The following is a 57671-nucleotide window of genomic DNA, read 5'->3' as shown; positions in this document are numbered from 1 at the left end:
TTGGCGCGTCCCCCGGCAAGTCGGTCCACTTCCTTTTGCCACTTCGGACGCAGCGAGTTCACGAACTCCGCATCCCGCGTCTGCCAATAATAACGGCAAACATCATCCAGCTTGTGACCGGCCTGGTGAAATTCCAATCCTTTGCGCGTGAAATCGAGCAGGGGAACAATCAGGCGTTTCATGTCGCTTTCATAACCCCAGAGCATCATCGCCAGCGCCGCCTCGCTCCCTTCCTGCTCATAAAGTTGATCGTACTGATTCCCCGCACTGTAATGCATCCGGTCTCCTTTGATCAGTGAAAAGTTCGCTATAATAAGCGAACGCCACGCGTCGTTCACATAGGGCTCCGGTACCTCCACGTTCATTCCTACTGCCAAAATGTTCTGCCAGGTCTCCACGCATTTGCTGCGTTGCGCATCATATCCCTTGCCCGCAATCGGCGATGCCACCGCCGCCAGCATCGGCACTGTCGCTACCGCCACAACCGCCTTCTCCTTATCCTGAAGTATTGCCACGAGAGCATGACGTGGTGCTTCCCATTTCCAATGGCTGTCGAACCAGACCAACACCTGGCCTTTGTCATCGAGCAAATGATCCATCTCCGCCTTTACCGCTTCGCGCGTATCAATCCGCAACACCATTCGGCCTTTCCCGCCTTTTCCACTCTCTCCAGCGGCAAAGGTGAACTGTGTCAGGCAAACTGCATCGCCTGCATACACCGGGTCCGTGCTTGCAAAGGTCTCCTGATTGTAACGACCGTCACCATGTTTGTAGGTCATCTCCACAATCGGCAGATAACCTTCCGCATACTTCGGCCCCTCCAATCGATTGAGAAAATCACCATACGCGGCTTCATCATTCCCCACGCGGAAAAGCACCGGCGTCCCAATTTCATTCCAACTCCGCGTATTCGCCCTCACGTTGATGCCGCTCCCATTTGAAATCAGCCGCGCCTTCTTTGTCGCATTCGGTGCACTCAACACAATCGGGTAATGCTTGAAATCTGTATTCACATAATGAAGCGATGGGATCAACTTCGCGAAAAACTCGTAGCTCGGCCCATTAGGCTGCGCCATCGCCGCGTCACCATAAACATCTGTCCTCGACGTAATCGCCTCGTTGAGCCCAGGCAATTTCTCCGATTCCGCCCCCATCCCGTTGAGGCAAAAAAGTGGAAGCAGCAGGGAAGATAGAACCGGGGCCGTAACATTCATTCGCAAAGTTCTCATGTGAACCAAACTACTTTGCGCTCCCATCCCATGGAGTAAAGAAAAACCTGCCTTAAATGATGAGTATCATACCCATCAAACTTGGAGATTCTGGTTGGCAGTAAAATAAAATCCACATCATCTAAACTTACTGGCAAATGCCAGAAAATGCCGTGGTACTACAATTAACAAAATCAGAAGCCTTGGTTTGGTTGAATTCCTTTCACGATTTTCCGATGCGGAAACCCTCGCTATTCATGACCAGGCCGAGGAGCGAGTGCTGTGAAATCTTTGTGTAGACTTGAAAGGGCAATTGGTGGAACTGCTCGAAGCGGATTATGCCGAAAAGCTCAACGAAGCCAGAAATCAAGTCCGCGACAAGGAATAATTCTTTCCTCGTAAAGAGCAGGAATTTGCCCGCATGGCGGTTATTGGTTTTCCTCTATCATGAGGAGGTTGGAGAAGACTAGCTTTTAACAACTTACAGCCACAGTGGAAATCATTGGGTTTGCAACCTTAACGGGCTTTGGGGCCTTAAGTTTTTTTGCGCTTTCGTTGTCGCTAACATAGGCACAAACGTGTCTATATATACCATGTTCATGTAATTGAACGCGCCCTCCCGTGGTATTACCATGCTCGCTTCAGCAACTCCCGAATTGGCCATTACTTTGACGCGTTGAAACCCCAAAAACAAAACAACACCATGAAAATACCTATCACGAAACTAATGCTGGGGGTCGGCGCCCTGGCCACCGTCACCGCAATCCAGGCACAGCCGGACTATGCTCCGGCCATCTGGCGTCCAGCGTACCCTGGCCATTGGTACACCTCCGGCAATGGACATAAGTTCCTCGTCATCCATGACATGGAAGGATATTATGCTTCCACAATTTCCTACTTTCAGCAATCCGGCACGCAAGCCAGTATTAATTATTGCGTCAATGGACTTAAGGATAACTCCAGTGACTATCCCGCCGGTGAGATCACTCAAATGGTTCGTGAAGCTAATTATGCCTGGCACGTGCGCTGTTGGAACACCTGGATGGCGGGCACTGAACACGAGGGGTTTGTCAGCAATCCTGCCTGGTATACCGAGACCATGTATCAAGCTTCCGCCGGATTGCAGCGACATATGGCCAGTGCCTATGGCATTGCCATCGATCGCCACCATATCGTCGGACATAATGAATGGCAGAATTCTAGCTGGACCAGTTGGATGGCCTCCAATTGGCCGCAGATTGATACCACCTGCAATACCCACACCGACCCCGGCATTTACTGGGATTGGACCCATTTCATGGACTTGATTAGCAGCTCAGCCAATACCCATGCCAGTCCAACGCTGGGCATCAACTCGGACGGCCGTGAGGAGATTTTTCTCGTCAACAAATCGGGCGCATTGGTGCACAACTACCAGAACACCATTAATGGAAGTTGGGCAGGCTTCTCCAGCCTGGGCTCCGGTTTCGCTTCAACCTGCCAGCCCAAGGTATTGCGGAACAAGGACGGCAGTCTTGAAGTCTTCGCCATCAATAATAGCGGGCAACTGGCCCACGCTTCTGAACAAACCGCTGGCAGCAGCACCAGTTGGAGTGCCTTCTCCACCTTCAGCAGTTCCTTGACTCAACAAGTCAAAGTCGGTGGCGGCACCAACGCCAATGGCACTCTGGATATTTTTGTCATCGGCACCGATAGCACTCTCTACGAGATGCACCAGACCACCCCGGGCGGCAGTTGGAGCAGTTGGACCTCCCTGAGCGGCGTCTGGTCAGAGAATTGTGACATTGCCAATGGCAACGATTTGGATGGTCGTCAGGAAGTGCTCCTGATCGACAATACGGGAGCAGTGAATACTTTCTATCAAACTGCAGTGAATGGCAGCTTTTCCAGCTCCAGTGCCAGCCTGGGTGGCAGCTTTCCGCAGAATGCCCGCCTGGCAATGGCCCGAAATTCTGATGGCCGGTTGGAGGCGTTTGTCGTCGGCAGCGGTGGTGCAGTTCATCATGCTTCCCAAACCGGTCCCAATAGCAGTTGGTCCGGTTGGACAAGCCTGGGCGGCACTGGCGAAGCCGATACGCAACCCGTGGTCGGAGCCAACAAGAATGGTGCGCTGGAACTGCTAATCGTGGGCAGCACCGGCAGCGTTTACCATAATCACCAGACCGCCCCCACCACGTGGGGTAGCTGGGTGAGCATCGGCGGCACCTTCGTCAAAGATGTTCGTCCCGCCTTGGGCATAAACCAGGACGGACGCCTGGAGGCTTTCGCGGTTGGCTCCGGCAGTGATATGTTGCGCAATGCCGAGACCTCGGCCAATAGCACCACCTGGGCCTCCTGGACCAGCATTGGTGGCAGTTTTAATTAATTCATAGAGCATACAGCAGAAGTGGGGGCGGGAGATTATCTCCCGCCTCTTTTTGTACCTTCGGGAAACTTTCTTCATTTGTTGTTTTTCGAAAGTTCTCTTTCCCTACTTGGTTTTTCTCTTCTCTTTTCCAATTTGTCCCCATGGCAGTAACCAGTTGTAAGGACTATTTTTTACCGGCAGAAAGTGTAAGTAAACCTGGGACACATGAGGAATCGCAGCGCAGTTCATCCGCCCATGGCGGCTGGAGATGATTCAAAGCCGGGGGCGGCAACGGATGGCAGCCATCGCCCCAAACCATCCACGCGATTGCGGCGTTGGAGAATTTTCCTGCTTATTCTCATTCTCATTCTCATTTTAGGTGTCGGTCGCGCTTTCCTGCCTTCGATTGTCAGGGACTACGTCAATCGCACCCTGGATCGCAATCCGCTCTACTCGGGTCGCATCGGCGATGTGCAAATTCACCTGCTGCGAGGTGCTTATTCCATTCAGGACATTCGTTTGAGCAAGACGACCGGCAACATTCCGGTCCCGCTCTTTGCCGCGAAGCGCGTTGAATTCGCCCTGCAATGGAACGCTCTCGTTCATCGCCGCATTGTCGGTCGCGTTCTCATGGAAGAACCGGAGTTGAATTTTGTGGATGCTCCCGATGAGGGCGAATCTCAATCTGGGGCCGGTGGGCCCTGGTTACAGCTGATTCGCGATCTGTTTCCCTTCACCATCAATCGTGCGGTCATTCAAAACGGTTCGGCCCACTTTCGCGCTTACCAAAAGAAAGAACCGGTCGACGTTTACCTTTCCCAGTTGGATGCCACCATCGACAATCTCGGAAACATCCATAATCAAACCACGCCATTGGTATCAACCATCCAGGCAAATGCCTTGGTCATGGATCAGGCTAAATTGGAACTGAAAATGACCCTCGATCCTTTTTCTTACAAGCCGACCTTTCACCTCGTGCTGCGCCTGATGAATTTGGATGTGGTCAAGATCAACAACCTCGCGCTCGCCTACGGTAAATTTGATTTTAAACGCGGATGGTTCGACCTGGTGGTCGAGGCGGACTCCAAGGAAGGCCAACTCCACGGGTACGTGAAACCCCTCTTTCGCGATTTGAAAGTATTCAGCCTCACCCATGATTTGAAGGAGGATAACGTGCTCCAGTTCTTCTGGCAGGCGTTGGTCGGAGTCGTGACCACCGTATTTAAAAACCAGCCACATGATCAATTCGGCACGCTTATTCCTTTTAGTGCCGAGGCCAGTGGCAGAAGTTCCACCGATATTCTGGCCACTCTTGGCAACCTGCTGCGCAATGCCTTTGTGCGCGCCTATCTGCCGAAACTGGAAGGTGGCCAGGAAGAATATGACGGGCTGCAGTTCGGACCGCCCGATTTGACCGATCCCATATCAGCCGGAGATCCACCGTGACCATTACAGTGCCAACCTTAAACTAACTACTTTATGAAAAATACGTTGTATCCAATTACGATTTGGGGACGGTGCTCATCATTGGGAATGATTCTCGCCGCCCTTGCCACGATGTTTGGTTGTCATAGCACCCCTGAGAAACAGAACACCTCCTTCTTCACCTCCGGCAGTCGTGAGGCAGATCAGCGCGCCAGCCAACGAATGGCCAGAGATGAACAGATCACCGGTTCCGGTGAAGGCGCTGGGGAAAAGAAAGTCAAAAAGGCGGAGAAGAAAGAAGATGCTTCGACTGGTGCCACCACCAACAAGGCCGCGCAAGCAGAGGGAAAGCTGGCCCTCTTTGACCGCCTCGGTGGCGAGAAAGGAATCACCGCCATCGTGGAGGATGCGACGCCTCGCATACTGCAGGATCCCCGTGTGAACTTTGTGCGTAACGATGTCAAACGCGGGGGATTTTCGTTTCATCGCGATCAGGCTGTCACTTGGCAGGCCACGTCGGAGAACATTACCATGCTCAAGAAACATCTCGTTCAATTCATCTCGCTCGCGTCCGGAGGACCGTCGAAATATGAAGGCAAAGGCATGAAATCGGTCCATGCTGGCATGAATATCTCCAACCCCGAATTCGATGCAGCAGTCGGGGACATTAAGGCCTCGCTCGACAAGTTGCAGATTCCCAATACGGAGCAGAAGGAACTTCTCGCCATCGTAGAAAGCACCCGCCCGGAAATCGTCACGGTCAGATAGCGCTCTCCTAGGAAATATCCCCGCCACTACTTTTCAAATAACCCAGAACATCTGGACCTGCCCGGTTGTTGATTATGAGCTACCGTTCCAGTCGCGTTGAACTCCAGAGTGCACATGACATGTTCATGTAATTGAAGGTGGATTCCTCCCTCCGTAAGATTACGGAACAGATTACTCCCGCAAAACAGCCGTATTTTTTGCTCAATCGAACGCCCTATAAAACTAACAAAATGAAAACCTCATCTTTGAAATTGATGCTTGGGATTGGAGCCTTGACCACGGCCACTGCAGCACTGGCACAGCCTGATTATGGCCCCGCCATTTGGCATCAGGCATATGCCGGTCACTGGTACACCTCGGGCCACGGCCACCAGTTTTTAGTCATTCATGACATGGAAGGTTATTATCTTTCCACCATTTCATACATCCAGGGCGGTGGCGGCCCGGAAAAAGTGAGTATCAATTATTGCGTCAACGGAATAAAAGACAACTCATCAGACTCGCCTGCCGGTGAGATCACCCAAATGGTTCGTGAAGCCAATTATGCCTGGCACGTCGGCTGTTGGAATACCTGGATGGCGGGCACCGAGCACGAAGGTTTCGCCAACAATCCTGCCTGGTATAGCGAGGCGATGTATCAAGCCTCCGCCGGACTGCAGCGTCATATGGCCAGTGCTTATGGAATCCCCATTGATCGCAACCATATTATTGCACACGGCGAATGGCAGAATGCCAGTTGGAAAACCTGGATGGCTGCCAACTATCCCTCGATTGATACCACGTGCAACTCCCACACGGATCCCGGCATTTACTGGGATTGGACCCATTTCATGGATCTGGTCAGCAGCACCACCAACTCGCATGTGAATCCAGCTCTTGGGATCAACTCGGATGGTCGCCAGGAAATTTTTGTCGTCAACAAATCTGGCGCACTGACACATAGCTACCAAACCACAATCAACGGAACCTGGTCGGGTTTCGTCAGTTTGGGCGGCAGCTACGCACAAAACTGCCAGCCCAAGGTATTGCGGAATAATGACGGCAGGCTTGAAGTCTTCGCCATCAATAGCAGTGGCCAGTTGAGTCACGCCTCCGAACAAACTGCTGGCAGCAGCACCAGTTGGAGTGCCTTCTCCACCTTCAGCAGCTCATTGACTCAGCAAGTCAAGGTGGGCGGCGGCGTCAACGCCGATGGCACTCTGGCCGTCTTTGTGGTCGGCACGGATAGCACTCTCTACGAGATGCACCAGACCACCCCGGGCGGCAGTTGGAGCAGTTGGACGGGTCTGAGCGGCACGTGGTCGGAAGATTGTGATATCGCCAACGGCAATGACCTCGATGGTCGCCAGGAAGTGCTCCTGATCGACAAGACGGGCCATGTGAATACGTTTTATCAAACTGCGGTCAATGGCAGTTTCTCCAGCTCCAGTGCCAGCTTGGGCGGCACTTTTGCCCAGAACGCCCGCATGTCCATGGCCCGCAATTCCGATGGTCGACTGGAAGCCTTTGTTATTGGCAGTGGTGGCGCGCTCTACCATGCCTACCAAACCGCTGCTAATGGCAGTTGGTCCAGTTGGACGAGTCTCGGTGGCACCGGCGAAGCTGATACCCAACCTGTTGCCCGAGCCAATCAGAACGGTTCGTTGGAAGTAATCATCGTGGGCAGCACGGGCGGCGTCTTCCACAATCACCAAACCGGCACCAGCACCTGGGCGGGCTGGGTGAGCATCGGTGGCACTTTCGCTAAAAATGTTCGTCCCGCCTTGGGAATAAACCAGGATGGCCGCCTCGAAGCCTATTTGGTTGGCTCGGGAAGCGATATGTTGCGCAATGCCGAGACCTCAGCCAACAGCACCACATGGGCCTCCTGGACCAGCATCGGCGGCAGTTTCAATTAGCACCTGAAATCCTTTCCAGTCGGGCTGAATTTTCATGCGGCCCGTCGGGAGAGAGTCCATTGAAATTAGGTTTACCCGAGACAGTTGCGTCTGCTCGAAAAGGACGCGGCTGTTTCGGGTTTTCTTGTACAAGTTGTTCAAGGTTCTTGCCTGAGTCACGATTGGCTCGACAACTCGCCTCACCCGTCTTATTTTTTGGCCTCTCAGCAAGGTGCATTATCAACATTATTAGCAGTCTTGTTGGAACAGCTAATTATGGATCTATCAGAAGTAAACAAACAGGTTGTTGCGAACTATGCCGAGGCTTTCAACGCGGGCGATTACGACGCCCTGCAAAGAATATTCGCTCCTGACGCCGTGATTCAAGGCGTTCTGGGAAAAGGCGATCTGGGAAAAGGCGGTCTGGCTACCGTCATCCCTATTTGGAAGGACCTGCGGTCAGCTTTTGGGATAGTCCTGACCGTGGAATCAATGATCGCCGAGGGTGAATACGTTGCGGTGCGTTACCTCGAGCGTGGAAAATTTGTAGGTCCATTTCGCGGAAATCAACCGACCGGCAAATCCTATGAATTGGGCGCAATGGAACGGTTTATCGTTCGCGACGGCAAAATCCAGCAACGCTGGGGCGCCAGAGATTCGGCAGCGCAGGCACGCCAAATCGGTCTGCCACTTTCATGGGACTGAAATCATTAGAGGAACTCCACGATATGCCCAACCAGCCTCTAGACGTTCAGTCTCAATATACCCGCCGCATAAATGATGCACAGGCAGCACGCGCAAAGCTGGCCGTGGCTGGAGAAACCTTGGATTCGGTTTTGAGAATACAGACTGGAGTTGTGTTCTGTGCAGCGCTGGGGATTATTTTATGGCTCATCTTTCATGGTTATTCCACCATCGTTTGCTTTTTAGTCGGTCTCGGTTCACTTTTTCAAGTGGTCGTGTTTTATTTTTTAAGCGGATTTGTACGAGCGCTTACCCAGACGCAGGTGGAGACGTTGCGGTCCTCACTTTCATGCATGTGCTTGAGCGCTGGAATTCCAGATCCGGAATTGCCAACGGACGAATCCGAGGATGAGGGCTCAAAATAAACCCGTTCAACTTATGCATGCAGACGAACAAAAAATTCGCGATCTGATTGCCACCTGGCTCCGCGCCAGCGCAGCAGGAGACCTTCCGCAATTGCTTAAACTCATGGCCGAGGATGTTGTCTTTCTCATTCCCGGCCGTCCACCCATGCGTGGCCGGGACGCCTTCGCCGCAAATTTTCAAACCGCTCTCCAACATTTTCAAATCAGTGCGACCTCGCAAATTCAGGAGATACAAATCTCCGGTGAAATGGCTTACTGCTGGAATCATCTTTCCGTCACCATGACTCCAAGGCAGGAAGGTTCACCCGTGCAGCGATCCGGCTTCGTTCTCTCTATTATGCGGAAAAATCCCGACGGCAACTGGATCCTTTTCCGTGATGCGAATCTTCTGGCCGCCGAGCCAGTATCGCCTCTGAGCTGATGTGCTGGACAACTTTCTTTGCTCGACTTAGTTTCAAGTGCGTAATGGAAAAGAAGAACCAGAAATTTAAACTTTCCGCCAAAGCATGGTTTGCCATTTGCCTTATTGGTATTCTCTATGTCAGCGCAGCTTTTCTGGGAGGCGATTTTTTTAACACGCTGTATTACGGAGCTCTGGCAATCAGTACGGCAGGCATTGCGGCTTTTGATTCGACGCATATCGATCTTCGCCGTTATGACACATGGCTTTCATATGGGCCGGTAGGTCTGTTTGTAACCTGTGTACTGTTTTTTCCCCTGGCCATTATCTGGTATTTCTTTGTCCGCATACGGATTGCGCGAGGAACGATGCCTTTGCGGTATCGGTCTGGAAATCATCGGAAAATAGTGTAACACTTTGAATTTCCTTTCTGATGGCTGTGAGCCAAAGGTTGCCTCAAATCAAATCACAGTTACACTTCTTGCGTGATTCGAAACATCATTTTTGATTGGTCGGGCACGTTGGTGGATGATCTTCCAGCCGTTTGGAAGGCGACCAATCACGTCCTGATCCAGGCCGAGCGCGAAGAGATGAGCCTGGAAACGTTCCGCGCGGAGTTCTGCCTGCCTTTCACCAAGTTTTACGAACGTTATGTGCCGCACGTCTCGATGCCTCAATTGGAGGTCTGGTTTCATGGGCGCTTCAAGCAGGTGCAGGATTCCGTTGTCGAACTGCCCCATGCACGTGCATTTCTAAAGTATTGCCGCCAAAAAGGCGTTCGCACCTTTCTCCTGAGCACTGTCCACTCAGATCATTTCGCCGTGCAAGCTGGCACCACCGGCTTCGCCGAATTTCTGGATCGCCCCTATGTCGGCATCATTGATAAACGGGAAAAGATTCATTCCGTCCTGGAAGAAAACCAGGTGAACCCCGATGAAACTTTGTTCATCGGCGACATGCAACATGACATCGATACGGCGAAACACGGCGGCATTCATTCCTGCGCGGTGTTAACGGGCTATAACGGTTTGCAACAACTCCGCGCCAGCCATCCTGATCTCATCGTTGAGCATCTTGGTGAACTGCAAAATATTTTGGAATCAAATGGGATGGAACTTCGCCCCGGTGCAGATCAGGAGACGGAGAAGATGCCGGTAGTTACGGTCGGTGCTCTTATCTTCAACGATGTTGGGGATGTATTGATGGTCCGCACTCATAAATGGTCCAACCTCTGGGGCATTCCCGGCGGAAAAATAAAATGGGGTGAGGACTCATTCACTGCGTTACGTCGAGAGATCATGGAAGAAACCAATCTCGACATTACCGACATCAAGTTTGTGCTGGTGCAGGATTGCATTCATTCGAAGGAATTTTATCGCGATGCGCATTTCGTTTTGCTTAATTACACGGCGCTCGCCGTGGGAAACAGAGAAGTGAAGCTCAACGACGAAGCGCGGGAGTTTAAGTGGCTTTCCGTGGCGAATGCGTTGAAAATGAGCATCAATCAGCCCACGCGCATTCTGCTTGAAGCCGTCGCGAAATCAGAACTGAAGCCGGTAAATTAAGTATGTCAAAGATTACGATCAAAGACTTGGAAGTGTTTTATTGCGTCGGTGTGCCGGACGAGGAACGTGCCAGGCCGCAACGGCTGTTGCTCACGATCGATATGACCTTCGACTTCACCTCTGCCGCCGTGAGCGATCGAATCCAGAAAACCATCGATTATTACGCTGTCGCCCAAACTTTGCTGAAATATGGCGAGGGCCGCAGTTGGAAACTGATTGAAAAGCTTTCGGCCAACCTGGCTGACATGATTCTCAACGAATATCAACCCCAAGCCATCACGGTCGAAGTGAAGAAGTTCGTCATCCCGCAGGCGCAATATGTCTCAGTGACCTGGACGCAGAAGCGATAACTTCACTTTGAGCTTTTGACAAAATGAAAGCGGTTCGCCTTATCAAGCCGGGTCAGCCACTCGAAATGCAGGAGATTCCCATTCCGCAAATCGGGCCTTCCGATGTTCTCATCAAAGTAAAGGCCGCCGGCATCTGTCATTCCGATGCGCATTACCGTGCGGGCAATTCCCGTGTCGATCCTTTGCCATTGACCTTGGGCCACGAGGTGGCTGGCGTCATCGAAAACGTCGGTTTGAATGTGAAGCGGTTCCAAGCAGGCGACCGCGTTTGCGTGCATTATCTGGCCACCTGCGGCGATTGTGAATACTGCAGCCAAGGGAGTGAACAGTTTTGCACCACTGGCCAGATGATCGGGAAATATCGCGATGGCGGCTATGCTGAGTATATGGCCATTCCCGCTCGTAGCGTTTTCAAGCTGCCTGACGAAATTCCCTTTGAGCAAGGAGCGGTCATGATGTGTTCTTCCGCAACTTCCTTACATGCGCTAAACAAAGCGCGCATCAGGGCAGGGGAATCCGTGGCGATTTTTGGCGTTGGAGGGCTGGGCATCTCCGCAGTACAGCTCGCACAAGCCTTTGGCGCTTCACAAGTTTATGCGGTCGATATCAAATTCTCCAAGTTGGACTTCGCCAAACGCCTGGGAGCAATTCCCATTGATGCGTCGACGACAGATCCCGTTGCTGAAATTAAGCGGCTCACAAATGGCCGTGGCGTTGATGTCGCTCTCGAATTGATCGGTCTGCCTTTGACCATGAAGCAGGCGCTTCAATCACTTGCCATCAAAGGACGCGCGATGCTGGTTGGCATCACGCAGCAATCCTTCGCTGTTTCTCCATATCACGAGGTTCTCAACAAGGAAGCTGAAATCATTGGCGTATCCGATCACCTGGCTTCAGAAATCCCGCAGTTGCTTGACTGGGCTCGCGTCGGCAAATTGAACTTAAAGGAAGTCATCACTCAAACCGTACCGCTCGATGCGGATGGCATCAATCACTCCCTGGACCGTCTCGAACAGTTCGGCGACCAGGTTCGTGTAGTGATCACTCCCTAAAATTCCCGTCGCTCCCAAACTTTATTACTTCTCCTCGCGCAAACGTTTGCTGCGAGGTACCGCCATGGCGAAGTCTTCGGCCGATTCAGTAGCCAGTTCGCGTTCCAATCTTTCGATCTCCGGTGCAGGCTGTTCGTGCGGCTTCATAACAATTTTGATGCAACCATCCGCTTTCTTCGCAAACATTTCATAAGCGTCTGGTGCCTCGGACAGCGCTATGCGATGCGTGATGACAAATCGCGGATCAATTTTCCCGTCCTGAATCAATTGCAACAGCGGCCTGAGATATTTGTGCACATGCGTCTGGCCCATCTTGAAAGTCAACCCTTTCGCGAATGCGGCACCCAATGGAATCTTGTCCAGGAATCCGGCGTATACACCCGGAATTGATAGCGTCCCACCTTTGCGACATGCCCGCATTGCCTGCCGCAACACATAGGGCCGGTCGGTTTCGAGTTTTATTGCCTGCTTCACGACGTCATAGGCTGAACCATGAGCTTCCATTCCGACGGCGTCGATACAGGCATCGGGACCACGGCCTCCCGTCCGTTCCTTCAAGATTTCGATAACATCCTCTTTGTCTGAAATGGCGATCGCGCCGCCTTCCTCGGCAAGTTTCATACGTTCAGGCACCTCATCAATCGCGTACACTTTCTCCGCTCCCAGCAGGTAGGCAGAGCGAATGGCGAACTGGCCTACCGGGCCACACCCCCAGACCGCTACAATGTCCCCACCTTCGATGTTGCAATTTTCCGCCGCCATGTAGCCGGTTGGAAAAATATCCGAAAGGAAAAGAACCTGTTCGTCTTCCATGCCGTTCGGAATTTTTATCGGTCCGACATCAGCGAATGGCACCCGGGCATATTGTGCCTGTCCTCCCGCATAGCCGCCATAAAGATGGGAATAGCCAAACAGTCCGGCGCCCGAGAACCCATTGAGCTTTGCATTCCGCGCTGCATTTGGGTTGGTGTTGTCGCACAACGACCACTCCTGATGCTGGCAATGATGGCACTGCCCGCAGGAGATGCAGAATGGCACCACGACCCGGTCACCAGGCTTCAGATTTTTTACGTTGGGGCCGACTTCCTCGACTTCCCCCATGAATTCATGGCCCAGGATATCTCCTTCCTCCATGCTGGGGATGAAACCATCGAAGAGATGCAGATCTGAGCCACAAATGGTGGTGGAAGTGACTTTGATGATTGCGTCGCCGGGGTTTAAAATCCTTGGATCATCAACCTCTTCAACCCTCACATCCTTTTTTCCGTACCAACATACAGCTCTCATTCTACACCTCTTCTTTCTTCTTCCTTCGCTTTTTGCCGACCTCCAGCCGGTTGCCCTTCAGTGGTTGGAATCTCTCCGGTTTCCATGAGTGCCTTGAGAGCGCAAAGATCATCCTCCACCATGAGGTCCGGTTCTTCGCCGTAGAGCTTGGCAACCGCCTCTCCCAACGCCCCGCCTGGGGGCACATATTCGAACGAGACAGTGACTTCGGTTCCTTGTCCAGCAGGTGCTGGCTTGAAGCGGACAGAGCCGGCATTGCGAAATTGGGAGTCAGGCACGCTTTCCCATGCAATCATTTCATTTGGATGTTCGTTGATGATGACAGCATCCCATTCCAAGGTGTCGCCGGTAGGGGACTTGGCGACCCAATGCGATTCCACGTTGGAAATTTGAGTAACCGCAAACAGGTGTTTCGTAAATCCTGGCAGATTCTCAAATTGGCGCCAATAGCCATAGAGTTCGGGAGCGCTCTTCCTGATGGTGCAGGCTTTCACCACTTTCTTCCCTTTGCCACTAGGAACGGCAGGGGGAGGGGCTTTCTTCTTGGTTTTCGTTTCCATAAAATCGGTGACGGCTTGGCCGCGTTCTCCACAAAAAAACTTATGGCATAGCTGCCCCATTTCCAGCGGGTAACCTACCTACCTTTGGCATAGAAAAACGCCCAGAACAACCTGAGTATCAAGGTTTGATAAAAGCTGAACTGGAAATACGAGTGCCATCCATCGCATTGAGTTCCCAAGCTCTCGCAGTGATTGACAAGGTGACGGCTTCCGAGTGCCGGGTGTAGATGACAGGAATATCTTTTGCTGCGAGTCGTTGCTGCAGTTTTCTTCCGGCGCGTTTGTTTGCGGGGAAATCGGCATCGGCGATGATGATGATTTTCGGGCGAATCGCATCAAGAAGCAGATCGTTCAATGGTTCTCCTTCATTTGGCAAGCCCGCTACCACGATGTCCGCGTGCAGATCCTTCGTTCTTTCAAGCAGGGCATTCTGTCCCAGTCCGCCGAGATTTGAAAGGAGCAGGAGGCGGGTTGAGGCAAAATCACCTCTGAGCACCATCGCGTTGTCACTGGCCCGGGCGAAAGTGGTGGTGTCAGGTGGATACAGAACGGTCCAGCCTCCGATGTGATCGCCGCAGGAGATATTCTCGTGACGTGTGCGAGTCGATTCCAAAACCTTCAGAAAATTGACATAATCGGGAGACCGGAATCGGATGGGGCTGGTATAAACGAGGCGAGGGGAAACAATTTCCGACAACAGTTGTGATCCCCCCGTGTAGCTTATTTCTCCGTGGCTGAGAAGGAGGTGATCGAGTCGATTCACCCCCTGCGCCTGCAAAAACGGTTTGACCATCATTTCAACAGAAGTCTTGTTGCCGGTATCAATCAACCAGGTTTTTCCATCTGTTGAACTCTTCGCAAACACCGCGTGACCGCCATTCATTGGAAGAATTGTCACCCTGGTGATCGAAGGATGCTGCAGGGCGTAAACCGAACACCACACGATCACAAGGAAAGCGACGCCAGTGATGCGCCAATTCCGTTGTTCCTTCCGGAAGATCCAACCCGTGAAAATAGCCAGCAGCAACACATAGTAGACGATGATGCTGAAGAGACTTGGACTCGGAACGTAATAATATGCTGCCGGCCAGCTTGCCGACCATTGACTGCTGTTTTCAATGCCTCGCATCAGGAACCAACCGGCGTGGTTAAACAGTTCTGCCGCCCACGGAAACCAGGCAGCCAGTAGCAGGCTGCACAGGTTGGCGATCAGTACCAATCCGCAAAGAAAAACGGCAGGCACATTGGCTGGCCCGCTGGCCGGCGTGATGATGTGAAAGTAATAAGCAGCCAGGGGAATGGACCCGAGCCAGGCAGCGATGGACGAGAAGAATAAATCCAGCAGGTATCGGGCTGGTATTTTTAACCAGCGCTGCCACTTTGGAACCAGTTCTTCCGGCAACAATGGGTCGTGACGCAAAAGTCGCAAGGTCAGCTGGTCAAAAACTGGCCAGATCAAAATAATGCAAAGAACGACAAAGAAGGAGAGTTGAAAGCCCGCTTGGAATAGCTGGCGTGGTTCCCAGACCAAAATGATCAGGGCCGCGACGAAGAGGGAGTTGATCATGTCACTCGGGCGTTTCAGTGCCCAGCCAACATAAATCACCGCTACCATCACAAGTGCTCTGATGGCAGATGCTGGCCAGCCGGTCATGGCTGCATAAAAAATCAAAGCGGGAATGACGAGTATGCCGCAGGCGGCCCGGGGAACCCTGAGGACCCGCAGGAGCACAAAGAAAATTCCGGATACAATGGCGATTCGTAAACCGTCTACGGCAAAGATGTGATAAGTCGCAGCACGTATAAATGGTTCAGAGACCTCCTCCGTCAATGCCGCTTTCCATCCCAACGTAAGCGCCCATTCCAAGTGGAGCGTTTGATCTGCAACTGGCAGTCCAAGCGCCAGAGCTTTTTTCGCCCAGGTCGTAAAGCGATCTTCCAACGGACGAGAGCCGGGCGATGACAAAATCTGCCAGTCACCAGAGGACTCGGTGTGTAACTGGTAATAAATTCCTTGTTGTTGAAGGTATTGTCGATAATCGAACAGGCCCTCCGCAATGGGTCCTTTGGCAGGTCGCAGTATGCCGGTGATCTCGACAATCTGTCCGCGGAAAAAGTTATCTGAAAGCAGCTCCTTGACACTGACCATTACGGAACCGAAAGCTGGTTGCCAGTCACTTCGATTGGGCCGCAGCTCTGTGAGGTCGACTTGGGCCATCGACGTCCAAACCTCGATATCATTCTGCTTGTGCAATCGCTGATGAGGGGTTTCGTGCAGCTTTCCACGAATCGTAACAATCGCCTCGTTAGTACCAGCCAGTCTTCGAATGTCACGTGGGGAAAGTACTGCCTCGCGTTGAGCGAGATTTATCCAGCCGGCAAGCAGAAGCACGGGGCAAAGGCAAACTAATCGCCATCGTGGGCAAGTCAATGCCGGAATGAGCAGCAGAAAAGCCAGGCTGAACAGAATGGGCAGGGGAGCGGAACAGCGGGCCAGCAAAATTCCCGCCGTGTACCAAAACGCCACCAGGACTAGTGGTCGTTTCAACATGTCACCAGAATTTAAGCCAGCGCCCGAGAGCGTAGAGTGCCAGCAAGCCGATCAGTGCCCCGGAACTATCGATTAACACATCCCGCAGGCAACCCTCACGTGAAGGAACGAAAGTCTGGTGAAATTCATCCGTGGAAGCATAAAGGGCAGCCACCCAGAGGGCCACGCCGGCCTCCGACCACTGCCAGGGACGCTTGTCACGCCAAACCAGTTTTCTAGTTGCGCGCCAGACGAGGAACGCGAGGATGGCATATTCGGTAAGGTGAGCGCATTTGCGAAACACGAGGACCACGTTGTAGACTGTATGTTCAGAGAGATGGGGCAGCAGCCAGTGAAGCAGCGGGGCAATAATCCGGGACGAATGCTGGAAGGATTGCCTATCGCCCGAGGCAGTGAAAATAGTCACCATCCAGATGAGGACTGGTGCCCAATAATATATGAATGTCCATGCTTTGCGCACGACGCATAAAAACAGGGAAATCCTGTTTGACGCAACTTTAATTCTAAATGAGTTTGCCAAAACCGGTGCTCTCTGGCACAGAAATGCGTTCCTATGCGACTGTATTTGATTTTATTTGCACTGGTTGGTGTTGGGTTGGCATCCGGTTGCGATAAAGCCGTAACCGAGTCAAAAAAGCCCGGTATCGCCATGGTTGTGCCTGCGGCGGTGACGAATAAGCCGGAAGCTGAGGTTCGCCTTCATTTCATTGGGACGGCACAAGCAATGGCGGACACCAATTCCGCCCGGTTGAAGGAGATGGGTGACTTGCCTGCCAGCAAGGATCTGCTTGAGGAGATGTTGCAAAAGCTTGCAACCACGCCGTACCGTCTCTTTAAGGATAAATTCGATAACAACGCCAAGCCCTCAGCCGAACTCATACGACCTTTGGTGGAGGATGTTCTCCGCGCTGAATCGTACACCGAAATGCGCGCCATGACCAAGGTTATTCCGGAAATGCTGATCGCCGTCCAGCTGGACAATGCGCGCGCTGAAGTTTGGCGCACCAATATCGCCACGGTATTAAAAAGCTGGACTCACTTGTCCACAATCGACATTGAAGTGAATGGTTACAAGGGATGGGAGCTCAAGAAGCATAAGGACCCCAACGTCATCCGCCTGATCCGGGCTGGCGACTGGGTAGTTTTCGGCTGGGGACAGGACCAGATTCAGCTGTTGCCTGGAATGCTGGAGAAGATTAAAAGCAACGGTCGTCCGGTGGATGTCGAAAAGGATTCCTTGCTGCACGCATGGGTGAATGGTCCAGCCTTGAATGTTTATCAGCCCACGAACCTGCCGGTCAAATTTCCAATCACTGATATTACACTCGCCAACCACAAGGACTATTTCCGAACCAGTGTGAAAATGGATTTTGCGGAACCTTTAAACATGACTTTAGATCCGTGGCAGGTGCCTACCAACCTCATTCATGATCCATTGATCTTTTTCCTTGGGGTCCGTGGAATTGGTCCATGGTTGAAGCAGTTCCCGCAAACACAGGCTTTGAATCTGGACACAATACCCAATCAATACTTTGGCTGGGCAATGGATAAAGTTCCGCTTGAAACCTCCATCATTGCACCGGTTCAGAACGGCACAAACTTGATGCAACAGTTAGGGCCTCTTCTCCTTTCGAGGTATAATCCATTCCTGGAGCAAAAGCACATTGGACAACTATTATGGAAGACAAATCAAAACCAAATTCTTTGGGCTGGTCTGCCGATGCTCTCGCCTAATTTGAAACTTTACAGCGCCCCTTCAGGTGACTTTCTCAGACTTGAGGTTTTTCCCAATCCAGCGGTAAAAGATCCCCTGCCAACCGAGATCCTGACTCAAATTATGAGCAAGACGAATCTGTTTTACTATGATTGGGAAGTTACTGGTGAACGTTTGCCCCAGCTCCGTGGATTGAGTGATTTTTACTGCATATTGTCAGGCAAGGCGTTCGTTGGGCCCAATGCACTGGTGCAAAAATGGCTCGATGTCATGGCACCGAAACTGGGCAATTGTGGGACCGTGGGCACCGTTACCTCGCCCACTGAGTTGACTTTTGTACGCAATGCGTCCATCGGATTATCGGCGTTGGAGTTGACCCTTCTTAAACGTTGGGTTGCATCCCCCAATTTTCCCATCAACGCCCAAATCGAACGAGTTCGGCCAAATCTTAAGAACAGGTCAACCAACGGACCAGTTGCCGTTCCGCAACTCATGCCAGTTCCCGATACGAATTCCGCCACCAAACAATAAAATGCTTAAACTGGGCGTAAATATTGATCATGTGGCCACGTTGCGCGAAGCCCGCTACCGGGGGACGGGGCAAGGTGAGCCGGATCCCATTTCGGCCGCGCTGATTTCTGAATCAGCAGGAGCTCACGGAATTACCGCCCATCTGCGCGAGGATCGCCGCCATATTCAGGATCGCGATGTTTGGAACCTTCGCAAGGCCATCAAGACACGGCTCAATCTGGAAATGGCGAATGCTCCAGAGATAGTGGAGATCGCGCTTAAATTGAAACCCGAAATTGTTTGTCTGGTGCCCGAAAAGCGTCAGGAGGTAACCACTGAGGGTGGGTTGGACGTGGTTGGAAACCTGCAGTCGCTCACTGAAACCCGCAAGCGAATGACCGATGCCGGCATTGAGGTAAGCCTGTTTATTGCCGCCGAACCGGCTCAGGTCCAGGCAGCCTCAAGGGTTGGAGCTCAATTTATTGAACTGCACACGGGCGCATTCGCGGAACATTTTAATCAAAAGGTCGAGCGAAACCTGGAACTTGCACGCCTTATCACCGCCGCAAAGCAGGCGCACGCACTGGGAATTCAAGTCAACGCCGGGCATGGTTTGAATTACGAGAACCTGCCGTTGCTCCACACCGTGCCGCATCTCGTGGAACTCAACATTGGGCACAGCGTCATCAGTCGCGCCATTACTGTGGGATTGGAGACGGCCGTCAAACAAATGCTGAAGTTGATGGAAGGTTATCGACCTTAATTAAGGCTGAAAGGGCTTTGCTGGCACCCCCACTTCCCGGGTGGCGATTTACCTACGGCCGTGAGCTCATTTTTAAACCACCGTCAACGGACCATCAAAGGCAGTCAGGCTGATGACTTCGGTCAGGGCGATGTGCGGCCCGTGTTGTTCACCCTTCGGCGCGAAAAAACAGGTCCCCTGACTGTAAACAACTCCTGATTCCTCCCATTCACCCGATAGAATAAAAGCGGTTTCATTCGCCTGCGGATGAACGTGCGCGGGAACCGTTGTTCCCGCGGCAAACTTGCGGAGTACCGTGACACCGCCGGTTTGCTCGTTCTTGTGGAGCACCATCAATTCGACACCGGAGTATGGGCCAGGCATCCACTTCTTATCTTTGCTTAACGCGACATATGGAAACATGGGGTCATCCAACCCTTTTGACGGAAAAATGCAATACTAATAGGTTTTGGGTTTCACACCTCTTGTTTTTATGACATTTTTGCTGCAATAACGGCAAAAATACGAATGAGAAAACAATTCGGATACGTTCTGCTGGCTTTGGTAATGCTTGTCGTCCTGGCGTTCGTCGTTCAGCGCACCAGTACCAAAGCAACCTTGCGTCGATACCTGGCCGAACTAAGGATTAAAGGAGAAAAGCTTGCCGGGTCGGAACTGTTCCCGGTTTGCTCAACCAATCCGGAACACATTGTATCCAGGAATTTTTTCGCTACGAATATAGCTGCAGGTACGTTCATCGTCCCTGAAGTAATGAAGTTTGTCGATGACGGGAAGGCCCGCATCGGCTGGAAGGGAGATTTGCATTGGGAAGGGATGTCTACCAATAAAGCAAACTCGAGCGACGCAACATGGAAGGCACTTGAAGAACAGAACAAGCAACAGGCAACGAACCTGGAATTATTTAGGCGGGCTTTGAAAAATCCTTCGCCAGACCTTGGTCCCCACACCAATTTTCTTAATACGCCCAAACTCAATATTCCGTTGGAACGTCATGTTGCTCAGAGTTTTCTGGCGGATGAGATGGAAAATCTTCATCACGGACACCCGGCTGCAGCCCTGGAAGACGTTGAGGAAATTATTGCACTTATAAGCCTCAACAAAGACGAACCGACACTTCCAGTTCAAATGATGCGTAATGCCATCGCGAATTTAGGATTGTTCGCGACCTGGGAACTTATGCAATCCCCTGATCTGAATGAGGAGATGCTTTCACGTTTGCAGCGGGAGTGGCAGGAAATTGATCTCTTTGCCGCCCTGGAAAAGGGCTTTTTAGGAGAGCGAGCCTACGGTTATGAAATGCTGACAATGCTGCAAACCTACAGTGGCGCGAATGTAAGGAGATTATTTGCCTTCTCGACAGTTGCGGGCTCCAATGTTCCTCCTGCCCCAATCGACTGGAGCGAGGTTTGGGATGATCACATAGTCTTTCCTTTGTATAAAATGACCAGTTCGGATGACGATGGTCTGTTTTATCTGAAGAGCATGCAAAACGTCCTGGATTCCGCGAGAATGTTGAAGTCCAGCGTTCCTTGGCCAACAGTAAAAGTGATTGTCACCAATCAGGTCCATGAAACAGACAAGACTTTTGCCAGGGATAAATTTCACCGCTACCGCTTTAGTGAATTGGCGAACCCAAACTATTCCCGGGCGATGGAGCTCGTTGTCCACGCGGAAACGTTACGTCGTCTGACGATCACAGCCATTGCCCTCAAGCGTTATCAACTTGGCCATGGTGCATGGCCAAATGAATTGAAGTTACTCACTCCAGGAATCCTTTCCGAAGTGCCCATTGATCCGATGAGTGGCAAGCCAGTTTGTTATCGATTCAGTCCCGATGGCCACTGCGTGCTTTATTCCGTAGGTGAGGATGGAAGAGATGATGGTGGTGTTGGTGGTGGTAAGGATTTGTGGTTGGGAAAAGATGCCGTTTGGCCAACGGCGGTGGATGAAGATGCCGATGCTGCGCTTGCCGCCCATCAGAAAGTTAATTAATCACTTTAGCCCTTGCACGTCCTGGGACTGAAGTTAAACATTTCCCATGCTTTTGTTTCGTGAAAAGGTTTCGGCAGATTGGTTGCCCATGGTGAAGGCTAATTTGCCCGCCATCCTGGTCGACCACGCTCATTTGGAGCGCAAGGCGGCGACCTCGGCCTTGAACCTCGAAAAGTATCGTGACCTGTATGACCGGGTGGACGAATTGAACGCCATCGCGATTGAAGAATTGCAGCATTTCCAACTCGTTTTGAATCTCTTGAAAAAGCGGGGCATCCCTTTCAGCCAGCCTTATCCCAGTCCTTGGATCACTGGTTTGATGCGGGCCGTGCGGAACGGCAATCGTTATCAGGCCATTGATCATCTGGTTTCGTTCGCTTTAATTGAAGGACGAAGCTGTGAGAAGTTTCAGTTTTTGGCTGAGGGATTGAGGTCCATTGACGTGGAACTGGCAGATTTTTATGGCGGCCTGGTTGAGTCCGAGGGCAACCATTACGCAACTTATTTGCTTATGGCGAAGGCCATAGACGAAGAGGAAACTGACCGGCGACTGGATTTTTATCTTGATCTGGATGCCAAACTTATCCGGCAACCCAATTCCATTCCGATGCTGCACTGACGACTAACAATTGGTTACATCGTTAAGTTTTGACTACTTCCCGTTGCATTCCTCTCGACTCCGGTCGTACAACTCGGTAAATCAGCCAGATGGTTTCTGCTGTGATTGTTGCTGCGGGAAAGGGTACTCGCATGGGGCCGAACATTGATAAGTTGTTTTTAGAGGTTGCCGGCCGACCGGTTGTTGCGCATACGTGGCAACGGTTTGTCGAAGCCGACTCGGTTCATGAAATTGTCGTGGTCGTGCGCGATGGGATGCAGAGCGCGTTTGCCGAACTGGCTGAAGAACATGGGCTCAACAAGCCATACCGGTTAGTGATTGGCGGAGCTGAGCGCCAGGACTCTGTTTGGAATGGGCTCGAATCCATTTCGCCACGTTCGGAGATTGTCGCAATTCAGGACGGTGCCCGCCCCTGCACCAGCGCGGACCTCATTAATGCAACCATTTCTGCCGCCCGGGAAATGGGCGCGGCAGTTGCTGCGCAACCTGTTACCGACACCATCAAGGAATCCGAAGACGGCAAAATGGTGAGTCGCACCTTGCAACGATCAAAGCTCTGGGCCGTGCAAACGCCACAAACCTTTCGTGTGGAAGTAATTCGGAGGGCGCTGACGGCTGTCAGGCATCGAGGGTTGCAGGTCACTGATGATACGGCTGCCTGTGAACTCATCGGTCAATCCGTGAGATTGGTTTCCGGCATTGCGCCGAATCCGAAAGTCACTGTGCCTGCGGATTTGGCATACATTGAGCTGTTACTCAGGCAACGGAAGTGAATGGTTTTGCCACCAGAAAGGGGGTGAAGCCGCTCCTTGCAAATTCAGCAGTCCACATTTAATGTCTGCGAGACTAATATCAGGTTCCTATGAAAAGACGCATCATTTACGGCCTTTTGGCCATTCTGCTCGTAGCTAACGTCCTTGTTGGCGCGCGCGTCTATTTTCGGTCCGCTCAAGCCGCTGAAAAAGATTCCGCTTATCCGAGCCTGGAACTCTTCTCCTACGTCATGGAGAAGGTCCGCAAGGATTATGTGGATGGCAAGAAATTGACCTACCAGGAGCTGGTCTATGGTGCGTTGAAAGGCATGATCAACACCTTGGACCCTCACAGCGAGTTCATGGAACCGATCAAATACGACGAGTTGCAAAAGGATACTCAAGGAGCTTTTGGCGGGCTTGGCATAATGATTGAGATGAAGGACAACTTCGTGACTGTCCTGGCACCAATGGAGGATTCTCCCGGTTTTAAAGCCGGCATTCTGTCTGGGGATCGCATCATCAAAATCGACGGGAAGAGCGCCGACAAGCTCGGTCTTAACGATGCCGTGCAACATTTGCGTGGGGAACCTGGAACCGATGTGAATGTGACTATTCTTCGCCCCTCCAATGGTCAGGTAAAAGATCTTAAGTTGACCCGTTCCATCATTAAGGTGGACATGGTGAAGGATATCAACAACAAGAAGGAATTTCCTCTGGGCGAAGACAAGATTGGATATGTCCGCCTCGTTCAATTTGGTGAAAAGACCAGCGATGAGCTGGAAAAAGCTTTGAAAAAGCTCAAGGCTCAGGGAATGCAGGGACTTGTTATCGATTTACGCTGGAATCCCGGTGGTTTGTTGGACCAGGCGGTGGAAGTCTGTGAAAAATTCCTGCCACGAGGTCAACTGGTCGTTTCTACTGAAGGCCAAAATTCGTCTCAAAACTCAGTCCGCCGTGCCAACGGCAGAGGAGATGAACTGAGCGGCATGCCGATCGTGATTCTCGTGAATGTAAACAGCGCCAGTGCTTCAGAGATCGTGGCTGGCTGCTTGCAGGATTTACACCGTGCTCAAATCATGGGCGAGAAGACTTTTGGTAAAGGTTCGGTGCAAAGCATCCTGCCATTGCAGGATGGTTCAGCACTGCGTCTCACCACGGCCAAGTATTATACTCCCAGCCACAAGGTAATTCATGGCGAAGGCATTACTCCGGATTGCCCGGTGCCTATGACCGATGAAGAAGAAGCCATGGTGTATCTAAAGCGCCGTCCGGGTATTGAAACCCTGGAGGAGAAGGATCGTCAAAAGATTCTCAATGCCCACGATATCCAACTCGATCGAGGCAGGGATTTGCTGCGTGGCATTTTGATCTATACCCACCGCAGTCAGGACAACCAAAAGATGGCCGGCAAGCCTGAGAAGGTTGCTTCCACTAAATAAGTATTTCATCAGGGGCAGAGCGAAAGATTTTTGGTGCCCTCCGCCCTTGGTGCATTAATCGCTTCATGATACTGCTTGCCGTTGAGACTTCCTGCGACGAAACAAGCGTTGCGATAATTCGGAACGGCAAGGTCCTTTCCACCATCGTTTCTTCACAAATAAAGTTGCACGCGGAATACGGCGGTGTGGTGCCGGAACTGGCTGCGCGCGAACATTTGGCGAATCTTATCCCGGTCGCCAATGCTGCCATGACGGCTGCTGAGGTGCAAAGCGATCAGGTGGATGCCATAGCGGCGACGCAGGGGCCCGGTCTTCCAGGCGCCCTGGTGGTGGGATTAAAGGCGGCGCAGGGCATGGCCTTCGCATTGAACAAGCCGTTTTTTGGCATCAACCATCACGAAGCCCACCTTTATTCCCCTTGGATAACCGGCAGTCCGCCGGTCGCGGATTTCGACTCGTTCCAGCCCAACATCTCCCTCATCGTTAGTGGCGGGCATACGATGCTGATTCATGTCGAATCTGAGTTGAAACATCATGTGCTGGGCTCAACCATTGATGATGCGGCTGGTGAATGCTTCGATAAGGTCGCCAAGCTGATTGGCCTGCCTTACCCTGGTGGACCTGAAATCGATCGGTTGGCGAGCGCGGGGAATCCGAAAGCTTATGACTTTCCCAGGCCTATGTTGAGGGATGCTAGTGACGACTTCAGTTTCAGTGGATTGAAGACTTCGGTTCGCTACTTCATCCGCGATAATCCAGCCGTCCTCGACAGCCTCCAAAAGCTGCAAGACCTCTGTGCCAGCGTTCAGGAGGCGATTGTGGAGGTGCTGGTTACGAAAACAGTGCGGGCTGCAAATCGCCTTCAGGTCAAGTGCGTCACTGCTTCGGGAGGCGTGACCTGCAACCGCGCGCTACGGAGCGCCTTGGAAACTGCCTGCAAGCGGAAGCACCTGACCTTGCGACTCGCTGAGAAGTCGCTTTGCACCGATAATGCCGCCATGATTGGTGTTTTGGCTGAACGCAAGCTGCTTCACAGTTCAACGCCCACCTCCCTGGATTCCGAAATAATGCCCGGATGGGCGCTTGCTTAAGTTTCTTGTCATCAATTTACTGGACAGGAAAATCTAAATAAATATTGGACAGCAGCGTCCAATAGATTTAGCAAAAGATAAAGCAATGATGATACGCGCCTTCATCCTGGTCTTGTGCTTGTTCTGGGGACTCCAAAGTTCCCCGGCGGCGGCGCGCTTGGATTCCTCAAGCAATCCCAAAGTGACTTTCGAAAAGAATGTCAAACCATTGCTTAGCCAGTATTGTTTTGGATGCCATGGCGAAAAAAAGAAGGGCGATCTGGATCTACGAATATATACCAATGATGCTCTGGTAAAGAAAGACCGGGACGTTTTTGAAAAAGTATTGCATAATCTTCAGGCGCATGAGATGCCACCGGAGAGCAAGCCTCAGCCAAGTTCAGAGGAGCGGGAGATTATCAGCCATTGGATCGAGGCCGAGGTGCTGGGATGCGACTGTAACCAGCCCGATCCTGGACGAGTCACGATGCGACGTCTCAATCGCACAGAGTACAACAACACCATTCGTGATCTTGTAGGGGTGGATTTCCAACCGGCAGATGATTTTCCAGTCGATGACGTTGGATACGGATTCGATAACATCGGTGATGTTCTTTCACTCTCCCCCATGTTGATGGAAAAGTATTTCGTGGCGGCTGAAAAGATACTGGATGCTGCGATAGTTACCACACGCCTCGTTGGAGGCCCTACCAATCATTTCAAAGGGGACAGGCTGAAAGGATCGTTGCACGTTGACGAGTTGGAGCACGGAGCAAAAATGTTATCCGGAGACGGGGAGGTTTATGCGACCAATCTGTTTTCGAAGGCAGGAAAATACATTCTGCGAGTGAAGGCTGCCGGACAGCAAGCCGGGCCTGACCTGCCTAAAATGGAAGTTCGTCTGGACGATAAAGTTTTGAGAACACTCGAAGTCAAGGCACCAAAGGATGATCCAAAAGTTTACGAAATAGAATTTGATGTAAATGGCAGCGGTGGCAAAAAAATTGCCGCCGCTTTCATCAACGATTATTACGATGAGAAAAATCCCGACCCTGCAAAGCGCGATCGCAATCTGATGGTCAGGTATATCGATGTGGTTGGACCACTGGAACTGGAACCGCTGCCGGAATCTCATAAACGTATATTTACCGAACAGCCTTCGACCCATAGTACGAATCAGGTGGCACAAAAAATTATTGAGCGTTTTGCCAAAAGAGCGTACCGACGTCCACTCAGCACGGCAGAATTTGATCGGCTGTTCCAGTTTTTCAAAATGGCGCAGAAGGATGGAGAAAGTTTTGAAACGAGCGTGAAAGTTGCGTTGCAGGCAGTTTTGGTGTCGCCGCATTTTCTATTTCGGGGCGAATCGAAACCGAATCCCAATAACTCGCATTCAATTCACCCGATCGATGAATTCGCCCTGGCGACCCGTCTATCCTACTTCCTTTGGAGCAGCATGCCGGATGACGAATTGTTCAAACTGGCAGAGCGGGGGAAATTGCATGGTAATCTGGACGCTCAAGTTACGCGCATGTTGAAGGATCCCAAAGCCGGTGAACTGGTGAAGAACTTTGCAGACCAATGGTTGCAGATTAGGAATCTGGCAGCGGTCACGCCGGACCCGGAAGTGTTTCCTCAGTTTACTGACAAGCTTCGCTCCGCCATGGAAAAGGAAACGGAGCTTTACTTCGGTTATGTGATGGAACACGACCGCAGCATCCTGGAATTTATCGATTCAGATTATACATTCCTTAACGAACCGCTCGCGAAGCTATATGGAATTCCTGGCGTAAGCGGTGATGAGTTTAGGCGGGTGACGTTTAAAAACCATGAACGTGGTGGATTGCTGACACAGGCAAGTGTGCTCACCGTGACGTCGAATCCGACACGCACCTCACCCGTAAAACGCGGCAAGTGGGTATTGGAAACCATTTTGGGTGCCCCACCGCCACCGCCCCCGCCAAATGTGCCGGCTTTGAGCAATGATAAAAAGGTGGTTGCCTCGGGAACCATGCGGCAGCGGATGGAGCAACATCGGGCGGACCCAATGTGCGCCAGTTGCCATGCGCGCATGGACCCGATTGGTTTCGGGTTTGAGAATTTCGATGCCATTGGAGCTTGGCGCACGAAGGAGGGAACCTTCGACCTTGATACCACTGGCAAATTGGTCACCGGCGAGTCTTTCCAGGGAGTTCAGGACTTGAAAAGGATTCTGCTGAAAGACAAGCGGGACGCTTTCGTTCATTGCCTTTCCGAGAAGATGCTGACCTATGCACTGGGACGTGGAATGGAGTTTTATGATAAGTGCGCGGTGGACGAAATTACCAAAACACTAGCTAAAAATGATTTCAAGTTTTCGAGTTTGGTACTTTCAGTTGTGAAAAGCTCACCGTTTCGAATGAGTCGGGGCGAAGAGGATAAAGTGGCCGAGAGCGGTGGGAAAGAGGCAAAGGGCAATTGAGACCCGACCAAGACACTTGTAAATGAAGCTTTTAAAGGCTAACTTCGTCAGAATACCGGAAATTAGATTATGAGCAACCGCTGGCATATTCCACGTCGCAGGTTCCTGAGGGGGCTGGGAACAGTAATCGCTTTACCGCTGCTTGAATCAATGGCACCGGCCGCCAAGGCGCTGGGTGCGGTTTCAGCTGATGGCCGGGCTTTGCCCAAGCGCATGGCATTCGTCTACGTTCCCAACGGCATGAACATGGCGGATTGGACACCGAGTGCCATTGGAAGCGATTTCGACCTGCCTGCCACCTTGGAACCTCTGAAGCCTTTTCAGAAGGATATGCTGGTACTCAGCGGGTTGGCGCAACACAATGGCGAAGCCCTGGGTGATGGCGCCGGAGATCATGCGCGTGCCTCGGCGAGTTTTCTAACAGGATGTCATCCGAAGAAAACAGGTGGTGCCGATATTAAGGTAGGCATCTCTGCAGACCAAATTGCAGCTGAAAAAGTAGGACGTGGAACGAGGTTGGCCTCCCTGGAGCTCGGGCTTGATCGCGGACAAACCTCAGGCAATTGCGATTCAGGTTACAGTTGCGCTTATCAGTACAACATATCTTGGAAAACGGAATCAACCCCCATGCCACCCGAAGTGGATCCGCGACTGGTTTTCGAGCGTTTGTTCTCGAATGGCTATCAAGGTGAATCTGAAGAGAGCCGGGTCTTGAGAAGTCGATATCAAAAGAGCATTCTTGATTTTGTTCTGGATGATGCCAAACAGCTCAAGCGTAACCTTGGCTACACGGACCGCCACAAACTGGACGAATACATGGTTGCGATTCGCGAGTTGGAGCAGCGGATTGAAGGAGCGGAGAAAGATGTGGCTGCGCTGCCCGACTTTAAGCGGCCGATCGGAATTCCAAAGGATTTCGAAGAACATTCGCAGTTGATGTTCGATTTGCTGGCGTTGGCTTTTCAAACCGATACGACCCGCGTTGCCACGTATTTGGTGGCGCATGATGGCAGCAATAATAGTTATCCGCAAATCGGCATTACCGAGGGGCATCACGAGCTTTCGCACCATGATCATTCGGAGGAAAAGATACGAAAGATTGCAAAAATCAACCGCTATCACATGGCGCAATTTGCAAAATTCATCGAGAAGTTGAAGTCAACTCCGGAAGGCGATGGCTCGCTGCTTGATAATTGCATGATTGTTTACGGCGGCGGGATTGCGGATGGAAATCAACATGCCCATTATGATCTGCCGATTTTAATGATGGGCAAGGGTGGGGGAACGATAAAGACCGGCCGCCATGTGAAGGTCGACCAATATACTCCGCTCAACAATCTTTATGTCTCGATGCTGGATCGCATGGGAGTCCACGCCGAAAAAATTGGTGATAGCAACGGCAAGCTGGTCCAGCTCTCCTGATAATTTTCAACCTGACTGGCGTGCATCGCTTAGAATGCGATTACACGGTAATAACGTGTCGAAACATTCCCTGGAGGAACCCGGCCATTTTGGCCGGTATCACGTATCTGGAATGTGTTGCTGATGTTGGTAACGGCGCCGACCAATTGCCAGAGAGGCGTGGTTGAGAAAGTATCGGCAGATTGCACCACCCAGACGCCGTTTGAGGGAGTTGAAATATTCAGGGTTACACCTCCTGCGTCCGGAATCACAGAACTGATTCGGGGCGGTGTGACGTTAAGCAAAGGCGCGGCAATGACCTTGAGATCAATATCAAAGCTTACATCATCCCAACTCGAATAGGTATTATTTAAAATGACTGCAATCGTGTTCGCGCCCGTTTTAAGATAATCGATATACGGGGCCAGGTCATAGTAGAGCGTTTGATTGCCCTGGCCTGAAACGCAATTGATATCCGTGGTTGGGATTTGGCGTCCATTGAGATATAGCTGCAGGGATGGACCAGAGCCGTTGTCGGTGCAGGTGGCGGAAAGGAGAAACTCTTCCAGGTTTGTATTCGCGAGATTGAACGTTTTGCGAAAATAATAGGCGGGTTTTAGACCGGGCAAGGTGGTGACAATATTGGTCGGGCCACTGCCGGCTCCGAGCTTCGCCGCTCCCTGCGCCCAAGTGCTGTCATTGAAATTGGTCGCATACCAATTGGCTGGAGGTGTGGTGGTGTAGTAACGCCAGATCGATCCGAAAGGAACCATGTCTGTCCAGGCGGTGCTGTTCGGCGCAGGCAGTTGCCGCAGGAAGACGTTGTCGATAAACATCGAGCCACTGCCAGTGCCGGTGATGGTATAACGGTGACGCAATTCCAGATTCGGGAATCCGGCTGGAAGTATGAAGGTTCGATTCGCGTAGACCCAACTGGTGGCATTCGTGCCGATGACAAAATGTGGCGTGAAATAATTTGGGAAAGGCAGGCTGGGGCGGGCATTGGCATTCTGTGCCGTCGGAGTGGAGCCCCATTCCACCCAGTGCTCCGAGGGTTGAGATATGCCGACGCTCTTGAACCATGCCCCAAAACTGTAAAGTCCACCCGGTGTGACCGGAATCGTGCCGTCAGGAATTCCATATTGGTCAAACTGGCTAATGCTGCTGTTGTTGCCCCGATTGATCAGCTGAATCTCCATGGACTGTTTGCCCTGGTAAACAATGTTGGTGTTTCCAATCATGTTGGTCCAATCGAGATCGCCTGTGTACCATTTATCCCAATGACTGTTGTCATTCTCTTCGAAGCCAGCGTTGGCAATGAGGTTGTTATTGAGAAAGGCAAGTATGGCGAACGGTGAGGAGTGAACTTCTCCAGTGCTGTAAACCGCGGCTACTTCGTAGAAGTATTGCCAGCCCGGTTTCAGAGCCGAATCGGTATAGCTGGTAACGCTGGCGGGCAGGGTGACGATGTTGGTGAACGGACCGCCGGCCTGCTCAGCGCGATAAATGCGATAGCTCGTGGGCGAATAACCAGCGGGTGCCTTCCAATTGAAAAGCGCTTTTTTATAACCCGATTTCTTACTGCTGATCATCGGTGTTCCGGGCGGGAATAAAGAGAGTTGATAATTCCCGTCGTGTTGTGGATTGCCGCGATGTGTGGCCCAGGAAACATTCGTGGCATTTGTTGCGCCGAAGTTATAGACATAGATTTTGCCAAGGGTGGAGCGGAAGATCACATCCAATGAGCCGTCATTGTTTACATCAGCGAGTGAGGGGATGTGTTTCACGCCACCGGGAATGGCGATGCGTTGCTTTTCAGTGCCATCGAGAGCGAACACGTGGAGGTTTCCGGTGGAAGGAACAGCGGTTGGATCGTAAGTCCCAATAATAATTTCCTGCTGTCCATCACCATCCACGTCACCAACGACAGGTGGTGTAGGCAGCAACGGGGAAAAATCTTTCGGCCAGCCGGGACGGTCCACCAGCTCAATGCCATTCCAGTAACGGAAGGAGATACCGTGGCCATGGCTGAACGTGAGGACGTCGATATGGTTATCGTGGTCGGGATTGACGGGAATCATGCACGCGCTGTTAAGCCAGCCATGATTGTTGGTATAGTTGACGCTCTGCTTCCACTTGCGCCAGAGGATGGTGCCGTCATCGTCAAGGATCGTATCTCCGGGTTGATGGAAAGGGTTGAATTGCGACATGGGCACCAATACCTCCGCCAAGCCGTCACCATCGAGGTCGACGGGATAAACGTCCACGCCCTGTTGATAGGAGCCGGAAATGAGTTGCTGGTTTTTGCCAAATTGTCCGTGCAACATGCCTTTGCCGTAAAGACCGTGCGGTTGGGTTTTGTCAAAACAGACCACGCTGTCGCTGTCGTTCAATGCATAGACTTCCAGGGGCTTGTTCGAATCGGCGTGACCAAGGCCGATTCCTGACTCAACCAATTGATGAATGTGATAGACGAAGCGCTTGGCTCCTGTCGCGGCATTATGGAATACCACACCACCGGACCAGGATTCACCCATGGTGCCCCATTCGCCGGAACCCCAAATGTCGTTGATGAAAGGATTGAAATCCTGGTTGCCGCTACCGCTGTCGGGATCGATTTTCCACGCGGTGATGACTTCCTTTACGCCCTTGCCTTCGACATCCGCGATGATGGGTGGCGAAACTTCTGAATAGAAAACTGAATTGGTGGGCAGATTGGAAATCCACGAACCAGTCGCAGACCAGTAGAAGCCATTCGTCACCACCTGGAATCCGCCGGTGGGAATGTAGTTTAATCTGTTAACCGAGTTCGACCAGATGATGGTTCCGTTGCCACGCATCGCGATGATGTTCGTGCCGCAGGTGAAGATGATTTCATTCTTGCCGTCGTCATCCAGATCATAAAGCGTCGGAGAAGTATTCATGACGCTGTTTTTGCCATCAGACCAAGGGAAGCCGGCTAAACGAGTGCCATCCCATTTAAAAGCATCCAGGAGCCACTGACCGTTGGAATTGCGGTAAGGAACAATGATTTCCAAATCAGGAGTTCCGTCAACATTTCCGACCGTGAGCGTGCCCAGCTGCCAGTCACCATCGCCCGCCTGGAAGGAGGAAAGCAACGTAGCCGATGCATTTTGTGCCAGGCAGAAAACGGCGCACATTACGACAGCAAAATGCATCTGGATACGATTAATCACTGCTTGCATAAGCTTATGAGCCTACCACAAGCAGCGCTCGTACCAACAATAAGAAAGCGCCTGGAATAAAAAAATCGCGTGACCTGGTCGGGAAACCGGGTCACGCGTAAACAACTGCGATTAAATTACTTCTTCAACGTCTTGGCGAATCTCTCGATTCTTTCGAGGCCTTTTTCCAGGTTGGCCATGCTGGTGGCGTAGCTGATGCGGATGTATTCATCCGTGCCAAATGCAATGCCGGGCACGGCCGCCACCTTCTCCTGCTCGAGCAATTTCGCGCAAAAATCAGTGGAATTCAGGCCAAGCTTGGAGATGTTTGGGAACAGGTAAAAAGCGCCCTTGGCATTCACACAACTGATACCGGGAATGGAATTCAATTTCTGATAGGCGAACATGCGGCGTTTGGCATATTCCTCCAGCCAGGTTTTCAAATGGTCCTGCGGTCCATTCAACGCTTCCACCGCACCTTTTTGGGCGAAGGATGTTGGATTGCTGGTGCTATGGCTCTGAATGGCATCAATGGCCTTCGCTATCGGTTCCGGCGCGGCAAGATAACCGAGACGCCAGCCGGTCATTGAATAGGCCTTGGCAAATCCGTGCACGACGATCGTATGGTCATAATGAGCCTTGGAAAAGCTCGCGACACTGACGTGCTCCGCTCCATCGTACACCAGCTTTTCATAAATTTCGTCGCTCATGATGAGCACACCCTTCTCGACACAGATGTCACCGAGCGCCTTGATTTCATCGCGGGAATAGAGCGAGCCGGTGGGATTGCTGGGCGAGTTCAGGATGAACAATCGAGTGCGAGGGGTGATGGCCGCACGCAATTGCTCGGGAGTTACTTTAAATTCTGTTTTGTCCGAAGTCTGAACGATGACAGGCTTCGCACCCGCCAACTTGACCATTTCAGGATAGCTCAGCCAGTAAGGAGCCGGAATGACAACCTCGTCGCCTTCTTCGCAAGTGGCGATTATGACGTTGTAGCAGGAGTGTTTGCCACCGCACGAAACGATGATTTGTGAGGGCTTATAGGTCAGCCCGTTATCCCGCTTGAACTTGTCCGCGATCGCCTGGCGAAGTTCAGGGATGCCACTGGCGGCGGTGTATTTCGTAAAGCCTTCGTTCAAGGCCTTGATGGCCGCATCCTTGATGTGCCGCGGCGTGTCAAAATCGGGTTCGCCAACACCGAAGCCAACAACATCCAGGCCATCCGCCTTCATCTGTTTGGCCTTGGAATCAATGGCCAAAGTCAAGGAGGAGGATAGCGACGCAGCCCGGTGCGAAATTTTATAGTTCATAAATAGCTGGAAAGAGATAACGGGCAGGGCAGGAGAGTGCAAGTGAGAATTCCGGTGTTTTCGGAGGTAAAAAGTGGACGAAAGCATTTGCTCGAATTCAATGTGCTTTTCGATTCTCGAGCGAAATCTGCCTTGATTCATCAGTCGATGTAACCCATTTAGCAGGCTTTACGTCAATTAGGCGAACAGCATCGGCGGAAATGATGAATCAAAAATTGCTTTTTAACGCTGAATCTGATGGACTGTGCGCTGCTATGGAGCCAAAGGCTCTGAAATATCGAATTAGGAGCCCTGAGAGAAAGCTTGTATGAACTTTAAACGACACCTATCAAACCGATCAATAATTGGGGGGACAGCTATTGCCTTGGCCGGCCTTCTAATTCTTTCGCCAGAAGCACGTGCGAATGTTTACGCTACCAACATCAAGCTCAACAACGGCACCACCAATATCGTGGCAGCATCCGGTGCGAGTGTGAACATCAGTTACATTTTGAACGAGCCTGCGACCGCTGGCACCACTGTTCAGGTTCTCTCCGGCACGAGCGTCGTCCGGACTTTTACCATTGCCTCTGGAAACGCCGGTACTTTGAAGGGGGTGAATAACATTTCGTGGGACGGCAAGGATAACACCAGCCAAAATGCTCCGGGCGGAACTTTTTCAGTCAGCATCACTCCGGCAGCCATTGGCTACACCAATTGGACACAGATTTCCAGCGATACCAATGCCGGAAATTATGTCAACACCCCGACAGGAATCGCAGTCGATAAGAACCCGACCAGTCCTTATTATGGCCGTGTTTTTGTCGGCAACAGCCAAACGGGGCCTAATGCGGCGACCAATCCAGGTGATGTAGTTGGCATTCAAAAATTAAATGCCGACGGGAGCCCCGCTGAGGAAGGCCAATTTACCACCGGTGGTCATGGTTGGTCGGGAGGGTTTTATAGTCCCTGGAAAATTGAAGTCTCGGATGATGACTTCGTTTATATCAATGATTGGGCTGGCGACGGTGAGATTTATCGCTGGGACCCAACTTTGTCAGCCAGTTCGTTGCTTTACGTACTACGCAACGACAACTGGGGAAATGATGGGAACGTGAACATGAGCGGTCCGGCAATCTATGGCAGCGGGACAAACACCGAAATCTGGATGGCTGATACTAGTTCTTTCGGATCGCTTGGTATCCTTAAATATACCGTCGGTCTGGATGGGACTTGTCTCACCAATGATCCGGGAGTCAGTGTCGTGGGCTTGGGTGACGATTTAAGCCTAAACCCCTATGATGTGGCAGTGGATAAAGCCCATAACATCTATACTGTGCAATACCAGCCTGATATTGATGCTCCCGCGACCCGTGTATTACGGTTTCCTGCTTATAATCCTTCAACCAATAACGGAATTGCAGAAACGAAAGCTGATTGGGCCATAGGTAACAATGACAACACCATGGCAAGCGCCAACGGAATTGCCGTGGACCCGACTGGTAAGTATGTTGCAGTTGCCTTCCGCGGGACGACGACGGGTCCCCGGACGAACGCAAATACCCGTGTTTTTTATGCGACCAACGGAACTGAGGTGGCCAAAATTGATACTGGCTCCGACCATGAGCATACCGATGTAGCCTGGGATGCAGTGGGCAACCTTTATGACTTGGATAATACAGCAAGTTTATGGCGCGCGTATTCGCCACCAGGCGCCAATCAAGCAACTACCAAGGCTCTCAACTTCATCCAGGTGACCGGGCCGCCACATCTGACAGGCATTAGCATTTCGGGTGGCAATGCAGTGATCAACTTCACTGATACTGTCAGCGATTCGGCGACTGCTTTTACCTTGCAGAGCGCGGCGGCTGTGACGGGTCCTTTCGCCGACGTGATAGGAGCAAGCATCGTGCGACAAGGTACCGGTCTTTTCCAGGCCACCACTCCAGTGAGCGGTGCCATCGAGTTCTACCGCATCAAGCGGTAATCTGATTCACAGTCTTCATAAGCGACATCCAGGAACGGGTGTCGCTTTTTTATTTTTAAGAAAGATGTCCTGTTTCTCGATTCGCACACGCAGATGTTTGCTCACGTAGGCAAATCAAACGTTAGCGAAATTGGCCATCATGGCGAGAGGCTTATTGTGCAGCTTGTCGGACGACAGATTCGACGCGTCGATAATCCGGAAGTTCGCCGGCTGCGACTGGTTGTGCTGCGTTGCCGGTTACAGTCACAGTTTTAGGCACCCGCCATTTCCAGTGCTCGACATGGCCATCTGCGAAGGAAAGGTTGCATCCCTGGTTGTGGCGGTTGGCGGGAAGATCCCACCACATGTTGTGGAACCAAGTGTCAGACTGGATTGGAATGCCGAACAATGTGTCGACAATTTCATCCTCGTGCACATCAATAAATACCATTAATCCGCTTGTAGGCGGGTCCTTGATATCTGTGTATTTTTTATAACTAAGCGTCTGTTGAGCCATGAGTGGATCATAATCGGGGTATCCATTGATGGACTGGCTCATGTTATAGCTTCTGAGGCGTTGTTGACCCAACGTGGTACCGCCGGGAGTCCTCACCAGTGATTTGTCGGCGGGACAATGATAAATGGCCGCTGAACGGTTATATTGGTAAAGCATCCCATTTTCGATCCCCGCCAGATTGGTATCGAATGGAGCAAGGTTGGTGCACCAGGAGATACCACTGTCTATCGGTTGGCCTGAAAGAATGTCATAAACGAAGTTATTTGGCGGCATCGTGTCCGAGAAATCCAAGGTGTAAAGATGAAAACAAACCTCCATTTGCTTCAGGTTATTCATACAGGAAGCGCTCGCACCCTGAGATTTTGCACGGCTCAATGCCGGAAGAAGCAAACCAGCCAACAGGGCGATAATGGCGATGACTACGAGGAGTTCGATTAAAGTGAATCCCGCCCCGAGCCGCGAAGTATGTGGTCGCGTTTCTGAATTAACCACAGATCGAGGAAATAAGAGTGCCAGGCTCATGGGCGTTTTGTGACGCGTAATGCAAAGGAACAATGCACAATAGCAAAAGGAGGTGGTTTTGCCACTGTAAATTAGTGGGCTGAAATTCCCGTGTAGATTTTTAGCACTCAGCCAGAACCGGGAACCCGACCATCTCCCTGAGCATTAATGATTGCCAGATCGAGGTAATTCAAATTCAAATGATTAAGACGGCAAATGATCAGCCCGACTGCAGGATAATGGTGTGCCTATTATTAAAATGTGAGGAGATCCAGCAAGTTTTCACCATGGGTGGTCAGCTCCCAACGACTTCCCTTCTTGACGACGAGGTGCCGCGCAGGATTTTTTTTCTGTTCAGCCTCATTTACAGATAGGAGGAGGAATCTGCCATTCCCTTTTATTTCGGAAGTGGAGCGGGGGATTAAATTGATCGGAACGCCGTTGTAGTCCAACGCCATTTCGTAACCTACAATGCCCAGCTTCTCAGCGGTGGGATTGTGGGTGATCAGGGGGGCATAACGTTTCAAGTATTGAAAATTGGCATTGCGCACGAATACCCGGCAAAGCTCCGTCTCAGATTGTATAAAGTGAACCAGGCTGAAATTCTTTCCCTCCTGTTGCTGCGCCAGCAGAATCAAACGAGGGTCGATGCCATTTAGATTCTGGCCGTTCCAGTTTCCATGGTCATTTCGCTGGCCCGGTAAGTTTTTCCTGTGCCATTCGGCATAACGATCGTTCAGCAGGACATTCAGTTCATAGTGCACATGCGCACGATCTTTGGAAATGCCCTCGTGAGTGTTGGCGGTGCGGCCCATGACGGCAATATTTTCGCCAGCCTTCACGGCCTGACCGACATTCAGTCCCTCGCGAATGGAATGGAGATGAGCATAGACGGAGTAGATTTCCATGCCTTCAACCTGATGCTTTAAAATGATGTAATTACCGTAATTTGAGAGGGACGGCTTTTTGTTAATGTAGGCGACCGTACCATCGGCAGTGGCGTTAACCGGATCAATCGGTTCACCACGCCTATCCCGTTGAAGGCAGCGAATGTCCAGGCCCTCGTGCATTTGAAAACCATCGGAACGAACGCAGCCGAAGGTGCCACTCGTCCAGGTTTTGCCGACCGTACCGACAAAAAACCTTTCCTCGCCACCCTTTTCGAAAAGAGCCCGGTTGGTCGTGGGCAGTTGAAACAGTTCTGCCTGTGCGCGTAATCCACAAACGGCAATCAATAGCAGCGCAAGATTGCGTTTTAGAGGAACAGAAATTGAGCCTACCATGACTCATCCTTTTTGATGGCTTGGGAAAGATTATTCAGGCCGCGCACGATGCGTTCAGCTTCTTCACGAGACGCATCTGGAGTAAAAGTAAAAACACCATCGGCAATACTTTTGTTCATTACCGGAGCGCCGAGCCAGCGAGGGCTCTTACCGAAAACCGCCAGGATGGCGACCCGTTTACCCCGATTACCGGTGCTGACTCCTTGAAGGAGTTGAGTTCCCTCCCAATTCAATTTGAGTTGAATGGAAAACCCACCCATGTCATCCACGAGTTTGGCCTGGTCGATGCTCCCTTCGTCGATGAAGGCTTTTTTTTCCACATTTACGTAAATAGGATTTTCGCGGTAGACGGGCACGCTTTCATTGTGATCGGTTCCATCCTGGTTGGTTTCCAGGTGGAAGGAAATTTGCGTGACCTGTTTCTTCCTTGCTTTATCGGGGCTCTGGCAGCCGCAGATCAGCAGGAGAGCAGCAGTGCTCAGTAAATAGATATTGAATCGGGCCCATTTAGTCATCATAGTTCACTAAACAACCGAACTGCGTTGGTAATGTAAAGACTCTTATGGGTAAACAACACAATAAAGCTGAAAAAAAGAAACGTAGATTGGCTCGCAACAAACGCAAGAACGATGCGATTAACGCCAAAACCAAAGCCAAGCCCGCCAAAAAGGCCTAAGCTGAATCTTTTTTAGCCAACCGCCCGCAAGGGCGGTTTTTTGGTTTATGAGCCCATAGATCATCGCACTCTCAGACAGTCCGGCCGGGAACTTATTCAAGCTGGCAGTTTTGTTTTGGTGGTTTACCAGGAACATGAGGGAGGAGTGTCAGATGAACAATCTTCGGACGTGCGGTTCGACACGGCTCAGTGATGAACAAAATGGTTTTGAATCCAATCTTGCTGGCGCGGGTTAGATTTCGTAAGAGATTATTCTGTGTAAAGTTTAGACAGGCTGCGGGAGTAAATGGGATTTCGGAGCGCGATCATGTGCTTGCGATTGAACCAGCTAGCAAATGATAAGCTTGAGAAAATGCTTGCCCTCAGTTTGCATTTGAAGAACATTACTACTCATTCAATTTAAATGGTTAGGCACTGGTTAACCTCAAGGTAATTTTTTTATGGGACGCATATACAACAATATCATTGAAACTGTCGGACGTACTCCACTGGTAAAGCTTAATAAGGTTACTGCAGGCATTGATGCCACGATCTTGTTGAAGTGCGAATTTTTTAATCCCCTGGGCAGTGTCAAAGACCGAATCGGCATGGCAATGATTGAAGATGCAGAAAAACGCGGCGTCTTGAAAAAAGATACCGTGATCATTGAGCCAACCAGCGGCAATACCGGCATAGCCCTGGCGTTCGTGGCCGCTGCCAAGGGTTATAAGATAATCCTGACGATGCCGGAAACGATGTCCCTCGAGCGTCGCACCTTGCTGGCGATGTTGGGGGCCAAGCTGGTCCTCACACCCGGCACCGAAGGAATGAAGGGGGCAATTGCCAAGGCTGAACAGTTGGCCAAAGAGACGCCAAACTCATGGATCCCGCAGCAATTCGATAACCCTGCCAATCCTGAAATCCACAAAAAGACGACCGCCGAGGAAATTTGGGCAGATACGGATGGGAAGGTCGACATTCTCATTTCAGCGGTTGGAACTGGTGGCACTATCACAGGTTGCGTGGAAGTGATCAAACCTCGTAAGACTTCATTCCAGGCGATTGCGGTGGAGCCCAAGGATTCGCCCGTGATTTCGCAGGCGTTGGCTGGCCAACCACTGAAGCCTGGACCGCATAAGATTCAGGGCACAGGCGCCGGATTTATTCCCAAGAACCTGCATTTAAAGGACAGCAAAGGAAATGCACAAATCGTGGAATGCATTCAAGTAACCAATGATGATGCTTTCGCCATGGCGCGCCGGTTGGCGAAGGAAGAAGGATTGCTGGTTGGAATCTCCACCGGAGCCAATGTTATAGCGGCCCTGGAAGTTGCCAAGCGGCCAGCTAACAAGGGTAAGATGATTGTCACCATAGCCTGTTCCACTGGGGAACGTTATCTCAGTACTCCATTGGCGGCAGAGGCCAAGGCTGAAGTAGGCGGCTAAGCCACAGTTTTTCAGGTGCAACTTGTTGCATTAAAATTCCCTATTGACCTTTTGAGGTTGTTAGAAAATATTAGTTGCGTTCGAAGGGTTTTCAACGTAATTATATTGCGTAGGTCTAACTGGTTGTGCAGGTGAAGCGGTTAAAAAGTCACTCTTCGGCCCAACAGTTTCCCAAAATTCTAAATTCAAAAAGTTTCGGGGATAGTTTCTAGACCCTTCAAGTCATTACATAACGTTTATGAGTAATCCGTCAAATACGACAACCGACCTTGGTTCGGGCTATCTGGAAATCGCTGAAAAGGGTTTCGGATTTTTAAGGACAGCGCAAAACCATTTTCATCCTAAACCGACAGATATTTTTGTTACGCCCGATACGATCAAGCGTAACTTCCTGCGGGAAGGGTGCCTGGTGGAAGGTCCGACCCAGCCGCCGCATCGCGGTAACAGTCCGCAATTGAAGGCGGTGGATAAGGTCAACGACATGCCTTTTTCCGATTACACCAAGGCCATGCGTTTCGAGAACCTGACGACCATTGACCCGATCGAAAAATTTCTGCTCGAAACCACTCCCGACCTGCTGGAAACCCGTATCATTGATTTGGTCACTCCCATTGGGAAGGGCACGCGCGGCTTGATCGTGGCTCCTCCAAGGACGGGTAAAACGACCATTCTGAAGCAAATCGCCAATGCGATTACCACCAATCATCCTGAAGTTCATGTGATGGTGTTGCTGATCGACGAGCGCCCTGAGGAAGTCACCGACTTCCAACGTTCCGTCAAAGCGGAGGTGGTTGCTTCTTCAAACGATCAGGATTTGGAGACTCATGTCCGTTTGTCGCGCTTCATGATTGAGCGTTGCCGCCGCATGGTGGAAGCGGGCAAGGACGTATTTGTTTTGCTCGATTCCATCACCCGCGTCGCTCGTGCTTATAACAGCGTGCACGGCGGAAGCGGTCGCACGATGACCGGTGGTGTCGATGCTCGCGCTTTGGAAATTCCCCGCAAGATGTTCGCCTCCGCCCGTAAGATCGAAGAGGGCGGTTCGTTGACCATTTTGGCAACTGCGCTCGTCGATACCGGTTCCCGCATGGATGAACTGATTTTCCAGGAATTTAAAGGCACTGGTAACATGGAATTGGTGCTGGACCGCAAGCTGTCCGACCGCCGCCTGTTTCCGGCAATCGACGTCCCGAAGAGCGGCACGCGCAAGGAAGAGAAATTATTTTTGCCAAACCAGATCGAGTCGATCCGCAAGTTGCGTCGCACGATGGTTGATTTGAATCCCATCGAAGCCATGGAAACCTTGTTGGCTGCGCTGAAGAAGCACAAGACCAACGCCGAGTTGCTTTCCAAGCTCGCTTAATTTGGACTTTGCGGGCGCGGGAATGCAACTATGCCTGTCCGCGTTCCGCAAATCTTAAATCATGAAATCTCGGCCCAAAGCCGCCGAACCTTCGTCTCCGCTTTCGCGTCTGCCTTTCGAGCGGATGCAGCGTCTTCATCAGCTCATTCAGAAAGGCAGATATCCCAACGCGCCAAAGGTAGCCAGGGAATTCGAGGTTAGCTCCAAATCCATTCATCGTGATCTGGAATTCATGCGGGATCGCCTGGGGTTGCCAATTGGCTACGATCAAGACCGGCACGGTTATTATTATACGGAGGAAGTCGGGGCATTCCCGACCATTCAGGTGACTGAAGGTGAGTTGCTGGCGATGGTGGTGGCGGAAAAAGCGCTCCAACAGTATCGCGGAACAAATTTCGAGAAGCCGCTGATGACCGCATTCAAGAAAATGTCAGCATCACTTTCCGACACAGTATCGGTGAATATTGCCGATTTTGAGCAGACGATTTCCTTCAGCACGCGGGCGGAGCCGATTCTTAATCTCGAGATCTTTGATGCCTTGGGCAAAGCTGCGGCGAACCGGCAGCAGTTGGAATTAATCTATAGAAAGCCAGGGCAGCGCGAGACAGAGGTTCGCGTGATAGATCCATATCATTTGGCGAACATCAACGGAGAATGGTACTTATTTGCGTATGATCATCTGCGCAACGATATCAGGACCTTTGTCCCGGCGCGCATCAAGGCGTTTAAATTGACAGGCAAGAGATTTCCGCGTCCACAAAAGTTTTCCCTCGAAAAACGTTTGCGGAACAGTTTTGGGGTGCACTCTGCACAGGGAGATTTTCGTGTGGTGATTCGGTTTGCCGAAGTGGTGGCTGATTATATTCGTGAGAAAAAGTGGCATCACTCCCAGGAATTGATTGAACTGGAAGATGGCGGCGTGGAACTGCGCCTCAGGCTTTCCAGCCTGCAGGAAATCGAACGCTGGATTCTCGGCTGGGGAGGAAATGCCGTAGTTGTGGAGCCTCGCGAATTGGCCGACATGGTGCGTCGTTCGGCCGGGAATATTCTCAAGAACCAGGGTTGAAATAATGATTCCTGAGTTGTTTGCCAGTTTTCTATCAGTACGCTATTCTTCCGCGTCGTTGTAATCTTAAAACTAAATATGCGCAGAGTTTATTTCTTTTCACTCGTTCTTGCCTGTATTTTCCACTCTTCGACCCGGATGGCTGAGGCTGGGTTTCTGGACAAGTTGGAAACTTCACTCAACAAGCTCACTACCACTAACACCACTGGCACTACCAACCTCGCCACCACCAACGCCGGCAGCAGCACCAACATCAATCAAGCCGACCTCAAAGGTCTGAGCGAGGATCAGGTGGTGCTCGGAATCAAGCAGGCTTTGAGCAATGGGGTGCTGCAGGCTGTGAGCCAGTTGGGACATCAGGACGGCTTTCTGACAAATGCGAATGTCAAAATACCGATGCCCGATAAATTGCAAACGGCAGAGAAGACCTTGCGGAATTTGAAGCAGGATAAATTGGCGGATAATTTTATTACCACCATGAACCGGGCGGCCGAATTGGCCGTGCCAGAAGCGGCGAATGTATTCGGAGACGCGTTAAAACAAATGAACATTGAAGATGCCAAGAATATTTTGCTTGGTTCCAATGACGCGGCTACCCAGTATTTCAGCAAGGTTTCCCAAACGAATTTGTACGCAAAGTTTTATCCCATCGTGAAGAAGGACACGGAAGAGGCAGGAGTCACATCGGCCTACAAGCAGATGTTGGCAAAAACCACCGGCACAACCTCGAAATCCCTTGGATCATTTGGAAGTCTTGTGAGCAACACTTTGCTTAGCCCTGATGCAATGGACATAGATGCCTATGTCACAAACAAGACAATGGACGGGCTCTTTAAAATAATGGCTGAACAGGAGAAGCTGATTCGTCAGAATCCGGCCGCAAGAGCCACTGATGTGTTGCAAAAAGTCTTCGGAGCAGTCAAGCCAGCCGCTTAAGCCGATGCGATTTTAAACTTTGGGCACTGGCTCAGGAACCGTGCCGGGTTTTGATAAATCAACTTGTCGATGGCTTCGGCGCTGTGTCCGCGTTTGCGCATTTCGAGTGCGGTTTTGGGAACTGCCAGAGGATCGCTGATACCCCAGTCGCAGGCGCAATTCATCCAGATCCGTTCATTGCCGTACATTTCGATCATGTCGACAGCGCGGGCAGGGGAGCATTTGGATTCGGGATAGAGCGTCATGCCGGCCCACATGCCTGAGTCGAGCACGATTTTGACGGTGTGTTCTTCGACATGATCGATGATGACTCGCTCGGGTTTGATGCGCTTGTCGCTCTTGATTAAATCCACAATCAGCCGTGTGCCTTTCAGTTTATCTTCCAGGTGCGGTGTGTGAACCAAAATAAGTTGGTCGTGCTGCGCTGCAAGATCGACATGCTTTTCCAGAACCTTCAGTTCGTTGCGACTATTTTTATTGAGACCGATTTCGCCGATGCCAAGCACCGTTGGTTTGTCCAGGAATTTTGGGATGATGGCGATGACGTCTTCAGCGAGTTTGACATCTTCGGATTCCTTGGGGTTGATGCAGAGCCAGGAGAAATGAGGGAGATTGAATTTCGCGGCACGCTTGGGCTCATGCTCCGTCAACTGGCAAAAGTAATCGTAAAAACCATCGACGGAACTGCGATCAAAACCGGCCCAGAAAGCAGGTTCGCACACGGCCTGGCAACCGGCGGTAACCATGTGGACGTAGTCATCGGTTACCCGACTGACCATGTGAGCGTGAGGTTCGATATATCTCATTGGAGGCTAAAAAGTTTATTTCGTTCCAGGCCAGGCTCCGCACGCCGCTTTGGTTGTCGCCGCGGGAATTGGTTCGGTTGTGGGATCACTCAACGCAAGGAGGACGCGCTTGGCCTTTTCAGTGTTGCCACTGCTCAGTTCCGTGAGAGCCTGGCGAAAGGCTTTCATGCGGAAATCCTCTTCGCCGGGGGAGCGTTCGACGCGGTCGATAAAAGCGGCGAGATCGATGAGCTTGCAACGCGCATCCATGAAGTAAAGGTCGAGAGTCTGTTGACGTGTCATAAACTTCGTATCTTTGACGGCAACATAGCCGCTTTTTATTCGATAGCAATGAAGAGATGAAACCGCACCGGCTTGCAAATGGCAACAAGGATTCGACTCGGAAAAAGGGCCGGTTATCTGAATTAGCCGGTGGCCGATGTGCTGCTCATCCATTGGATGGCCGTTTCGGCGGAACCTTTCGGTGCAGTCGCCAGAACATTGTGATCTGCCAGCCAGAAAGTTTTGCCGCCACGATAGCCGGGGCAATTTCGCATCAACCACCGGCGGACCAGAACCCAGGGCACCAAAGGATCCATTAGACCAGCAAGGTAATGGACCGGCACGTGGGTTTGGCGAGCAGTGGGCCGGGGATCGTATTGATCCAGGAGCTTCAGGCGCGCCCGCATGGCCTGGCGATCAAGGTCGGTGCGGCGATTGGCGAACTCTTGAATGCTCGCGCGGGCTTCAGGAGAGTGGCGATGCCGGAAGTTCATATACATGGAGTAGAATCTTAGTTCGCTCCCGTAGCCTTTCATGGAGGTCTTTTCGCCGATGCGACACAACAGGCCCGGCCCCCATTTCCATGGATGCTTCACAAATCCGCCGGCGAGGATGATGCCTTCCACTTTGAATGAGTTCTTTCGCAGGCTGGTTTGGTGCAGCGCATTTGCCGGAAGATTTTTCTCCATCAGTGGCCAGGTAATTTGTGAGCCGAAGGATTCGCCCAATAACCATCCTCGCGTCAGACCACACTTCAACAATTCATCTTCAATGTTGTTGGCGTAGTCATCAATGTTCCAGGTGAGCGAGCGCGGATAAGTTATGTCCACGAAGCAGACTCGCTCCTTTAAAGCGGCGCGGAAGGCGGTTACGAGAGTCCAATCGCCGTGCAAGCCGGGCAGGTAAATCAAGGCTGGTTTGGAAGTGTCGCCGTGGACGCGGAGTTGAAGTGCTTCAGGCATGATGGATGTGAAACTAATTTCGCTCAAATATTATTCCATGATTTGTCCGGAGAAACAAACGGAAGAACAACGGAGCTGGTTGCAACATGGAATTCTTTCCTTATTTTGAACTTACTAAGCCAGCCGTAATGGCAAATTCAGCTAAAAGAAAGACAACTTACCCGCCGTGCAATTATTGGAGCTTTGCAAGCGACTTTTTTGAAGCCCGATGGTGCAGTGGACAGGGAGGCAAATCCTCAGCATTTACAGACGTTGCAGGTGAGTTTGCGGTCTCGTTGCTTCAAAGCCAATGTGATCGAAATGGCCAGTTTGGAGGAAGGAGAGAACCTGGTGTGTGGTTTGGCGCCGACACATGATCCAGGTGTGGGTGCTGTGCAAAATAATAAAGTCGCTCATACCTTCGATCTTGGTTCTTTCCACTGACACCTTGCCATCGTTCGGGCTGAGAAACACACTGGAGAGAAGCGGGTTCAAGGAGCGATCACCGGCGATGATGCCGCAATTGACCCCGACTTTGCCGAGGCGCTGGGGAAGGTCATTATCACCGGTTCCGAGTTCCATGCCAGCCGGGCCAAGAATTTTCGAGGTGAAGAAATTACTTCGGAGATGATCGATGAGCTCACTTCCTTGATTGGGCGGAGCGAGCATGACGACGCTTCCCAGGTTTTCGATGCGATGATTTGAAAGATATTGGCGGAGGAGAATGCCCCCCATGGAATGGGTAACAAAGTGGATATGGGCGGAGGAATCGGGAATGTGTTCGGTGAGTATGCGTTGGAGGTGGATGTCGGAAAGAGTCTCGAGGGAGAAGCGGGTTCCAGGATAGCTTACGTTCACGACGGAGTAACCGCGCCTTTGGAGATGCCATTCGAGGAGTTTCATTGAGATGGCAGTGCGCCCCAAGCCGTGCAACAGTATGACATATTCTTTTCCGGGCTGAGTGGCATTCAGTTCAGAAGCCGCTCCGTTGCTGATTGCAGTTGCCGGTTGGGCAAGCAGCAGAGCGCAGGTGAGGAGGGTTACTAATGAAAACATCGGTGACATGCCTATGTAGGTTGGTTTTGTTGCTTATCCGCCCGTTCACCCGTCGCTCGAAAAAGAGGTGAAGTTGACGGATGAGTGCCAGGAGAATGGGTTTGGCTAAGTCAGCAGTTTGACAAGTTCACGGTGATTGATTTTTCCAGTGCCGAGTTTGGGGATTTCACGCACCACCTTAATTTCACGTGGGACGCTGAGATTGGTAAGCCCTTTGGCTTTAATCGCACCACGGATTTCCTCCAGTTGCATTTTGGGTTCATTGGTCACGGCAATCAGCACCTCGCCCTTGCCTTCATCGGGCCTTGTGATGATGGCGACCTGGCAGCGCAATCCGTATTGGGGAAAAGCTCCGGCAAGCGCATCTTCGACGGCGGTCAGGCTGACCATTTCGCCGCTGACTTTGGCGAAACGCTTGAGCCGGCCGCGAACGAAGAGATAACCGTCGGAATCGACGCTGACGATATCCCCGGTATCGTACCAGCCGTCCAGTTCCTTGAATTTGGCCTCGGCATCGGGATTCAAATAACCGCGCATCACGTTGGGGCCGCGCACGAAGAGACGGCCTCCTTCTTCAACGCCCTCAACTTTTTCCAACTTAAATTCGATGCCCGGCAACAGGCGGCCGACGGAGCCGTATTTGGGATTTAACGGCGTATTGACGCTGACACAGGGGGAACATTCGGTGGCACCATAACCTTCAAGTACACGTACACCAAACTTCTGTGACCAGGTTTGAGCGGTGGATTCCTGGAGTTTTTCCGCGGCGGCAAACAAGTAACGCATGCTGCGGAAGTCATAAGGATGGGCTCTGCGGGCGTAGCCGTTGAGGAAAGTATTAGTGCTCAGGAAAACCGTGCAATCGGTGTCGTACAGCGCGGCAGGAACGATACGGTAGTGCAGCGGCGAAGGATAAATGAAGACGTATAATCCACGAACCAGCGGGAGCAAAGTGCCTACCGTGAGTCCGAAACTGTGGAACAGCGGAAGACAGTTGAAAAGCCGATCGGTATCCATGATGTCCGTGGCAGCGAGCATCTGGCGCATGTTGGACAGGAGGTTGCGATGCGTGAGTTCGACCCCTTTGGGCACACCTTCCGAGCCGCTGGTGAAGAGAACCACGGCGGTGGAGGCGGGATCAATGAATTCGCCACGACCGGAGTCAGGCAGAAATGAATTCGCATCCAGAGTGATCTTCAGAAGGGATGAGAATTTTTGAGAACCAGTCACGCGAGCTCGGATGTCCTCAAGATAAATCATCTCGATGCCTGACTCGATGAGCGGTTCAACTTTTAGTCTGGCGCGTTCAAGAAACAATTTGGAGGTGATGATCTGTTTGAAGCCAGCCAATTGAGCGCAGGCGAGCATGGTGGCTGTGCCGGTAGAGTAATTTAGAATGGCAGGTACTTTTCCCAGCTTCCAGAGGCTGAGCAGGGAAACGGGGAGCGTGGCAACGTTTGGTAGTAGAATGCCGACCCGTTCACTTTTAGGTGAGAGAGCAGCTTGCAGAGGTTTGCTCAAAACATCGGCTCCAACAATCAACCGGCGGTAAGTGAGATTTTGGCGGGTGGCATCCTCCAGAACCTCCATCTTCGGCATCTGTTTGGCTGAATCGAGGATGGCTGAGAGCACATTCTGCGGGCCAAAATCCATCTCAACTTGAAATTGTTGTTCCACCATGCGATCGCGCAGCCATGCGGTAAGCTTTGCGCGGGCTTGAGCCGTTGAGAGGTTTTTGGCTTCCGGATGGGTTAACACCTCGCTGAAATGGGCGGTCACCTTGGGGAACCATTTTCTCCAGCCGGGGTGGGGGCAGAGAGGCAATCGATTCGCGCCGCGCAGGTAACAGGTGATTACCTTGGCGGAGGTTTTGTGGAGCAGGAAGCCGGTGCCGTCGAAAAGCTTCATCAGTGTGCCAGTGCGAGAGAGGCGACCTTCGGCAAATAACACGAGTCGCCCGCCTCCCTGCAGGTGTTCCGCCATCCGTTTGACAGCAAAGGGAGAGGTGGTATCAATCGGAAAGGTGCGCTTGTTAAGCATGATCTTCCGATGCAGCCAGCTCGTTTGCGCCGAGACACTCGAAACGACGAACTTCCAATCGTCCTCCAGACAAACACCGAGAAAGAGCCAGTCGATCCAGGAAACGTGATTCGGAGTGAGCAATACGGGGCCGGGAGAGCTGAGCACGGTTTCGTTATACGCGCGAAATCCGTAGAGCCAGCGTAATAAGGTTCTAAGAAATGACTTCATGATGGTCTGGTTTAAGCTGAGACATTACGCCTGCGAAATGAAGCAAAAAGCAGGCCGAAAATGGCGATGGTTGCGATGCCAACGGAAATTGGCGCTATAAGGCGGTCGAGGGGAAGCGTGCCGGGGCGGCCGAGATCCAGTGTGCAGGCAAGAATGGCTCCTTCGCCGGGCATGGGTGCGGAGGCCAAAACTTCGCCAGTGCGGCAAACCGATTGGGAGATACCCGAACTGGCGAGCCGAAAGATGGGAACAGCATATTCAGCGGCACGGATGGGCGCCACGCGGGCATGCAGTTCGTGTTGATGTCGGCCCCAGTCAACGAGGTCCATCGTGGGGACAATGATGGCTTGAGCGCCGAGCCGAATGAGTCCATCGGTCACGCGGCTGTAGCTGAGGTCGTAACAAATACAGATGCCAATTTTGCCCCAGGGGGAGTTCCAGAGGTTTTGCTCTTTTGCTGGAAGGCCATCCTTGAAGAATTGAATGGGGACACTTTTGCCCTGGCGAAAGATGATTTCGCCAGATGGGTTGATGACGAACGCAGTGTCGTTGAAATCGTCTGCTGAAACCGGGTCTTTAGCGCCGATGATGAGATGGCGTTTATGTTCACGGCACCATTCCATGATGATTTGCGGCACCGGACCGTTGAAGGTGTATTCGCTGAGGACGAACAACTGGGCGTCGGGATGGGATTTGAATAATTTGTTCAGGTGAAAGACTGCTTCTTTTTCGGAAGGGAATTCGAGTTGAACGCCGGCGACGGAGAGTTGTTTTGCAGGGTCAAGAGCGGCTTGGCTGGGGCGTGGTTGATTCAGGGCGATGGCGAAAACGGTAAACATGGCGAGACGAGTGAGGAATAGAGTCTTCCCCTTGAGCAAGCTCGTGAGAGCGATTGCGGCCATCAGCAGGAAGCCAATGCCATATATGCCGGTGAAGTGGAGGAAAGCCATGGGTACATTGCTGGAGAACGCGTAACCAATGTTCATCCAGGAGAATTTCAGGTAGTAAAGTTCGCTGCGAAAATATTCGAGCCCGGTCCAAAGAAAAGGGATTAGAAGAGTGGCTGGGATCGTGCCGAAGTGCACTCGGGCCATGCGGGAGAGCAGGAGAAAGGTGGCGAGCCAAAAGGAAAGGACGAGCCAAAGAGCAATTGCGGCGGGACCGAAGATGTTCCAAAAGAATGAGAGCTGCGGAGCATAAGCTGCGAGACCGACGCCGAGACCGAGATAGAAAGTGAACCTTGAAGAATGGCTGCGCGATAACTCGAAAAGAGAGTAGGCGAACAGCGCCATCAAAGCGGTGCATGCGGCAAAAGAATAGGCCAGTTGAAAGGAAACGACCGCCAACACAGCCAGCGCGAGAGTCTGGGGGATGGTTGGAGGTGCGGTATTGGGTTGTGATGCTGGATGCGTCATAACACAGTCCTTATTGAGTTATTTGGCGGACACAGTTTTCGAGATTTGTTCGGCGTTCACGTTTACGACGGAAAGTTCGGAAACGATTTGACGGGCACGAGGTGCCGGGATATCGCCCCAAACGGTTTCGGCAGCGGCGTAATAGTGCGGGAGAATTTGGAGGATCAGCTTGCTTCCGGCAGGGGTCAGAACAACGTTGAAGGCGCGTCGATCCTGAGAGTTCTCCGCGCGACGGACCAAGCCACGGGATTCGAGACGATCAATGAGGCCGGTCATATTGGAGCGGTGCATGATGAGTTGGCGGCTCAGTTCGATTTGAGTGCAACCCTGTGGCTGATCGTGCAAAAGATTGAGAATGTTGAACTGGCTTGGGCTGAGATCCCAGCGGGCGAAGAAGACACGGCTGGCATTCCAAAGGTTTTCGGCCGTGCGGAGGAGTCCGATCAAGGCCTCGTAACGGCTTCCGGGCGTTACTGATTTACGATTCATGAAAAACGTTTACAGGTAGATTGTTTATATGTCAACCAATAAGAAATATTGCGTAGCGCGCCGATTATTCTGCATGGCAAGGACGGCGGCGTCAGGAAGCCGTGGAGATTTTGTGAAAGAAGCCTGCCGCTGTGGCACAGGTGGCTCTGCTAAGTTCTTCCAGGGAACATTCTTTCACGCTGGCTACAAGCTCGGAAATTTCCTTCACGTAACCTGGCTCACAACGTTTGCCGCGGTAAGGCACCGGGGCGAGGTACGGTGAGTCTGTTTCCAGCATGAATTTGCCGAGCGGGGTGGCGGCAATGGTGTCGCGTACGGTCTGGGCATTCTTGAAGGTGGCAATGCCAGTGAAACTTACCAGAGAACCCATTTGCAAAACTCGTTGCATGGCGGCGGGATTGTCTACAAAGCAATGGAAGACGCCTTTCACTCTGCCAATGAAAGGCTCCATTTGTTTAAGAGTATCTTCGAGTGAAGAACGAGTATGAATGATGCAATTGAGGCCGCACTCCGCAGCCACCTCCAACTGTTGTTGGAAGATCGCTGCCTGCTTCTTTTTGTAACGTTCGTCATCCTCCGGCGTGCCCTTCTCCTGCTGGGTGCTCGGTAAACGATAGTAGTCCAAACCGGTTTCCCCGATGGCGACCACCTTGGGATGGTTCGCCAGCAGACGCAGGGCAGGACGCAAGTCATCCGGAGCCTCTTCCACATTGGTCGGATGCCAGCCTACCGCTGCATAAACGCCGGGAAATTGTTCGGCTAATTCGATTGCGCGCCTGCTGCTCTCAAGATCCGTGCCAATGCTTATTATTTTTGTGATGCCAGCTGCTTCAGAGCGGGCAATCACCTGCTGCAAATCCTGGGCGTAATCCGGATAATCCAGATGTGCGTGTGTATCGTAGAAAACAGCCATATTTCCTTCCATCTCAAAGGTTCACCCATGAACCGCGTTTACCCTCACTCTGAATCCACTTGCAGGAATCTGCAATGAAGGACTTGCAAGCGCCTGTGCGTAAATAAACAATCGGCTTGCAATACGGGGAATGGATTCAATAGATTCTAGCGCATCGTTCAACCGCATATTGCATTCAACTATGGCACGTCCAGTTACATTATTTACCGGCCAGTGGGCTGACCTCACGTTCGAAACCGTTGCTCAGAAGGCCAAATCCTTTGGCTACGATGGTTTGGAACTGGCCTGCTGGGGAGATCATTTTGATGTTAACAAGGCGCAGGATAAGGCTTACTGCGATGACCGGAAGGCCATCCTCGCCAGGCATGGGCTGAAAACCTGGTCGATTTCCACGCATCTGGTTGGCCAGGCGGTTTGTGACAACATCGACGAGCGTCATAAATCGATTCTGCCCCCACACGTTTGGGGCAATGGCAAGCCCGACGATGTTAAGAAGCGTGCGGCTGATGAAGTGATTAAAGCGGCTTATGCAGCGAAGAATTTGGGTGTCAGCGTGGTCAATGGTTTCACTGGTTCGAAAATCTGGAGTTTGCTCTACAGCTTTCCGCCAGTAAGCCCCGCGCAAATCGAAGATGGTTTTGCTGATTTCGCAGCCCGTTGGAACCCCATCCTCGATGAGTTCAAACGTTGCAAAGTAAAGTTTGCCCTCGAAGTGCATCCGACAGAAATTGCGTTTGATATTGTCAGTGCGGAGCGTGCGCTGCAGGCCATTGGCAATCGTCCTGAGTTTGGATTCAACTACGATCCTTCGCACCTTGGTTATCAAGGAGTGGACTACGTCGGTTTTATCCGCAAGTTCGCCAAACGTATTTATCATGTGCATATGAAGGATGTTTATTGGTCGAGCACACCCACGGAAGCCGGTGTTTTTGGCGGACATACAAACTTTGGTGATCCACGGCGATTCTGGGAATTCCGCTCACTGGGTCGCGGATCAATTAATTTCGAGCGCATTATTCGCGCTTTAAATGACATTAACTACCAGGGCCCCTTGTCTGTTGAATGGGAAGACATTGGCATGGACCGCGAGCATGGCGCTGCTGAAGCTGCCGCTTTTGTGAAGAAAGTGGATTTTGCTCCCAGCAAGGTTGCTTTCGATGCGGCTTTTGATAAGAAAGCCCAGGCGAAGAAGTAGCATCCATTTCAATTTGTTTTTGCGCAGTCCTCAGGAATGGCTAAATGCCAGGCCTGAGGGCTGGTTGTTTCGGGAGCTTGACTTGAGAAACACCCTGATCGTCGACCGCATGTTGGTACGCGCCAGCCTCTTCCTTTCTGCCCAGTTTCTCTGCCAGACTGACAAGCTGTTTGTAAATTGCCGGCCGGTCCGGATAGTCAGGACATTCTTTCAGAAAAGCCTGATAAACCTCGTAAGCCTCCAGATGGTGTCCGAGCGCAATCAAACGGGTGCCGAGATTTAGCATCAAACGAACTCGTTGTTGAGGAGTAGGCTCCAGTTTCAAGGCTTGTTGCAGCGCATGAACCGAGGATTCTGACTTGTCTTGCCCCTGATATAACTCGGCTAATTTTTCAGACAGCACGGCGCTTTGCGCGGTTAGTCCGAGCTTCTCCAGCGCCGGAATGACTTCCGTTGCCTTGGTGCCATTGGCCATTTTGAAATTGGCCGCACGCAGGTAATACCATTCCAGCATCCGGCTGTGCTTTCGTTCGAGTTCCGCCAGTTGCTCCTGAGGACCTTTGGCAAATGGACGGTACAAAGGATCACCGACCACAGTGGCTTGCCATGATAGAACAGCCTGGCAGGCATAAGCAGCCTCGCCGAAACTGAAGCCGGAGAACACAAAACGCGCGTAGAAAATGGCCATGTCCGGTGTGCCGGCAAGGTAAGGTTCGTCCACGCAACCCATGGTTGCAGTAACGCCTTTGGCCAGAAACGGACCCACCCATTGTCGCGTCGTGGTCCGCAGACTGGCCGCGCTGATGGAGTGGAGATGATATGCAAATGCGCCGGGCATGAATTCAACTGTCGGACGCGTAAATGGCCCGGTAATGCTTTCCTCGTACCAACCGGAGTAGAAGGCCACCTGACTCAAAGGAAAGCTGATTGGAAAAGTGCCTGGCGCTTCATCCACCACGGTTTCGAACCCCAGCCGACGACAAACCTCCGACGCACCCCGCAGCCAGTCTTCTCCCTGTTTATAATTTCCCGAAGTGATTCCGCGCAAATCGAAATAGGCCCGGCCCCATAGGCCATCCGTCTCGGCTTGCATCGCCTTGTCCACCAAAGCTCGCGCAATCGCAGGAGAAGGACCATCTAGCCTGGCTACCATGAGCAAATTATTCGTCGGATTCATGGCCGCTGCATTCGTCGATCCAAAGCTGGCATTAACAAGCGGTCCAGCGCGCATGTAGTGCTGCTCGATCAACGGCAGGCAAGCCAGCTCACTATCCACGGCGGCTTCATTCCGGCGCAGTTCCGGTTGCAATTTCTCCTCGCCTTCCTCTTTCAGCTCCGGGTCTTTTCCGATGACCAGCGGAACTCCGTAGCAAAGCACCAAATAGCGTATTTTGGCATCGGTAACCTTGCGGACTGCATGCTCGCCTTTTCCGTCTGCACCGGGAACGGATTTTAATCTGAAATGAAATAATCCATTTTCAACGAGCGCCTTGGACAAAGGCTTCTCCAATTGTTCGTGGAATTCCAGGCGGTTGATCGTCTCACGCGTCGGCATATCGAAACCAAATACCTGGCTCGCCGGCACTTCCCGAACCCTGGCGTAATGTTCCGCAATGTCTTTGGATTCAGGCACCCTGGTGTTATAAACCACCACCACTTCATCACCACGCCCGGCTGCGTGAAGGATGGAAGGCGATCCCAGCAGTCCCAATACCATCAAAATGTTGAAAAGTTTGTTCATTTAGTGCTCGTCAATTGACTGCTTTCGGCATTCATTGGCAATGCATCCTCATAATTCACTTTCAAGCCGTCGTATGCCAGTTCCACGCTCGGTGGAAGTTCCGCTTGCGCAATGTCATGGTCATAATCATGTGTCAAATGCGTGAAATAAGTCCGCTCGGCTCCAATGCGTCTGGCAGTCGTTAACGCTTCATCCAGGCACATATGCGTCGGATGCGGTGCCCGGCGCAGGGCATCCAACACCGCCACTTCGACGCCGCTGACTTGTTTTATGGCTTCGACCGGAACTTCCTTGCAATCACTCAAATAAGCCAGCTTTTTCTTACCACCTTGGACGAACAAATAGCCATTCGTAATCATTCGACCGTGCGGCAGGGGCAAAGGGGTGATCTCAAGATCTCCAATCGTAAAAGGCCCTTCAATTATCCGCTGTTCTGGGATAAAATATCCCTTCGGCCACGGTCCATCATGGAAGGCATAAATGAACACACGTTTAAGGTCGTTCATGGTATTCTGATTGGCATAGATGGGCAGCGCCCCATTACGCAAATCGCAAAATCGTCGGCAATCGTCCAGGCCCATGATATGGTCCGCGTGTGAATGAGTAAAAATCACCGCATCCAGCCAGCGGATGTTCTCGCGCAGAACCTGGGTGCGAAAGTCAGGCGTGGTATCAACTACTAGTTTTATCTGGTCAGTGGCGATATAAATAGATGGGCGGGTGCGATGGTTCTTAGGGTTCGCCAGAAACGACTCCGGATAGTCGGTCCCGATCATCGGCACCCCTTGGGAGGTTCCGCTGCCGAGAAATGTGAATGAAAATGACATTACTTAAATTTTCTTTTTGCCGAACTCCGGCTTAATCGCCAGATTGGACAGGAACGAATGTAACATGTTGACAACGTTGCGCATTAAAAACCTTGCTCTGGTGGCCGACCTGACTTTGGAAATCCAACCAGGCTACAATGCCATCACCGGCGAAACCGGCGCGGGCAAATCCATCATCATCGGCGCCTTGAACCTCGTTCTGGGCGAACGCGCCGACCGCACACTCATCCGCAGTGGCAGCGATGCCTGTTCCGTCGAAGCCGTATTTGACGTCTCCAGGCTCAAGGCTCCGCTCAAAACCTTTCTCGACGAAAACGGTCTCGAACCGGTCGAAGATGGCCAACTCGTTCTCAAGCGCTCCTTTACCAGTGCCGGCACCAATCGCCAGTTTATCAACGGTTCGCCCACCACGCTCGCCACTCTCGGCGCCATCGGTCAATGGCTCGTCGATATGCATGGCCCGCATGACCATCAATCTCTCCTCAACGCCGCCCGTCAGCTTTCGATCCTCGACGCTTTCGGCGGCTTGGAAGGGAAGCGCAATGCCTTTGCCGAACTCGTCCATCGTCGTTCCGCACTCGAAGCTGAGAAAGCCTCTCTCATCATCGACGAAAAGACTTACGCCCAGCAATTGGATCTCCTCCGTTTTCAGGTAAACGAAATCTCGACGGCCAAACTTCATCCGGAAGAGGAGGAGCGGGTTCAGCAGGAATATCAACGCGCCAGCAATGCAGCGAAGCTTCTGGAATTGAGCCAGACGGCCTTGAACCTCTTGAGCGAAGACGAAGCTTCCTTGCTCACCCAGGCCGGACAATTGGGCCGCACCTTGCAAGAATTGCAACGCGTCGATGCCAGCGCCGCGAATCTCGTTTCCCAACACGAGCAACTCGTCAGCGGCCTGAACGATTTGCAGGGCGACCTCTCGCACTACGCCGACAAGCTCGACATCGATCCCGCCCGTCTGCTCGAACTCGAGGAACGCCTTAACGTCATCCATTCCCTCAAGCGCAAGTATGGCGCGTCGCTTGAGGAAGTCATCGCTTTCGGTGACGAGGCAAGCAGGAAGTTGCAACAGCTCGAACAACGCGACGAGGAGTTGAACCGCATCAACAGCGAACTCAAAAAGCTCGATGCGGAAATCTGGAAGGTCGGCCAGGACCTCTCCGCGCAACGCCGCAAAGTCATTCCGCAATTGAGCAAGGCTGCTGTCAAACAACTCAAGGACCTCGGCTTTGCCCAAAGCCATTTCGATGTCACCATCACCACAGTGATGAAGGATTCGATCTCGAAAGCTGGCTCTCAACTCTCCAGCTCCGGCCTCGACACGATTGAATTCCAATTTGCTCCGAACGTCGGCGAACCCGCCCGCCCTTTGCGCGCCATCGCGAGTTCCGGCGAAATGGCCCGCGTCATGTTGGCTCTCAAGACGGTTCTTGCCCAGGTGGACGAAATCCCAGTGCTCGTTTTTGACGAAGTCGATGCCAACGTCGGCGGCGAGACCGCCAATGCCGTCGGCGAAAAGATGCAACAAATCGCCAAACAACGGCAGGTCCTCTGCATCACGCACCTGGCCCCCGTCGCCTCGCACGCTACCGCGCATTACGTCGTGAGCAAACAAGTAAGGGAAGGGCGTACCATCTCCGACATCACCTTGTTGACTCGGAAAGACCGCATCACCGAACTCGCCCGCATGCTCGGCGGCCAATCCGACGCCGCCCGCAAACACGCCGAGGCGCTGTTGAAGTAGGAGGGGTAACAGGCTCCTGCATTTTGAATGTTGCCCCACAACTGTTTTAACCTTCCGATACCGACCGTTGGCGTCCGATACCTTCCGATAGCTTCCGATACCGACCACCACGATGCTTAATGCATCTCCAAAAACAGGTGGCCGGACTTCATTACCTTCATACGCCCTCCGAACACATTTTAAAGTGCGAAAGCGACCTCCGACGGCCGACAACAAACCGCCTCTCAACCGACACTTTGTAATTTGGGCTGTCATTTAAAATAAAAAAGATGTGCCGTTAACTGCCGTTAACTCGAGATAGCTCGTGTTAACTCAAGGTCAGCGCGCGAACCAGCCCCAAAAGCCAAATGCAATCCGCCTTGACCGGCAACCGACCCGCTATGTGTCACATCATTCCGAAGTCTCATAATTTCTTCCTTTGATTTGAAAGCACTCCTGTGTGTTTATAGCCATTTATACCTCATGTGTGCCCCCAAGTGTATGGTCATGTCAATAATCCTTCAATTGAAATATACCATACGCATGAAGGTATAAGAAGGCCTTGTGTTCTTGCTGTCGGCCGCTTCGTTGCAAGTCAGGCTAATGAGCTTCCCGTGCT

48 protein-coding genes (1 of these 48 running past the window's edge) are annotated in these 57671 nt (G+C 51.8%); 27 read left to right on the top strand and 21 right to left on the bottom strand.

Features of this window, described 5'->3' with window-relative positions:
• A protein-coding gene (locus tag CFLAV_RS24960) for a glucosidase family protein (protein WP_007417651.1) crosses the window boundary here: on the bottom strand, nt 1-1229 show its 5' portion. The gene continues 1051 nt to the left of window position 1, outside the view; the window shows 1229 of its 2280 coding nt (coding positions 1-1229); its start codon is at nt 1227-1229; the stop codon falls past the left edge of the window.
• Nucleotides 1230-1911: 682 nt separating this feature from the next.
• Between CFLAV_RS24960 and CFLAV_RS33115 the strand changes: the two genes are divergently transcribed.
• The 11 genes from CFLAV_RS33115 (at nt 1912) to CFLAV_RS24905 (ending at nt 12101) form a co-directional block, all read left to right on the top strand.
• Entirely contained in the window at nt 1912-3573 is a 1662-nt protein-coding gene (locus CFLAV_RS33115) for a DUF8189 domain-containing protein (RefSeq protein ID WP_007417650.1), read from the top strand.
• Nucleotides 3574-3780: 207 nt separating this feature from the next.
• On the top strand, nt 3781-5001 hold the full coding sequence (locus CFLAV_RS24950) for a DUF748 domain-containing protein (protein WP_050785945.1): 1221 nt from the start codon (nt 3781-3783) through the stop codon (nt 4999-5001).
• 33 nt (nt 5002-5034) lie between these two features.
• A complete protein-coding gene (locus CFLAV_RS33110) occupies nt 5035-5748 on the top strand; it encodes a group I truncated hemoglobin (protein ID WP_085998892.1) in 714 nt (237 codons plus the stop codon).
• Between the two features lie 230 nt (nt 5749-5978).
• Nucleotides 5979-7646 carry a DUF8189 domain-containing protein gene (locus CFLAV_RS33105; RefSeq protein ID WP_150107582.1) on the top strand — a complete coding sequence of 556 codons (1668 nt, stop codon included), beginning with the start codon at nt 5979-5981 and terminating at the stop codon, nt 7644-7646.
• 255 nt (nt 7647-7901) lie between these two features.
• Nucleotides 7902-8330 (top strand): ester cyclase, encoded by a 429-nt coding sequence (locus CFLAV_RS24935; RefSeq protein WP_007417646.1) that lies wholly within the window; start codon nt 7902-7904, stop codon nt 8328-8330.
• Nucleotides 8331-8353: 23 nt separating this feature from the next.
• Entirely contained in the window at nt 8354-8734 is a 381-nt protein-coding gene (locus tag CFLAV_RS36680) for a hypothetical protein (protein WP_040550091.1), read from the top strand.
• 13 nt (nt 8735-8747) lie between these two features.
• On the top strand, nt 8748-9155 hold the full coding sequence (locus CFLAV_RS24925; protein ID WP_040550090.1) for a YybH family protein: 408 nt from the start codon (nt 8748-8750) through the stop codon (nt 9153-9155).
• A gap of 44 nt (nt 9156-9199) precedes the next feature.
• Nucleotides 9200-9547 carry a hypothetical protein gene (locus CFLAV_RS24920; RefSeq protein WP_040550089.1) on the top strand — a complete coding sequence of 116 codons (348 nt, stop codon included), beginning with the start codon at nt 9200-9202 and terminating at the stop codon, nt 9545-9547.
• Between the two features lie 72 nt (nt 9548-9619).
• Nucleotides 9620-10699, top strand: a complete 1080-nt coding sequence (locus tag CFLAV_RS24915; protein ID WP_007417642.1) for an NUDIX domain-containing protein — start codon at nt 9620-9622, stop codon at nt 10697-10699.
• 2 nt (nt 10700-10701) lie between these two features.
• Complete coding sequence (gene folB / locus CFLAV_RS24910) at nt 10702-11049, top strand: dihydroneopterin aldolase (protein ID WP_007417641.1); 348 nt, start codon at nt 10702-10704, stop codon at nt 11047-11049.
• Between the two features lie 23 nt (nt 11050-11072).
• Complete coding sequence (locus CFLAV_RS24905; protein ID WP_007417640.1) at nt 11073-12101, top strand: alcohol dehydrogenase catalytic domain-containing protein; 1029 nt, start codon at nt 11073-11075, stop codon at nt 12099-12101.
• 24 nt (nt 12102-12125) lie between these two features.
• Here the strand turns inward: CFLAV_RS24905 and CFLAV_RS24900 are convergent, their stop codons facing one another.
• The 4 genes from CFLAV_RS24900 to CFLAV_RS24885 all read right to left on the bottom strand — a co-directional run bounded on the left by CFLAV_RS24900 (nt 12126) and on the right by CFLAV_RS24885 (nt 16959).
• Entirely contained in the window at nt 12126-13388 is a 1263-nt protein-coding gene (locus CFLAV_RS24900) for a zinc-dependent alcohol dehydrogenase (RefSeq protein WP_007417639.1), read from the bottom strand.
• Nucleotides 13385-13948, bottom strand: coding sequence for an SRPBCC family protein (locus tag CFLAV_RS24895; protein ID WP_160164658.1), 564 nt, complete (start codon nt 13946-13948; stop codon nt 13385-13387). Before CFLAV_RS24895 ends, CFLAV_RS24900 begins: the two co-directional genes overlap by 4 nt.
• A 118-nt stretch (nt 13949-14066) precedes the next feature.
• Nucleotides 14067-16499 (bottom strand): ComEC/Rec2 family competence protein, encoded by a 2433-nt coding sequence (locus tag CFLAV_RS24890; RefSeq protein WP_007417637.1) that lies wholly within the window; start codon nt 16497-16499, stop codon nt 14067-14069.
• A 1-nt stretch (nt 16500) separates the two neighbouring features.
• Nucleotides 16501-16959, bottom strand: coding sequence for a VanZ family protein (locus CFLAV_RS24885; RefSeq protein WP_040550087.1), 459 nt, complete (start codon nt 16957-16959; stop codon nt 16501-16503).
• A gap of 93 nt (nt 16960-17052) precedes the next feature.
• On the opposite strand from CFLAV_RS24885, the gene CFLAV_RS24880 reads away from it, so the two are divergent.
• On the top strand, nt 17053-18744 hold the full coding sequence (locus CFLAV_RS24880) for a hypothetical protein (RefSeq protein WP_007417635.1): 1692 nt from the start codon (nt 17053-17055) through the stop codon (nt 18742-18744).
• Nucleotide 18745: 1 nt separating this feature from the next.
• A complete protein-coding gene (locus tag CFLAV_RS24875) occupies nt 18746-19486 on the top strand; it encodes a pyridoxine 5'-phosphate synthase (protein WP_007417634.1) in 741 nt (246 codons plus the stop codon).
• A gap of 72 nt (nt 19487-19558) precedes the next feature.
• Here CFLAV_RS24875 and CFLAV_RS24870 read toward each other — a convergent pair whose 3' ends face one another.
• The gene (locus CFLAV_RS24870) at nt 19559-19888 is read right to left on the bottom strand and encodes a cupin domain-containing protein (RefSeq protein ID WP_007417633.1); all 330 of its coding nucleotides are present in this window, start codon (nt 19886-19888) and stop codon (nt 19559-19561) included.
• Nucleotides 19889-19993: 105 nt separating this feature from the next.
• Here CFLAV_RS24870 and CFLAV_RS24865 point away from each other — a divergent pair, with 105 nt between their 5' ends.
• The 7 genes from CFLAV_RS24865 (at nt 19994) to CFLAV_RS24835 (ending at nt 29244) form a co-directional block, all read left to right on the top strand.
• On the top strand, nt 19994-21478 hold the full coding sequence (locus CFLAV_RS24865; RefSeq protein WP_007417632.1) for a hypothetical protein: 1485 nt from the start codon (nt 19994-19996) through the stop codon (nt 21476-21478).
• 46 nt (nt 21479-21524) lie between these two features.
• Nucleotides 21525-22097, top strand: a complete 573-nt coding sequence (locus tag CFLAV_RS24860; RefSeq protein WP_007417631.1) for a tRNA-(ms[2]io[6]A)-hydroxylase — start codon at nt 21525-21527, stop codon at nt 22095-22097.
• 89 nt (nt 22098-22186) lie between these two features.
• Entirely contained in the window at nt 22187-22870 is a 684-nt protein-coding gene (gene ispD, locus CFLAV_RS24855) for a 2-C-methyl-D-erythritol 4-phosphate cytidylyltransferase (protein ID WP_007417630.1), read from the top strand.
• Between the two features lie 89 nt (nt 22871-22959).
• Complete coding sequence (locus CFLAV_RS24850) at nt 22960-24291, top strand: S41 family peptidase (protein ID WP_007417629.1); 1332 nt, start codon at nt 22960-22962, stop codon at nt 24289-24291.
• A 65-nt stretch (nt 24292-24356) separates the two neighbouring features.
• The gene (tsaD, locus tag CFLAV_RS24845) at nt 24357-25382 is read left to right on the top strand and encodes a tRNA (adenosine(37)-N6)-threonylcarbamoyltransferase complex transferase subunit TsaD (protein WP_007417628.1); all 1026 of its coding nucleotides are present in this window, start codon (nt 24357-24359) and stop codon (nt 25380-25382) included.
• An 85-nt stretch (nt 25383-25467) separates the two neighbouring features.
• Nucleotides 25468-27822 carry a DUF1592 domain-containing protein gene (locus CFLAV_RS24840; protein ID WP_007417627.1) on the top strand — a complete coding sequence of 785 codons (2355 nt, stop codon included), beginning with the start codon at nt 25468-25470 and terminating at the stop codon, nt 27820-27822.
• A 69-nt stretch (nt 27823-27891) separates the two neighbouring features.
• On the top strand, nt 27892-29244 hold the full coding sequence (locus tag CFLAV_RS24835; protein ID WP_007417626.1) for a DUF1552 domain-containing protein: 1353 nt from the start codon (nt 27892-27894) through the stop codon (nt 29242-29244).
• 29 nt (nt 29245-29273) lie between these two features.
• Here the strand turns inward: CFLAV_RS24835 and CFLAV_RS24830 are convergent, their stop codons facing one another.
• Together CFLAV_RS24830 and CFLAV_RS24825 are read right to left on the bottom strand one after the other, a co-directional pair.
• On the bottom strand, nt 29274-32429 hold the full coding sequence (locus tag CFLAV_RS24830) for an FG-GAP repeat domain-containing protein (protein ID WP_007417625.1): 3156 nt from the start codon (nt 32427-32429) through the stop codon (nt 29274-29276).
• Between the two features lie 116 nt (nt 32430-32545).
• Nucleotides 32546-33721, bottom strand: coding sequence for a pyridoxal phosphate-dependent aminotransferase (locus CFLAV_RS24825; protein ID WP_040550106.1), 1176 nt, complete (start codon nt 33719-33721; stop codon nt 32546-32548).
• A gap of 364 nt (nt 33722-34085) precedes the next feature.
• On the opposite strand from CFLAV_RS24825, the gene CFLAV_RS24820 reads away from it, so the two are divergent.
• Nucleotides 34086-35687, top strand: a complete 1602-nt coding sequence (locus CFLAV_RS24820; RefSeq protein WP_040550083.1) for a hypothetical protein — start codon at nt 34086-34088, stop codon at nt 35685-35687.
• A 151-nt stretch (nt 35688-35838) separates the two neighbouring features.
• Here CFLAV_RS24820 and CFLAV_RS33100 read toward each other — a convergent pair whose 3' ends face one another.
• The 3 genes from CFLAV_RS33100 to CFLAV_RS24805 all read right to left on the bottom strand — a co-directional run bounded on the left by CFLAV_RS33100 (nt 35839) and on the right by CFLAV_RS24805 (nt 38485).
• Nucleotides 35839-36705 (bottom strand): prepilin-type N-terminal cleavage/methylation domain-containing protein, encoded by an 867-nt coding sequence (locus tag CFLAV_RS33100; RefSeq protein ID WP_007417622.1) that lies wholly within the window; start codon nt 36703-36705, stop codon nt 35839-35841.
• A 233-nt stretch (nt 36706-36938) separates the two neighbouring features.
• On the bottom strand, nt 36939-37967 hold the full coding sequence (locus CFLAV_RS24810; protein WP_007417621.1) for a M23 family metallopeptidase: 1029 nt from the start codon (nt 37965-37967) through the stop codon (nt 36939-36941).
• Complete coding sequence (locus CFLAV_RS24805) at nt 37961-38485, bottom strand: preprotein translocase subunit SecD family protein (RefSeq protein WP_007417620.1); 525 nt, start codon at nt 38483-38485, stop codon at nt 37961-37963. Before CFLAV_RS24805 ends, CFLAV_RS24810 begins: the two co-directional genes overlap by 7 nt.
• Before the next feature lie 598 nt (nt 38486-39083).
• Between CFLAV_RS24805 and cysK the strand changes: the two genes are divergently transcribed.
• The 4 genes from cysK (at nt 39084) to CFLAV_RS24785 (ending at nt 43432) form a co-directional block, all read left to right on the top strand.
• The gene (gene cysK, locus CFLAV_RS24800; RefSeq protein ID WP_007417617.1) at nt 39084-40067 is read left to right on the top strand and encodes a cysteine synthase A; all 984 of its coding nucleotides are present in this window, start codon (nt 39084-39086) and stop codon (nt 40065-40067) included.
• A gap of 238 nt (nt 40068-40305) precedes the next feature.
• A complete protein-coding gene (rho, locus tag CFLAV_RS24795) occupies nt 40306-41430 on the top strand; it encodes a transcription termination factor Rho (RefSeq protein ID WP_007417616.1) in 1125 nt (374 codons plus the stop codon).
• Nucleotides 41431-41491: 61 nt separating this feature from the next.
• Entirely contained in the window at nt 41492-42496 is a 1005-nt protein-coding gene (locus CFLAV_RS24790) for a helix-turn-helix transcriptional regulator (protein ID WP_007417615.1), read from the top strand.
• A 78-nt stretch (nt 42497-42574) separates the two neighbouring features.
• Nucleotides 42575-43432, top strand: coding sequence for a DUF4197 domain-containing protein (locus CFLAV_RS24785; protein ID WP_007417614.1), 858 nt, complete (start codon nt 42575-42577; stop codon nt 43430-43432).
• Here CFLAV_RS24785 and CFLAV_RS24780 read toward each other — a convergent pair.
• From CFLAV_RS24780 to CFLAV_RS24745, 8 genes are all read right to left on the bottom strand, one after another.
• Nucleotides 43429-44238 carry a TatD family hydrolase gene (locus tag CFLAV_RS24780; protein ID WP_007417613.1) on the bottom strand — a complete coding sequence of 270 codons (810 nt, stop codon included), beginning with the start codon at nt 44236-44238 and terminating at the stop codon, nt 43429-43431. The genes CFLAV_RS24785 and CFLAV_RS24780 overlap by 4 nt on opposite strands.
• A gap of 15 nt (nt 44239-44253) precedes the next feature.
• Entirely contained in the window at nt 44254-44520 is a 267-nt protein-coding gene (locus CFLAV_RS24775; protein WP_040550081.1) for a hypothetical protein, read from the bottom strand.
• 122 nt (nt 44521-44642) lie between these two features.
• Nucleotides 44643-45461 (bottom strand): alpha/beta fold hydrolase, encoded by an 819-nt coding sequence (locus CFLAV_RS24770; protein WP_007417611.1) that lies wholly within the window; start codon nt 45459-45461, stop codon nt 44643-44645.
• Nucleotides 45462-45704: 243 nt separating this feature from the next.
• Nucleotides 45705-46496: an esterase/lipase family protein gene (locus CFLAV_RS24765; RefSeq protein ID WP_007417610.1), complete on the bottom strand. Its 792-nt coding sequence runs from the start codon at nt 46494-46496 to the stop codon at nt 45705-45707.
• Nucleotides 46497-46601: 105 nt separating this feature from the next.
• Nucleotides 46602-48746, bottom strand: a complete 2145-nt coding sequence (locus CFLAV_RS24760) for an AMP-binding protein (protein ID WP_007417609.1) — start codon at nt 48744-48746, stop codon at nt 46602-46604.
• A gap of 11 nt (nt 48747-48757) precedes the next feature.
• Nucleotides 48758-50161 carry a nitrilase-related carbon-nitrogen hydrolase gene (locus CFLAV_RS24755; RefSeq protein WP_007417608.1) on the bottom strand — a complete coding sequence of 468 codons (1404 nt, stop codon included), beginning with the start codon at nt 50159-50161 and terminating at the stop codon, nt 48758-48760.
• 18 nt (nt 50162-50179) lie between these two features.
• Nucleotides 50180-50650, bottom strand: coding sequence for a MarR family winged helix-turn-helix transcriptional regulator (locus CFLAV_RS34385; protein WP_007417607.1), 471 nt, complete (start codon nt 50648-50650; stop codon nt 50180-50182).
• A 91-nt stretch (nt 50651-50741) separates the two neighbouring features.
• Nucleotides 50742-51563 carry a TatD family hydrolase gene (locus CFLAV_RS24745; RefSeq protein ID WP_040550078.1) on the bottom strand — a complete coding sequence of 274 codons (822 nt, stop codon included), beginning with the start codon at nt 51561-51563 and terminating at the stop codon, nt 50742-50744.
• 181 nt (nt 51564-51744) lie between these two features.
• On the opposite strand from CFLAV_RS24745, the gene CFLAV_RS24740 reads away from it, so the two are divergent.
• Nucleotides 51745-52758 carry a sugar phosphate isomerase/epimerase family protein gene (locus CFLAV_RS24740; RefSeq protein WP_007417605.1) on the top strand — a complete coding sequence of 338 codons (1014 nt, stop codon included), beginning with the start codon at nt 51745-51747 and terminating at the stop codon, nt 52756-52758.
• Between the two features lie 40 nt (nt 52759-52798).
• Here CFLAV_RS24740 and CFLAV_RS33095 read toward each other — a convergent pair whose 3' ends face one another.
• Together CFLAV_RS33095 and CFLAV_RS24730 are read right to left on the bottom strand one after the other, a co-directional pair.
• On the bottom strand, nt 52799-54499 hold the full coding sequence (locus tag CFLAV_RS33095) for a TIGR03790 family protein (RefSeq protein ID WP_007417604.1): 1701 nt from the start codon (nt 54497-54499) through the stop codon (nt 52799-52801).
• The gene (locus tag CFLAV_RS24730) at nt 54496-55326 is read right to left on the bottom strand and encodes an MBL fold metallo-hydrolase (RefSeq protein ID WP_007417603.1); all 831 of its coding nucleotides are present in this window, start codon (nt 55324-55326) and stop codon (nt 54496-54498) included. Before CFLAV_RS24730 ends, CFLAV_RS33095 begins: the two co-directional genes overlap by 4 nt.
• 64 nt (nt 55327-55390) lie before the next feature.
• On the opposite strand from CFLAV_RS24730, the gene recN reads away from it, so the two are divergent.
• Nucleotides 55391-57073, top strand: a complete 1683-nt coding sequence (gene recN, locus CFLAV_RS24725; protein ID WP_007417602.1) for a DNA repair protein RecN — start codon at nt 55391-55393, stop codon at nt 57071-57073.
• The last annotated feature ends 598 nt before the right edge of the window (nt 57074-57671 follow it).

Source organism: Pedosphaera parvula Ellin514, from assembly GCF_000172555.1.
GTDB lineage: Bacteria > Verrucomicrobiota > Verrucomicrobiia > Limisphaerales > Pedosphaeraceae > Pedosphaera.
This window is presented reverse-complemented; position numbering and strand designations above follow the sequence as displayed.

Coding starts and splice junctions, on each gene's coding strand:
- CFLAV_RS24900 (WP_007417639.1), bottom strand. CDS start 13,388: ATGAGAGCTGTATGTTGGTACGGAAAAAAGGATGTGAGGGTTGAAGAG.
- CFLAV_RS24785 (WP_007417614.1), top strand. CDS start 42,575: ATGCGCAGAGTTTATTTCTTTTCACTCGTTCTTGCCTGTATTTTCCAC.
- CFLAV_RS24765 (WP_007417610.1), bottom strand. CDS start 46,496: ATGTTTTCATTAGTAACCCTCCTCACCTGCGCTCTGCTGCTTGCCCAA.
- CFLAV_RS36680 (WP_040550091.1), top strand. CDS start 8,354: ATGCCCAACCAGCCTCTAGACGTTCAGTCTCAATATACCCGCCGCATA.
- CFLAV_RS33100 (WP_007417622.1), bottom strand. CDS start 36,705: ATGAGCCTGGCACTCTTATTTCCTCGATCTGTGGTTAATTCAGAAACG.
- CFLAV_RS33110 (WP_085998892.1), top strand. CDS start 5,035: ATGAAAAATACGTTGTATCCAATTACGATTTGGGGACGGTGCTCATCA.
- CFLAV_RS24840 (WP_007417627.1), top strand. CDS start 25,468: ATGATGATACGCGCCTTCATCCTGGTCTTGTGCTTGTTCTGGGGACTC.
- CFLAV_RS24950 (WP_050785945.1), top strand. CDS start 3,781: ATGAGGAATCGCAGCGCAGTTCATCCGCCCATGGCGGCTGGAGATGAT.
- CFLAV_RS24835 (WP_007417626.1), top strand. CDS start 27,892: ATGAGCAACCGCTGGCATATTCCACGTCGCAGGTTCCTGAGGGGGCTG.
- CFLAV_RS24905 (WP_007417640.1), top strand. CDS start 11,073: ATGAAAGCGGTTCGCCTTATCAAGCCGGGTCAGCCACTCGAAATGCAG.
- CFLAV_RS24755 (WP_007417608.1), bottom strand. CDS start 50,161: ATGACGCATCCAGCATCACAACCCAATACCGCACCTCCAACCATCCCC.
- CFLAV_RS24875 (WP_007417634.1), top strand. CDS start 18,746: ATGCTTAAACTGGGCGTAAATATTGATCATGTGGCCACGTTGCGCGAA.
- CFLAV_RS24890 (WP_007417637.1), bottom strand. CDS start 16,499: ATGTTGAAACGACCACTAGTCCTGGTGGCGTTTTGGTACACGGCGGGA.
- CFLAV_RS24760 (WP_007417609.1), bottom strand. CDS start 48,746: ATGAAGTCATTTCTTAGAACCTTATTACGCTGGCTCTACGGATTTCGC.
- CFLAV_RS24925 (WP_040550090.1), top strand. CDS start 8,748: ATGCATGCAGACGAACAAAAAATTCGCGATCTGATTGCCACCTGGCTC.
- CFLAV_RS24745 (WP_040550078.1), bottom strand. CDS start 51,563: ATGGCTGTTTTCTACGATACACACGCACATCTGGATTATCCGGATTAC.
- CFLAV_RS24935 (WP_007417646.1), top strand. CDS start 7,902: ATGGATCTATCAGAAGTAAACAAACAGGTTGTTGCGAACTATGCCGAG.
- CFLAV_RS24770 (WP_007417611.1), bottom strand. CDS start 45,461: ATGCCTGAAGCACTTCAACTCCGCGTCCACGGCGACACTTCCAAACCA.
- CFLAV_RS24790 (WP_007417615.1), top strand. CDS start 41,492: ATGAAATCTCGGCCCAAAGCCGCCGAACCTTCGTCTCCGCTTTCGCGT.
- CFLAV_RS24775 (WP_040550081.1), bottom strand. CDS start 44,520: ATGACACGTCAACAGACTCTCGACCTTTACTTCATGGATGCGCGTTGC.
- CFLAV_RS34385 (WP_007417607.1), bottom strand. CDS start 50,650: ATGAATCGTAAATCAGTAACGCCCGGAAGCCGTTACGAGGCCTTGATC.
- ispD (WP_007417630.1), top strand. CDS start 22,187: ATGGTTTCTGCTGTGATTGTTGCTGCGGGAAAGGGTACTCGCATGGGG.
- CFLAV_RS24780 (WP_007417613.1), bottom strand. CDS start 44,238: ATGAGATATATCGAACCTCACGCTCACATGGTCAGTCGGGTAACCGAT.
- CFLAV_RS33095 (WP_007417604.1), bottom strand. CDS start 54,499: ATGAACAAACTTTTCAACATTTTGATGGTATTGGGACTGCTGGGATCG.
- CFLAV_RS24825 (WP_040550106.1), bottom strand. CDS start 33,721: ATGAACTATAAAATTTCGCACCGGGCTGCGTCGCTATCCTCCTCCTTG.
- recN (WP_007417602.1), top strand. CDS start 55,391: ATGTTGACAACGTTGCGCATTAAAAACCTTGCTCTGGTGGCCGACCTG.
- cysK (WP_007417617.1), top strand. CDS start 39,084: ATGGGACGCATATACAACAATATCATTGAAACTGTCGGACGTACTCCA.
- CFLAV_RS24860 (WP_007417631.1), top strand. CDS start 21,525: ATGCTTTTGTTTCGTGAAAAGGTTTCGGCAGATTGGTTGCCCATGGTG.
- CFLAV_RS24730 (WP_007417603.1), bottom strand. CDS start 55,326: ATGTCATTTTCATTCACATTTCTCGGCAGCGGAACCTCCCAAGGGGTG.
- CFLAV_RS24880 (WP_007417635.1), top strand. CDS start 17,053: ATGCGACTGTATTTGATTTTATTTGCACTGGTTGGTGTTGGGTTGGCA.
- rho (WP_007417616.1), top strand. CDS start 40,306: ATGAGTAATCCGTCAAATACGACAACCGACCTTGGTTCGGGCTATCTG.
- CFLAV_RS24830 (WP_007417625.1), bottom strand. CDS start 32,429: ATGCAAGCAGTGATTAATCGTATCCAGATGCATTTTGCTGTCGTAATG.
- CFLAV_RS24920 (WP_040550089.1), top strand. CDS start 9,200: ATGGAAAAGAAGAACCAGAAATTTAAACTTTCCGCCAAAGCATGGTTT.
- CFLAV_RS33115 (WP_007417650.1), top strand. CDS start 1,912: ATGAAAATACCTATCACGAAACTAATGCTGGGGGTCGGCGCCCTGGCC.
- CFLAV_RS24870 (WP_007417633.1), bottom strand. CDS start 19,888: ATGTTTCCATATGTCGCGTTAAGCAAAGATAAGAAGTGGATGCCTGGC.
- CFLAV_RS24805 (WP_007417620.1), bottom strand. CDS start 38,485: ATGATGACTAAATGGGCCCGATTCAATATCTATTTACTGAGCACTGCT.
- CFLAV_RS24850 (WP_007417629.1), top strand. CDS start 22,960: ATGAAAAGACGCATCATTTACGGCCTTTTGGCCATTCTGCTCGTAGCT.
- tsaD (WP_007417628.1), top strand. CDS start 24,357: ATGATACTGCTTGCCGTTGAGACTTCCTGCGACGAAACAAGCGTTGCG.
- folB (WP_007417641.1), top strand. CDS start 10,702: ATGTCAAAGATTACGATCAAAGACTTGGAAGTGTTTTATTGCGTCGGT.
- CFLAV_RS24810 (WP_007417621.1), bottom strand. CDS start 37,967: ATGGTAGGCTCAATTTCTGTTCCTCTAAAACGCAATCTTGCGCTGCTA.
- CFLAV_RS24865 (WP_007417632.1), top strand. CDS start 19,994: ATGAGAAAACAATTCGGATACGTTCTGCTGGCTTTGGTAATGCTTGTC.
- CFLAV_RS33105 (WP_150107582.1), top strand. CDS start 5,979: ATGAAAACCTCATCTTTGAAATTGATGCTTGGGATTGGAGCCTTGACC.
- CFLAV_RS24740 (WP_007417605.1), top strand. CDS start 51,745: ATGGCACGTCCAGTTACATTATTTACCGGCCAGTGGGCTGACCTCACG.
- CFLAV_RS24895 (WP_160164658.1), bottom strand. CDS start 13,948: ATGGAAACGAAAACCAAGAAGAAAGCCCCTCCCCCTGCCGTTCCTAGT.